Source organism: Turicibacter sp. TJ11, assembly GCF_021497505.1.
Lineage (GTDB): Bacteria > Bacillota_I > Bacilli_A > MOL361 > Turicibacteraceae > Turicibacter.
This window is the reverse complement of record NZ_CP069349.1, coordinates 2,135,001-2,192,671: the sequence shown is the minus strand read 5'-3', so window position 1 is coordinate 2,192,671 and position 57,671 is coordinate 2,135,001. Positions and strand designations below refer to the sequence as shown.

General features: G+C 42.8%; 26 protein-coding genes, 17 tRNA genes and 19 rRNA genes (2 of these 62 cut by a window edge). 5 read left to right on the top strand and 57 right to left on the bottom strand.

Going from position 1 to position 57,671, the window contains the following annotated elements; genetic code table 11:
- On the bottom strand, window positions 1-837 hold the start of the coding sequence (locus tag JRC48_RS10480; protein ID WP_235069470.1) for an EAL domain-containing protein. 1,395 nt of this gene lie to the left of the window's left edge; only the first 837 of its 2,232 coding nucleotides appear in the window; it begins with the start codon at window positions 835-837; its stop codon lies beyond the left edge, outside the window.
- Window positions 838-1,269: 432 nt separating this feature from the next.
- Here JRC48_RS10480 and JRC48_RS10475 point away from each other — a divergent pair.
- Window positions 1,270-2,302, top strand: a protein-coding gene (locus tag JRC48_RS10475; protein WP_235069469.1) for an IS630 family transposase whose coding sequence is annotated in 2 segments (ribosomal slippage) — window positions 1,270-1,767 and window positions 1,769-2,302 — 1,032 coding nt in all. Because the reading frame shifts where the segments join, the coding sequence is not laid out codon by codon here.
- A gap of 269 nt (window positions 2,303-2,571) precedes the next feature.
- Here the strand turns inward: JRC48_RS10475 and JRC48_RS10470 are convergent.
- From JRC48_RS10470 to lysS, 7 genes are all read right to left on the bottom strand, one after another.
- Window positions 2,572-3,096 carry a transposase gene (locus JRC48_RS10470; RefSeq protein WP_235069468.1) on the bottom strand — a complete coding sequence of 175 codons (525 nt, stop codon included), beginning with the start codon at window positions 3,094-3,096 and terminating at the stop codon, window positions 2,572-2,574.
- A gap of 18 nt (window positions 3,097-3,114) precedes the next feature.
- On the bottom strand, window positions 3,115-3,798 hold the full coding sequence (locus JRC48_RS10465) for an IS110 family transposase (RefSeq protein WP_235069189.1): 684 nt from the start codon (window positions 3,796-3,798) through the stop codon (window positions 3,115-3,117).
- Window positions 3,799-4,390: 592 nt separating this feature from the next.
- The gene (locus JRC48_RS10460; RefSeq protein WP_235069467.1) at window positions 4,391-5,104 is read right to left on the bottom strand and encodes a CBS domain-containing protein; all 714 of its coding nucleotides are present in this window, start codon (window positions 5,102-5,104) and stop codon (window positions 4,391-4,393) included.
- A gap of 2 nt (window positions 5,105-5,106) precedes the next feature.
- Entirely contained in the window at window positions 5,107-5,643 is a 537-nt protein-coding gene (thpR, locus tag JRC48_RS10455) for an RNA 2',3'-cyclic phosphodiesterase (protein ID WP_235069466.1), read from the bottom strand.
- A gap of 129 nt (window positions 5,644-5,772) precedes the next feature.
- On the bottom strand, window positions 5,773-7,074 hold the full coding sequence (locus JRC48_RS10450; protein ID WP_235069465.1) for an alpha-amylase family glycosyl hydrolase: 1,302 nt from the start codon (window positions 7,072-7,074) through the stop codon (window positions 5,773-5,775).
- Between the two features lie 213 nt (window positions 7,075-7,287).
- Window positions 7,288-7,659 carry a hypothetical protein gene (locus JRC48_RS10445; RefSeq protein WP_235069464.1) on the bottom strand — a complete coding sequence of 124 codons (372 nt, stop codon included), beginning with the start codon at window positions 7,657-7,659 and terminating at the stop codon, window positions 7,288-7,290.
- Between the two features lie 221 nt (window positions 7,660-7,880).
- On the bottom strand, window positions 7,881-9,368 hold the full coding sequence (gene lysS / locus JRC48_RS10440) for a lysine--tRNA ligase (RefSeq protein WP_235069463.1): 1,488 nt from the start codon (window positions 9,366-9,368) through the stop codon (window positions 7,881-7,883).
- 349 nt (window positions 9,369-9,717) lie between these two features.
- Here lysS and JRC48_RS10435 point away from each other — a divergent pair, with 349 nt between their 5' ends.
- On the top strand, window positions 9,718-9,963 hold the full coding sequence (locus JRC48_RS10435; protein ID WP_235069462.1) for a TIGR03905 family TSCPD domain-containing protein: 246 nt from the start codon (window positions 9,718-9,720) through the stop codon (window positions 9,961-9,963).
- A gap of 66 nt (window positions 9,964-10,029) precedes the next feature.
- Here the strand turns inward: JRC48_RS10435 and folD are convergent, their stop codons facing one another.
- A complete protein-coding gene (folD, locus tag JRC48_RS10430) occupies window positions 10,030-10,896 on the bottom strand; it encodes a bifunctional methylenetetrahydrofolate dehydrogenase/methenyltetrahydrofolate cyclohydrolase FolD (RefSeq protein WP_235069461.1) in 867 nt (288 codons plus the stop codon).
- 100 nt (window positions 10,897-10,996) lie between these two features.
- A complete protein-coding gene (gene glyA, locus JRC48_RS10425) occupies window positions 10,997-12,229 on the bottom strand; it encodes a serine hydroxymethyltransferase (RefSeq protein WP_235069460.1) in 1,233 nt (410 codons plus the stop codon).
- Between the two features lie 517 nt (window positions 12,230-12,746).
- Here glyA and JRC48_RS10420 point away from each other — a divergent pair.
- From JRC48_RS10420 to rbr, 3 genes are all read left to right on the top strand, one after another.
- A complete protein-coding gene (locus JRC48_RS10420; protein ID WP_235069459.1) occupies window positions 12,747-12,914 on the top strand; it encodes a hypothetical protein in 168 nt (55 codons plus the stop codon).
- A gap of 393 nt (window positions 12,915-13,307) precedes the next feature.
- Window positions 13,308-13,685, top strand: a complete 378-nt coding sequence (locus tag JRC48_RS10415) for a hypothetical protein (protein ID WP_235069458.1) — start codon at window positions 13,308-13,310, stop codon at window positions 13,683-13,685.
- A 170-nt stretch (window positions 13,686-13,855) separates the two neighbouring features.
- On the top strand, window positions 13,856-14,398 hold the full coding sequence (rbr, locus tag JRC48_RS10410; protein WP_235069457.1) for a rubrerythrin: 543 nt from the start codon (window positions 13,856-13,858) through the stop codon (window positions 14,396-14,398).
- Window positions 14,399-14,579: 181 nt separating this feature from the next.
- Here rbr and purB read toward each other — a convergent pair whose 3' ends face one another.
- The 47 genes from purB to JRC48_RS10175 all read right to left on the bottom strand — a co-directional run.
- A complete protein-coding gene (gene purB, locus JRC48_RS10405) occupies window positions 14,580-15,875 on the bottom strand; it encodes an adenylosuccinate lyase (RefSeq protein WP_235069456.1) in 1,296 nt (431 codons plus the stop codon).
- 186 nt (window positions 15,876-16,061) lie between these two features.
- Window positions 16,062-17,396, bottom strand: a complete 1,335-nt coding sequence (locus JRC48_RS10400) for a cell wall metabolism sensor histidine kinase WalK (RefSeq protein ID WP_235069455.1) — start codon at window positions 17,394-17,396, stop codon at window positions 16,062-16,064.
- A 13-nt stretch (window positions 17,397-17,409) separates the two neighbouring features.
- Window positions 17,410-18,102 carry a response regulator transcription factor gene (locus JRC48_RS10395; protein ID WP_235069454.1) on the bottom strand — a complete coding sequence of 231 codons (693 nt, stop codon included), beginning with the start codon at window positions 18,100-18,102 and terminating at the stop codon, window positions 17,410-17,412.
- A 60-nt stretch (window positions 18,103-18,162) separates the two neighbouring features.
- Entirely contained in the window at window positions 18,163-18,747 is a 585-nt protein-coding gene (locus JRC48_RS10390) for a hypothetical protein (RefSeq protein ID WP_235069453.1), read from the bottom strand.
- Window positions 18,748-18,791: 44 nt separating this feature from the next.
- Window positions 18,792-19,088 (bottom strand): hypothetical protein, encoded by a 297-nt coding sequence (locus JRC48_RS10385; RefSeq protein ID WP_235069452.1) that lies wholly within the window; start codon window positions 19,086-19,088, stop codon window positions 18,792-18,794.
- Between the two features lie 598 nt (window positions 19,089-19,686).
- Window positions 19,687-20,967 (bottom strand): adenylosuccinate synthase, encoded by a 1,281-nt coding sequence (locus tag JRC48_RS10380; RefSeq protein ID WP_235069451.1) that lies wholly within the window; start codon window positions 20,965-20,967, stop codon window positions 19,687-19,689.
- Between the two features lie 89 nt (window positions 20,968-21,056).
- Window positions 21,057-22,472 carry an NAD(P)/FAD-dependent oxidoreductase gene (locus JRC48_RS10375; RefSeq protein ID WP_235069450.1) on the bottom strand — a complete coding sequence of 472 codons (1,416 nt, stop codon included), beginning with the start codon at window positions 22,470-22,472 and terminating at the stop codon, window positions 21,057-21,059.
- Between the two features lie 197 nt (window positions 22,473-22,669).
- A complete protein-coding gene (locus JRC48_RS10370) occupies window positions 22,670-23,161 on the bottom strand; it encodes a GGDEF domain-containing protein (RefSeq protein ID WP_235069449.1) in 492 nt (163 codons plus the stop codon).
- The gene (locus tag JRC48_RS10365; RefSeq protein ID WP_235069448.1) at window positions 23,154-23,858 is read right to left on the bottom strand and encodes a hypothetical protein; all 705 of its coding nucleotides are present in this window, start codon (window positions 23,856-23,858) and stop codon (window positions 23,154-23,156) included. Before JRC48_RS10365 ends, JRC48_RS10370 begins: the two co-directional genes overlap by 8 nt.
- Before the next feature lie 235 nt (window positions 23,859-24,093).
- Window positions 24,094-24,405: a hypothetical protein gene (locus JRC48_RS10360; protein ID WP_235069447.1), complete on the bottom strand. Its 312-nt coding sequence runs from the start codon at window positions 24,403-24,405 to the stop codon at window positions 24,094-24,096.
- Window positions 24,406-24,719: 314 nt separating this feature from the next.
- A complete protein-coding gene (locus tag JRC48_RS10355; RefSeq protein WP_235069446.1) occupies window positions 24,720-26,324 on the bottom strand; it encodes a CTP synthase in 1,605 nt (534 codons plus the stop codon).
- Window positions 26,325-26,523: 199 nt separating this feature from the next.
- Window positions 26,524-26,597: transfer RNA gene (locus tag JRC48_RS10350), tRNA-Gly, on the bottom strand.
- Between the two features lie 16 nt (window positions 26,598-26,613).
- Window positions 26,614-26,722: ribosomal RNA gene (gene rrf, locus JRC48_RS10345) — 5S ribosomal RNA — on the bottom strand.
- 51 nt (window positions 26,723-26,773) lie between these two features.
- Window positions 26,774-29,664: ribosomal RNA gene (locus JRC48_RS10340) — 23S ribosomal RNA — on the bottom strand.
- A gap of 108 nt (window positions 29,665-29,772) precedes the next feature.
- Window positions 29,773-31,289 (bottom strand): 16S ribosomal RNA (locus JRC48_RS10335).
- 337 nt (window positions 31,290-31,626) lie between these two features.
- A tRNA-Gly gene (locus JRC48_RS10330) sits at window positions 31,627-31,700 on the bottom strand.
- Between the two features lie 16 nt (window positions 31,701-31,716).
- A 5S ribosomal RNA gene (gene rrf, locus JRC48_RS10325) occupies window positions 31,717-31,825 on the bottom strand.
- A gap of 51 nt (window positions 31,826-31,876) precedes the next feature.
- Window positions 31,877-34,767 (bottom strand): 23S ribosomal RNA (locus JRC48_RS10320).
- A gap of 108 nt (window positions 34,768-34,875) precedes the next feature.
- Window positions 34,876-36,392, bottom strand: a 16S ribosomal RNA gene (locus tag JRC48_RS10315).
- Between the two features lie 337 nt (window positions 36,393-36,729).
- A tRNA-Gly gene (locus tag JRC48_RS10310) sits at window positions 36,730-36,803 on the bottom strand.
- A 16-nt stretch (window positions 36,804-36,819) separates the two neighbouring features.
- Window positions 36,820-36,928: ribosomal RNA gene (gene rrf / locus JRC48_RS10305) — 5S ribosomal RNA — on the bottom strand.
- 51 nt (window positions 36,929-36,979) lie between these two features.
- Window positions 36,980-39,870, bottom strand: a 23S ribosomal RNA gene (locus JRC48_RS10300).
- 108 nt (window positions 39,871-39,978) lie between these two features.
- A 16S ribosomal RNA gene (locus JRC48_RS10295) occupies window positions 39,979-41,495 on the bottom strand.
- 337 nt (window positions 41,496-41,832) lie between these two features.
- Window positions 41,833-41,906: transfer RNA gene (locus JRC48_RS10290), tRNA-Gly, on the bottom strand.
- A gap of 16 nt (window positions 41,907-41,922) precedes the next feature.
- A 5S ribosomal RNA gene (rrf, locus tag JRC48_RS10285) occupies window positions 41,923-42,031 on the bottom strand.
- Window positions 42,032-42,082: 51 nt separating this feature from the next.
- Window positions 42,083-44,973 (bottom strand): 23S ribosomal RNA (locus JRC48_RS10280).
- Window positions 44,974-45,081: 108 nt separating this feature from the next.
- Window positions 45,082-46,598 (bottom strand): 16S ribosomal RNA (locus JRC48_RS10275).
- A gap of 337 nt (window positions 46,599-46,935) precedes the next feature.
- Window positions 46,936-47,009 (bottom strand) — tRNA-Gly (locus tag JRC48_RS10270).
- A gap of 16 nt (window positions 47,010-47,025) precedes the next feature.
- A 5S ribosomal RNA gene (gene rrf, locus JRC48_RS10265) occupies window positions 47,026-47,134 on the bottom strand.
- A 51-nt stretch (window positions 47,135-47,185) separates the two neighbouring features.
- Window positions 47,186-50,076, bottom strand: a 23S ribosomal RNA gene (locus tag JRC48_RS10260).
- A gap of 108 nt (window positions 50,077-50,184) precedes the next feature.
- Window positions 50,185-51,701, bottom strand: a 16S ribosomal RNA gene (locus tag JRC48_RS10255).
- Window positions 51,702-52,038: 337 nt separating this feature from the next.
- Window positions 52,039-52,112 (bottom strand) — tRNA-Gly (locus JRC48_RS10250).
- Window positions 52,113-52,128: 16 nt separating this feature from the next.
- A 5S ribosomal RNA gene (rrf, locus tag JRC48_RS10245) occupies window positions 52,129-52,237 on the bottom strand.
- A gap of 51 nt (window positions 52,238-52,288) precedes the next feature.
- Window positions 52,289-55,179: ribosomal RNA gene (locus JRC48_RS10240) — 23S ribosomal RNA — on the bottom strand.
- Window positions 55,180-55,243: 64 nt separating this feature from the next.
- Window positions 55,244-55,319, bottom strand: a tRNA-Ala gene (locus tag JRC48_RS10235).
- A gap of 17 nt (window positions 55,320-55,336) precedes the next feature.
- Window positions 55,337-55,413: transfer RNA gene (locus JRC48_RS10230), tRNA-Pro, on the bottom strand.
- A 5-nt stretch (window positions 55,414-55,418) separates the two neighbouring features.
- Window positions 55,419-55,495, bottom strand: a tRNA-Arg gene (locus JRC48_RS10225).
- 9 nt (window positions 55,496-55,504) lie between these two features.
- Window positions 55,505-55,593 (bottom strand) — tRNA-Leu (locus tag JRC48_RS10220).
- A 41-nt stretch (window positions 55,594-55,634) separates the two neighbouring features.
- A tRNA-Lys gene (locus JRC48_RS10215) sits at window positions 55,635-55,710 on the bottom strand.
- A gap of 5 nt (window positions 55,711-55,715) precedes the next feature.
- Window positions 55,716-55,790 (bottom strand) — tRNA-Gln (locus tag JRC48_RS10210).
- Window positions 55,791-55,799: 9 nt separating this feature from the next.
- Window positions 55,800-55,884: transfer RNA gene (locus JRC48_RS10205), tRNA-Tyr, on the bottom strand.
- 3 nt (window positions 55,885-55,887) lie between these two features.
- Window positions 55,888-55,963: transfer RNA gene (locus JRC48_RS10200), tRNA-Thr, on the bottom strand.
- 13 nt (window positions 55,964-55,976) lie between these two features.
- Window positions 55,977-56,052, bottom strand: a tRNA-Val gene (locus tag JRC48_RS10195).
- Window positions 56,053-56,058: 6 nt separating this feature from the next.
- Window positions 56,059-56,135 (bottom strand) — tRNA-Glu (locus JRC48_RS10190).
- Window positions 56,136-56,150: 15 nt separating this feature from the next.
- Window positions 56,151-56,227, bottom strand: a tRNA-Asn gene (locus tag JRC48_RS10185).
- 9 nt (window positions 56,228-56,236) lie between these two features.
- Window positions 56,237-56,345: ribosomal RNA gene (gene rrf, locus JRC48_RS10180) — 5S ribosomal RNA — on the bottom strand.
- A gap of 51 nt (window positions 56,346-56,396) precedes the next feature.
- A 23S ribosomal RNA gene (locus JRC48_RS10175) occupies window positions 56,397-57,671 on the bottom strand; it runs 1,616 nt beyond the window's last position.
- Together the 16S, 23S and 5S rRNA genes with 17 tRNA genes alongside form the textbook arrangement of a ribosomal RNA operon.

Sequence of the window (57,671 nt, the reverse complement as noted above, 5' to 3'; positions counted from 1 at the left end):
TTTCTCAGCTAACGACTGAAAGAGTTCCTTAAGATAGCTAGATAATTGCTCGTCATTATCTTCAATTAAGTGGTAGGTTAAAAGATTAATTAACGAATAGATGCCGGTTTGATCGTGTAAATTCGACTCGTCTAAATTCAAATTCCATTTAATTTCTTTAGCTTTCCCTAATTGATACATTGAGTGATTATACATGGCTAGTTTATCTTCTTTATTTTTAAAATCAACAGATTCTTCGCATAACTTAATGACAGATTTATAGTCTCCTATAATATAAGCATTCAATAAATCAATTTTACCTTTACACTGATTAAAGGTTGATTCATACCGATAGTCCATAACAAATTGTTTAATTTTCTTAAAACCTTTTCGCTGACATAAAATTAACATCATATGAACTAAATGATCTAAGCTATAGATGGCCAGTAAAGGAATTTGCTTCTCTCGACTAAAAGAAAGTGCTGTTGTATAGTAATGATTGGCTTGTTGCAACTCTCCCATGCATTCATAAACATAACCTAATTCCCCTAAAACATAGCCTTTTAATAAATGATTCTCATCTAAGTACTCTAAGGCACAATGACATTCCACTAAATAAATCGCAGCTAAACTATAAAATTCATGTTCGAAATAATAGCGAGCCGTTAAAATTAATACAGGTACTAAATAGTCAAACTTCTGATTTTCACGATAATCCGTTAAAAGTTCTTCAACATTTGATTCTTCTTTTTCAAGCTCCTCATATAATACTTGTTTAATGCTTTTATAATTTTGTAAAAGATCACATGATTCTATGAAGTAATCAATTAATTGTTCTCTTGATACAATTTCCTCCACTTAGATTTCCCCCTACCTCAGTTAAACGCTTTCACATAAAGCTAATTATACTAATTAGCCCTTTAAAAATACATAGGATATATTGTGAGATTACCACGAATTAATTTCCTATAAAGTGTTTTTACCGAGTTCTTCTACTTAAGCCGATAAAATATCTCATCAATCTCCTCTTTTTGATAAGCAAATAGGATTGTTTCTTTGAGGCTGTTTAAACAGACTAATCTTTTTAATTATTAAGTCATCGTCATTTTTTCTAGACTCATTCCTCTCAAACTTATATCTTCCGATGATTTCTTAAAAATTATCATTATATAGAAACAGAAATGTATTTCATAGTTTTTTAATTCAAATACTTGTGGTCAAAATTCGTTAAAATGTATGTTAAAATAGTAGATATTAAACATACATTTTAGGATAGAAATTGGGGCAACTATGAATCAGACAGAATTAAAATTAATTGAAACAGCGATGCGTGAAACATCATCGAAACAACTTTATACTCGTTATCAAGTCATCTATTTACACTTACAAGGATATAAAAATGTAGAAATCGCTAGGATAGTTCCCTTTACTGCTCAGACCATCGGAACACATGTTAGAAATTATAAAAAATATGGACTTGAGGGATTAAACCCACGCCCAAAATCAGGCTGCCCGAAGAAACTTTCACCTGAGCAAGAAGCTGAGTTAATCCATACTCTCATCCATAAAACGCCCGCTGATGTTGGGATTGAACCGTACATGACTTGGGATTGTAAGCTATTATGCATCTGGGTGAAGCAAACCTTTGGAATTTCATTCTCTAAAGGGGGAATGCGTGACATGTTGTTACGCTTAGGTTTTAGCTACACACGCCCGACTTACTCATTAGCGAGAGCTAGTCAAGAAAAACAAGAGGGATTTAAACAGGAATTTGAACAATTAAAAAATTTTGATTCGTGGAGAGATTGATCATTTATTGTTTCAAGATGAAAGTTCTATCAGAGATTATCAATCATTAGTCAACAATTGGTTTCCTAAAGGAAAACAACGGATTATTCCTACTTACGGAAATAATAAAAGTGTCAAATTAATAGGAATCCTTAACTATGAGACAGGTCATGTTTATGTCCAGGAGGAAGAACGTTATACAGCAGATATCTTTTTAGAATTCCTCAAAAAAGTACTGAAACAATATCCAACGGGAAAGATTGTCATGATTTTAGATAACGCAAGAATTCATCACGCTAAACTCATCCAACCTTTTTTAAACGAACACAAAAATAGATTAAGGTTAATCTTTTTACCACCATATAGTCCAGAATTAAACTTAATTGAAGGATTATGGAAATGGTTAAAACAATCTGTGATTCATAACGTCTTTTATAAAAATATAAATGAGATTAGAAACGCTGTTCAAGGATTTATTCAACATATCAATGAAAGACCTTCGGAAGTGATCCAAAGACTCTGCGAAAAAATGTGAAAAACTTATCTGTTTCTATATATAAGTCATAATATTTATCATCCTTCAAAAAAATGCATAATAAAAAAATAATCTCCAAATTAAAATTTTATCTTCTACTATGAAAATAAATACAAACTCCCTCCACGAAGGCAGCTTTGAAAAGACCTCCCTTGTAGGCCTCGAATCTTATCATAAAATACCGTCAAAAGAAAGGCGACCTTCGACAATATTTGTTTGTCTTTAGCTGTTTTAAATTCCTTATTTTTTACGATAATAAATTATCCGACTCACTTTACCGTTGAATGTTCATCAACTCTATATCCTAAAGCAGCTAACTTTTTCAGGTATGAGTTAATTTTTTTCTCGGTATTAAATTGATGGTAGTAGTCGGATCCTAAATCAATAAATTCCTGGCCATCTTTCAACATATGATAGATGGCTATTAAAATAGAATGAGCGACCGCTAAGGTGGCTCTATTTTTTCCTCTTTTGACAGCGATTCGTTGATATTGGGCATGAAAAAAGCTATTTTTATTTTTAGAGGCTGATTTCGCAACTTGAGCGAGTGTCGATGTCAGTATCTTGTTTCCTTTGCGGGTTTTCCCGCTTTTTCTTTTGCCCGCACTTTCATTATTTCCAGGAGCTACACCTGCCCATGAAGCGAGATGTCCTGCACTGGGAAACTGATTCATATCCAATCCAATTTCAGCTAAAATAATTTCTGCACTCTTCTTTCCGATGCCAGGAATTTGTTCAAGTTTCTTAATGGCTTCCCAATACTCTGCCATATACGTATCAATGATGATGTCCATCTCTTCAATTCTTTCGGATCATTCGCGAAGATGTGTGAGAACTTGTTTCATCATCGTTTTTTGAAAAGGGGTTATTATTCCTTCCATCGCCTCTGTCACCTCTTTAACAGAAGCTGATATCCGACTGATTATTAAGGTTTCAGCTGTTTTTTCATCCATCATTTCATCATTGTTTAAAACATAATCTAATAGATTCATGGTTGTTTTACCTGTTATCGTTGAAAGAATCGAACTGATTTTAATATTGGCACCTTCTAACATTTTTTGAAGCCTGTTAAGGGCGCGGGCTCTTTCTTCAGTTATTGCCTTCCGATAACGTGTCGCTTCTCTTAATTCGCGTTGTTCACGACTTGGGATAAAACTTGATTTAAGTAAACCGTGACGGAGTAAATCAGCTAACCAAGCACTATCCAATACATCTGTCTTTCGGCCAGGAACAGCTTTAAAGTCTTTGGCATTAACAACCATATACTTTAATCCGCGCATTTCAAAAATATTGACAAGAGGTTTCCAATAAACAGAAGTCGACTCCATCGCAACCATTTCACATTTGTTTCCTTCAAGCCAATCAACCATCGCTTTGATATCTTTTGTTTTGGCACTAAACTCCTTGATTTCTTGCTTATGGCCTTTACACAAACAAGCCACCCATTTCATCTTGTGCACATCAATCCCACAACACGTTTGGTAAACAACATCCATCGTTTAAATTCTCCTTTGAATATAATTGACGTACAATATCAACTTCATGATTGTTATTCTACTATGCGTCCTCAGGGACAAAATGTGGTTCAAAGAGAAGTTGTCAGGACAGTCTATATATCGGTCTATTCGATCCAAGAAACATCGTCCTTGATTGTACAACGTATTGTGGACGATTCTAAAAATAACATTCAATGCACCGTTTATTTTCGTTTATTGTGGTGCCCTCCAGGCGTGATGGTCTATATAAAAACAGAAATGTATTTCATCATTGTATGTCAGTCTTAGTTAAACAATTACTTTAATACTGAGGTAGACTATCGTCCAGGGGTCACCTACCATGCGCAGCATGTCTCCTCCTTTGGTAGGGTACAGGCCACCTACCATTTTCTAGGAAAATGTATCTACCGTTAGTAGGGCATAAAAGTTTTCCGATATGAAAAACTTATCTGGACTTATATATATATAAAGAGGAAAAGATTTCATATACAATAAAACAGGCCTAGTTGATTAATTTGATTGGTATAAAGACTAACTATAGTGGCGTTAAAATTTTTTCAATAATGAAAAATTTATCGCCACTTATATATCTTTAATTAAACACATATTGATCATGTGTATAAATGTATTTTAAAACATCATCATACGTAATTACTGCTTCAATCCGATCATCTGGACGACCGCTTTCTGTTAATAATAAAGCATCTAATTTATTTGGTGAGGATTGAAATAAATTCCAAGCTCCATAAACAGTCATAGATTGGGCGATAAACTCATACTGAGATTTTTTTTCATATTCTAATAGATCTTTCACACTTCCTGAAAGCTCGATGGTGTTGTTTTCAATATGTTTTTGTAACCATTTTGCGATTCCTCTTGAAGTAACGAGTCCCACAAATTTATCATTTTCATAAATCGGAAGTTTTAATATTTCTTTTTCTCCTGAAACTTTTAAAACATCCGCAATCGCATCAGCAGCATTAAATTTAATCACTTCCGTTTTAAAAACAATCACTGTTGAAGGATCCACTAGCTGTTGTTCAATAAATTTCATTCGCTCAACGACTTCATCGCTTGGATAAGCAATCAATTGTTCAAAATCATCCGTTTGATGAACAATAATATTACGTAATTTTCGGAATAAATGCAGCTCATCTAAATAAAGATGAATCATTGGATGTTTCTTAGCTTTATAAAGCAAATCGCTAAATGAGACATTATCATCTGAATTGGTATATTTCTTTAGATATTTATGTATATGATTAAATGACTCAATGAATTCTAAATAACCTGCTTGTTCTGTCATCTTTATACCTCCAAAATATATAATGGCTGATACGTTAATTTTCCATTAATACTCAAACTTTCATATAAAATCATATGATTAATCGTTTCTTCCTTTTTGATTTTCAATTTTTGTGATAACTCGTCAGGTGAAGCGAGTAATTTTGCATTTCTACATAAGGTGACATGAGGGCGATAAACAAAATCCTCATCTTTCACTAGATTGGCTTGAACTAAGCCAAGTTGTAGATTTTTCGCTAAATGAGTTAATTTTTCGTTAGACTCCGGACCTACATACACAATATATCGATTCTTCTTTTTGAAATAACCAAGATGATCAAACACCAGATAAATTTTTTCAAACTTAATCGATTTCATCACATCAATTACTTTTACAATATCTGAATCATTCATCATCCCAAGAAATTTAAGTGTTAGATGAAAATTATCGTATGCTGTATATCTAGCAGTTTCACAATATTTTTCAACGATTTGTTGATGTTCTTTAAAATAATCTTTAAGTTCATCTGTAAAACCTATACCAATAAATAAACGTTTCATCATTTCACCTAACTCATCTTTTCTATTAGGATACTCTAAATTAATAAAAACTATTTGTCAGTTTTACAATATTCAAACGAATTTTATAAATCTAACAGAAAAATAAAAAATCTACTCCTAGAGTAGATTTTATTTATTAATATCAAAAATAATCGGTTCGTTTGATAGAGTGACTGTTTTATTTTTAACGATAACATCTTGTTGAGTGAGTAAATTTTTATACGTACCATCAGCTACGTCCATGAAAAGATCTCCTGCTTTTAAACTAAAATTAAAAATCGCAAGTCGTTGTTTTACAGAACTTTCATAACTTAAGTAAACAGTATCACCAACCGTACCTAATTCAATTTCGTAATACCCCTCACTCATGACAGGATCTTTCTTGATGATAGCCAATTGTTTCATTAAATCAGCCATTCCCGCTTCATTATAATGAGACCAATCAACTTTATCCACATCAAATAGACTTGGCTGATGTTGACAACTCGCTTCTTGACCTGCATAAATCATGGTTGCACCTTTTTGTAAATAATTAAAGGCTGTCCACATGTTTAATTGCTCTTTAGATTGAACGAGCGAAGCAATACGTGCTTGATCATGATTTTCTAAACAACGTAATTTTACATAATTACCTGGATAAATGTACTCTTGTAGTTGAACTCGCTTCACATACTCAGCTAAAGATGATTTTCCTAATAGATAATCTTTAAAGTAACAATAAACATCATAGTCATAACAAATATCAAATGCTTGATATAACTCACTGTCGCTACAAACCTCATATCCTAATGAGCGTACGCCTTTAATAAATCCACCATCGACACTCTCTGCTAACCAAATAAAATCAGGATTAATCTTAGCAACCTCACTTCGAGCCTTTATCCAAAACTTGATTGGAATAAAAGAAGCGACATCACAACGGTAACCATCCACTCCAAGCGCTGCCCAATACTTTAAGATATCGATCAGTTCATCCCATAAGGCAACATCTTTCGTATAGTCTAAATCTGTGACATCAGACCAATCACCTATTCGATTCGCAAACTCACCTTCATCATTTTTATAAAACCACTCAGGATGTGTTTTTAATAAAACGGAATCGCGTGAAGTATGGTTATAAACGACATCAATCATTAATTTCATCCCATGTTCATGGGTCGCTTTAATTAAGTCTTTAAAATCTTCAAGCGTTCCATACTCAGGATTTACTTCACGATAATCTTGTATAGAATAAGGGCACCCTAAGCTACCTTTTTTATCTTTCTTTCCAATTGGATGAATCGGCAATAAATAAACAATGTCTACCCCTAGCTCTTTAATTCGCTTTAAATCATAAATTAGTTCTCTAAACGTTCCAGTATGATTATGATTTCGGTTATAAACCTGATAAATCACTGATTGCCGTAATGATAAATTTGTATCTAACGCCACCTTGATCCCCCCATTAATGAACTCTACTTCTAATATATTCTCGTCCTTTTAAAATAAGAATGAAAAATCATTGACTTCAATTGTATCCGATTCCACATTAAACAAAAGAAAAAACTCGAAATATTTCCGAGTTCTATAAAATCTGCTAATCATTAATCTTAATCAAATTATCCACAAGTTTTTATCAGACTAATATTAATCGATATTCATTTCCTAATAAATTAACGTTAAAAGATATTGAATGGAAAAACATGCTGTCATCATCACACTGACTAAAGCTAACATCGTCAGACCACCTGTTATTCCACTAATCAAAGGAAATCTTTCTTTCATCCAAGAATAAATGATTTGTGTCCCTAATCCCATAAAAGAAAAAAACAAATAAATCCCTACATGAAGAAACATCATCTGAACAAAAAATGAAAATGTTAGAAACAACATGGATGCATTTGCTATGATTAAAGCGATCACAGATACAATGACATTAAATAAAACAAATTCTATTTTTGTATAATATGGTCTGATGACCTTAAATAAAAAACCAACGATAAAAAATAAGATTGGAAAAATAACTAAACCTAACATCCTAATCCCCCTTAAGACTTTACTAAGTTTTGCCTCATAATAACACAATCCTTTATAAAATGAAAGGGATTCCTTTACTGTAACCCGTTAACTAAATTTTAGGAGTGATTAATTAATAACATAACGAGATAAATGAATACTTTTATCATCCTTTCTATCCTTAAGATAAACTAAAAGTAAAATAAAAAAAGTTTAGGCTAATAACCTAAACTTTTTTATTATTATTTTTTACGCATTGTTGGGAATAATAATACATCACGGATTGTTGGAGAATTAGTTAATAACATAACTAAACGGTCGATACCAATTCCAAGTCCTCCTGCTGGTGGCATACCATATTCTAATGCTTCAATGTAATCCACATCCATTTCAGATGCTTCATCATTTCCTAATGCTTTTTCAGCTAATTGTGCTTCAAAACGCTCTTTTTGATCAATTGGATCATTTAACTCAGTGAAGGCATTTGCATACTCACGAGCGTCAATAAATAATTCAAAACGATCCGTAAAACGAGGATCTTCTGCATTTTTCTTCGCAAGTGGTGAAACTTCTACTGGATGTCCGTAGATGAATGTTGGTTGGACGATTTTTTCTTCAACAAATGTTTCAAAGAATTCGTTGATGATGTGTCCAACTCCTGTAAAGTGTGCAGGTACTTCTACGTTATGTTCTTTAGCGATGGCTTTAGCTTCTTCGAATGTCATTTCTTTGAAGAAATCAACACCTGTAATTTCTTTAATGGCTTCAACCATGTGCCAACGTTTCCATCCAACAGCTAAGTTGATTTCATGTCCACCGTAAGGCACTGTTGTTGTTCCTAAAACTTCTTGTGCAATATGGGCAATCATGTTTTCTGTTAAATCCATCATTGTCTCCATATCACCGTAAGCTTCATACAGCTCAATTGAAGTGAATTCAGGATTATGACGAACTGAAATTCCTTCATTACGGAAGATACGTCCGATTTCATAAACTTTTTCAAGTCCACCAACTAATAAACGTTTTAAGTGTAACTCAGTCGCAATACGTAAATATAAATCCATATCTAATGTATTATGATGTGTTTCAAATGGACGAGCTGCTGCTCCACCTAATGTTGTATGTAAAATTGGAGTTTCAACTTCTAAATATCCTAAGTTATCTAAATAACGGCGCATCGCAGTAATCACACGTGTACGTGTAATAAACGTTTGTTTACTTTCTTCGTTCATGATTAAATCAACGTAACGACGACGATAACGCTCTTCAACGTCAGTTAATCCATGATATTTTTCAGGTAATGGGCGTAACGCTTTTGTTAATGGTGTATATTCTTTAACTTTAATTGATAACTCACCAACTTTAGTTTTAAATACTACTCCGCGTACTCCAACAATATCACCTAAGTCAGCTTTTGTGAAGAAATTATACGCTTCTTCACCAACTGCATCTTGGCGTACATAAATTTGAACTTGACCTTTTACGTCTTGAATATGAGCAAAACCAGCTTTACCTTTTCCACGCTTCGTGCGGATACGTCCAGCAATCGCTACTTCAATTTCTTTTTCTTCTAATTCTTCTTTAGAAAACATTCCGTACTCTTCAACTAATTCTGAAGATAAATGTGTACGATCAAATCGTTGTCCAAATGGATCAATTCCGTGTTGACGTAAATCTTCCATTTTGTCACGTCTAACTTGTAATTGATCGTTGATTTCAGTTATCGACATCTGAATCACTCCATCTATATAACTTTTTTTCATTTTTTCATTATAACACGCAAAAGCATATTTTGTCTTAATTATTGTCCATTTAGGGAAAAAATATTCAAATCATATAAAAAAGGGAGTGTTAAACCGTAACACTACCCGCTCCTCAAATAAATAACCACTTAACCTCAAAAACTCACACGCTTCATCGCCCAATACTTTGTAGTTATTCACTACTCATTATAAAATGAAGTTAATTAAAAAACAAGACCTAGAAGGAAGCGGTCACAATTCATTCATTTACTTGTTTTCATTTAACCTAGTTGATATAATAACTTCAAATTAATGGAAGCAAAGGAGGGAGAGTTAGATGCAAACCTTTAAAACTACTGGCGTATGCGCTAAAGAAATTCAATTTGATATTGAAGACAACAAAATTAAAAGTGTTAACTTTATTGGAGGATGTCCAGGAAATTTAATTGGTATTACTCATTTAGTTAAAGAGATGGAGATAGAAACTGCCATTGCTAAATTAAAGGGGATCTCATGTAAAACTAAAGAAACTTCATGTCCTGATCAGTTAGCTCAAGCACTTGAAAGCTATCTAAATCAATAATAAAACCAGTCTACTCGACTGGTTTTATTATTTTATTGTTTAAAATTTCATAAAAACTAAAAGATTTTAAATAGATAAGCTCGATGACTGTAAGTCTTTTGCTGCCTTCAACGTATTACGAAGTAACATCGTAATCGTCATCGGCCCTACTCCACCTGGAACTGGTGTCATATAACTCGCTTTTGTTGAGACTTCATCAAATGCAACATCCCCAACTAAACGCCCTGTCTCTAGACGATTAATCCCAACATCTACAACAACTGCTTGATCTTTTACCATATCAGCTTTAATAAAGTTAGGTTTTCCAATCGCTACAATTAAAATATCTGCTGATTTTGTCAATTGAGATAAATCCTTCGTTTGAGAATGACAAATCGTTACCGTCGCATTTTCATCTAAAAGTAATTGAATTAATGGTTTTCCAACAATATGACTACGACCGATGATAACTGCGTGACGACCTTTTAATTCAATATCATAATATTTTAATAACTCGATGACACCTGAAGGAGTACATGGCTTTAAGCAATCCATCCCCGAAACTAAACATCCTACTTGATACGGATGAAATCCATCGACATCTTTTTTGACAGAAATCATTTCGATAATTTTTTCTTCATTGATGTGTTTTGGTAATGGCAGTTGAACTAAAATTCCATGAACAGAGTTATCTTCATTTAATTGTTGAATTAATTCAATTAAATGATTCTCGGTCGTTTCAACCGGCAATTCAATGACCGTTGACTTAAAGCCGACGGCTTCACAGGCTTTTTTCTTATTTTTTACATAGGTCATCGATGCTGGATCGTTTCCAACAATGATAACAAGTAAATGAGGTGTGATCCCCATTTCTTTTATAAATTCTTCCGTTTCCTGGGAAATTTCTGCTCTGATTTGTGATGAAACTAATTTTCCATCCATTAACTTCGTCATGATGATTCCTCCTTTAATGGATCTTATTTTTCCTCATTTGAAAACTTATATTATATCATCATTAGCTGATTAAAAATAAGTTCTCAAATGACTTCTTTAATTATTCATTTTCATATAGGGGGAATCTTGAAGTTAGAGATAAAACAGCTTCTCGGATGTTAGCTAATTTATCTTTATCTTCGTGAGATTTTAATGCTTCTGCAATATAAGTCGCTAATTCAACCATTTCTTTTTCTTTAAATCCTCGGGTTGTCACAGCCGGAGTTCCTAATCGAATTCCACTTGTAATAAACGGTCTTTCTGCATCAAATGGAATCGTATTTTTATTACATGTAATTGCAACTTCATCTAACACAGCTTCTGCTACTTTACCTGTTAATCCAAAGGTTGATTTTACATCTACTAGCATTAAATGATTATCTGTCCCACCTGATACAATTCGCAGTCCTTGTTTTGTTAACTCGTCAGCTAACACTTGTGCATTTTTAATCACTTGCTTTTGATACTCCACAAATTCAGGCGTTAACGCTTCTCCAAAAGCAACTGCTTTGGCTCCAATGACATGCATTAATGGTCCACCTTGAATCCCTGGGAAAATCACTTTATCTAACTTCGTTGCAATCTCTTCATCATTAGTTAAAATCATTCCACCGCGAGGACCACGTAATGTCTTATGTGTCGTTGTTGTCACAATATGAGCATAATCGACTGGATTTTGATGTAACCCTGCTGCAACAAGGCCAGCAATATGGGCCATATCAACCATCAAGTAAGCACCCACTTTATCCGCAATCTCTCTAAATTTTTTAAAATCAATCGCACGTGGATAAGCAGATGCTCCCGCTACAATTAAAGCTGGCTTCACTTCATTTGCGATTTCAAAAATAGCCTCATAATCAATCATCTCAGTTTCTTGACTGACTCCATATTCATAAAATTCATAATCTTTACCCGAAAAGTTTAGAGGATGACCATGTGTTAAATGACCTCCATGACTTAAATTCATCCCTAAGACTTTATCACCTGGATTTAATAAGGCGCGATAAGCTCCCATATTAGCTTGAGATCCAGAATGAGGTTGAACATTCGCAAATTTAGCACCAAATAATTGTTTTGCACGATCTCTTGCAATCTCTTCAATCGTATCAACAAATTCACAACCACCATAATAACGTTTCGCTGGGTATCCTTCTGCATATTTATTCGTTAAAATAGATCCTTGAACCCTCATGACTTCTTCTGACACATAGTTTTCTGATGCAATTAACTCTACATTTTCACGTTGACGTCTTAATTCTAATTGTAACGCCTCAAAAACTGCCTGATCTTTCATAAAAAACACTCCTAACAAAGTTTCATTTCGTTATTTTGACATAAATCCATCGAATACCCATTCAATTTACCTATAGTTAATAATATATATGCAAATTGACAATCATTTGTGTTATTAATGAATAATAACACAATTTTATAATAAATACCTAATCAAAAGGATTGGTATCATTGGATTTTTTAGAGGAAGTGTTTAGTATGACTTTTAATTTCTGATAGAAAATAAAAAATGTCTAGTTACAGAATCATCATTCTATAACTAGACATTTATATAGTAGAGCCTTTCGTATCGAGTTTTAACAACTGGATATCATTGAGATAATGACTATTGAAAATAGTGATTTGATACACTACTCCAAGCTAATATTCTTTTTTAGATGGGAACACTAGCAAAAACCATATTCGACTCTACATTAATACAATACCCATCTTTTTAGGTTTTATCCTGAATTCCGACATTTTTTTAAATTTTTTTCTCATATAATAAATTGAGTTTTCATCAAAATTAGGGGGAAGAAATGAATTTTTTAGATGATTTAATTCAAAACTTATTTAATGTGATTGATCAACTATTTTGGTTCAGTTCTGAAATTGGCCAAAAAAGACTAAAAAAGTGGGCAGTATTAACTGCATTACTTATCATTTTTTTAGTCTATTGTTTACTTATAAAATTATCCATAAATTAAGTGCGACGATTATGTCGCACTTTTTTTAGTTTTAACTTTAAATAAATGTATTAAAAAATGCCTGGCATAGAAACTAATTTCTATCACCAGGCATTCTTTTTTTGAGAGCTTCAAAGTTTGATAACTGTCATTTATAAACTTTTTCAGATACTTACTTTTTATCGTGGGCGATTCACAAACGCCACGCTACGACCGATTCTAATGATTATAGTGGGATTATCGGTAAACACCACTTCAACCCTCACTAATATAATGGCTCATTTACTCAGTCTTATACAAAAATAATAAAAATTTAAAGCTACTGTAAAAGCTATTTAACACTAGAGAACCATCTAGTGCTATATCATTTAAAAAATCTAGCTGTTTTCCGTAACAAATGAAGGAGATCATCGTATGGGATTTTTAACAAATTTATTTAAATCAAATCAAGAGAATTATGATTATGATCATAAATGTCCTTATGAAGGTCCGATCGGTATTTTCTTAAAAGTTAACACTCAAGAAGGGATCTCGACGACACAAATTGAAATGTTACTAGACAAAATGGTATCAACAGAAAAATCTATGTTTGTCACGATTGATACCGTGGACTGTACACTGATTGGATTGGTTCATACGAAATGGTATGAAGAAGAATGCGACTATAGCTATCACTATCTTAAGCTATTTATGGATAACTTTATTAATGAGATGGGGAATCCATCAAGTTTTACTTATGAATATGAAAATGATACATATCAAACAGACTGGAAAGTTATTGGATATTCGTAAAATTTTAAAAGATAGTAAATTAGGTTTTAGTATCTTTTAAATGATAATAAATATCATTGAATGAATGTTTTTAAAGAAAAGTAGTAATTGTTATTGATTTTCAACTATAAATATTATAAGCTATTATCAGAGATTAAATTTAATAGATAGTCATGAAGGAGAGAGTTTAAATGAGTAACTTAAAAGGTACTAAAACTGAAGCAAATTTAATGCATGCTTTTGCTGGGGAGTCAATGGCACGCAACAAATATACTTATTATGCGGCAAAAGCTAAAGAAGAAGGATATGAACAAATTGCTAACATCTTCTTAGAAACAGCACGTAATGAAATGGAACACGCTAAATTATGGTTCAAGTTCTTACATGAAGGTGAAGTTGCTGATACAATGACAAACTTACGTGATGCTGCAGCTGGTGAAAACGGTGAGTGGACAGATATGTATGCAACATTCGCACAACAAGCTCGTGAAGAAGGATTCAATCGTATCGCTGCTTTATTTGAAATGGTTGGAAAAATCGAAAAAGAACATGAAGCACGTTATTTACAATTATTAAAAAATATTGAAGAAGGAAAAGTATTTGAACGTGAAGAAGAAGTAGCATGGGTTTGCCAAGAATGTGGACACATTCACTACGGTAAAAAAGCACCAAAAGTGTGCCCAGTATGTTCTTACGATCAAGCTCACTTTGAAATCCATTCAGAAAACTACTAAAAAAGAGCCTAAGGCTCTTTTTTTATATTCCAACACTATATAAAGGATCACTCAACCTCTTATCAAGACTCGAAAATAAAAATGTGGATAACTATGTCTTATAGTTATCCACAACTTCATCATTTATTATCACCTAGTTAATCGAAACTTTTCTGATTTAGAATGAATGAGTTCACTTTAATTAAACTAAACCTAAACGTTCAAAAATTCCATCCACTGATTTTAAGTGGTATGTGTGATCAAAGCAATCATCTAAATCTTCCATCGTTAAATGATTCATAACTGTTTCATCTGACTCTAATAATGAACGGAAAGATTGACGATTTTCCCATGCTTGCATCGCCTTAGGTTGAACTAAATCGTAAGCTTGTTCACGAACAAAACCTTTTTCAATTAATTTTAACATGACACGTTGAGAGAAAATAACCCCATGTGTTTTATTAATATTTTCTAACATATTTTCTTCGTAAACTGTTAGGTTATCAATTAAATTAGTAAAACGATTTAACATATAATCTAATAAAATGGTTGCATCTGGCATAATGATACGTTCTGCTGATGAGTGTGAAATATCACGTTCATGCCAAAGTGCAATATTTTCATATGCTGTAACCATATATCCTCTTAACACACGAGCACATCCTGCCATATTTTCAGATCCGATTGGATTACGTTTATGTGGCATGGCTGAAGATCCTTTTTGTCCTTTACGGAAGAACTCTTCTGCTTCACGAACCTCAGTACGTTGTAAGTGGCGCACTTCAACTCCCATTTTTTCAATTGATGCTCCAATTAAAGCAATCGCTGACATATATGCAGCATGACGATCACGTTGTAACGTTTGAGTTGAAATTTTAGCAGACTCGATTCCTAATTTCTCACAAGTATAATCTTGAACAAAGAAAGGAATGTTTGCATGCGTTCCAACTGCACCTGAAATTTTTCCACACTCTACGGCACGAGCTGCTTCTTCAAAACGTGCTTGATTACGTTTCATTTCTTCATACCATAAAGCTAGTTTTAATCCAAATGTTGTGATTTCAGCATGAACACCATGTGTACGCCCCATTTGTACTGTATGTTTATACTTTTTAGCCTTCTCACCTAATACATTAATAAAACGTTCAATATCCGCGCGTAAAATATCATTCGCCTGTTTTAATAAATATCCATTTGCTGTATCAACAACGTCTGTCGATGTTAATCCATAATGAACCCACTTCTTCTCGTCACCACAAGTTTCACTGACAGCACGTGTAAAAGCAACCACGTCATGACGTGTTTCTTGCTCAATTTCGTAAATACGATTTAAATCGAATGAAGCATTTTTCCATAACTTTTCAACATCTTCCATTGGAATATGTCCTAAATGAGCCCAAGCTTCACAAGCTAAAATCTCAACTTTTAAATACGCTTCAAACTTGTTTTGTTCTGTCCAAATAGCTGCCATCTCAGGGCGCGAATAACGTTCAATCATGTCTAGTCTCCCACCTTATCCATTTTTACTTACCCTTTTATTTTAACTTAACTTTTCCATTCTAACAAATCTTTATTTAAATTTTTTGGCAGTCTCTGTCTAAATAAAAAGAGATAATTTTAAACTTCAATTTTGTGACTAAATCATTGTTCCTTTCAAACAAAAAAGCTAAATCAGTCAACTGATTTAGCTTTTCTTTTCATTTAATCGCCATTTACTAGAAGATGCCACATACGGTAACTTAATACTCATACATACCCCTTCTTCAACATTTAATGCCTCGACTGTCCCATTGTGTGCGTTAATAATACTTTGAACAATCGATAATCCAAGACCTGATTGACCTTTATCGCCTTTATAAAAACGATCGAATAAATATGGCAAATCAGCTTCAGAAATTTGAGGTCCATCATTAAACAAACGAATCTCTACCATGGATTGATCCACAACCGTTTGAATTGAAATCTTTTCTTTAGCATAACGAATCGCATTCGTAATAATATTTGATAATGCTCGAATCATTTTATCATCATCCATTTGAACTTGGACCGTTTTATCCAGATTCAAGTTGAATTGAAGATTTTTATCCGCGATAATTCCAGCCATTTTATCATAAAATCCTTGTAAAAATTCATTTAAATCAACTAATTGAAGCTGATAACGATCGTGAGTGGCATCTTCTAGTTTAGATAAATATAAAATAGATTCAACTAAGGTACGAAGTGACTCACTTTCTTGAGAAATAACTTCTGCTGCTTCATCAATCGAGAAAATCCCATCCTTTAAACCTTCTGCGTATCCCCGAATGTTCATCAGTGGAGTTTTTAACTCATGCGAAGTATTTTCAAAAAAGGCTTTTCGTTTACGATCGTTATTAACAATGGACTTCGCCATTCGAACAATATCTTCATCAAGCTCTTGAATTTCATCTCCCGTATAAATCGTGACCTCTGGTACTTCTAAACTTTCTTGAAACGCTCGAACTTTATTTCTTAATAAATGAATCGGACGAGAAATATTATTTTGAACGTAAACTCCAAAAAAGGCTGCAATCAACATACTTACTAACGAAGTAATAAATAAAATACTTAGATTTAACTGATTTAGCTCACTAATTGACCCTTTTTCACTAAGTAACATAATATCAAACGTTCGAGAACCAATGATCACTCGAGTAGAGACTCTAATATAATGCTTATCCAAATAAGAAAGATCCATCGCGTGTTCTGTTAACTCTTTACTCGTATTAGATTGAGTAAAGACCGTATCCCCATCTACAATAATAATCAAATTAGATTCTACTAAACTCATGATATTTTGAGTAATAAACGGGGCGATTTGTGAATTATCCGAATAAAAACCAAAGTTTTCTTCAATTAAGCTTAACTCTTTTTTCATCGTATCAACTAAGCGATACGTTAAAAACTGATTTGAGGCTACCGTAAATAAAGTAAACGATGTTGAAATCGCGATTAAAATAATAACAATATAGCTCCAAAATAATTTACGATCTAATCTCATACTCATAACCTAATTATAAATTATCATCAATTCGGTATCCATATCCCCAAACTGTTGTAATTTCGACACTAGCATCTGCACTTTTTAATTTCTTACGTAGACGTTTGACTAAATCATCAATCATTCGTGATTCTCCTACATAATCATAACCCCAAATATTTTGAATTAAATTTTCACGTGTAAATGAAATATTTTTATTTTTCACTAAATATGACAGTAACATATACTCATTATTCGTTAATGGAACCTCAGTCTCTTTTACTGTACAAACACGTTTTGAATCATCAATTTTTAAATCTTTAATTTGATAAACAGATGTTTCTTGTTCTGTGACCATCACAGGTTCAATACGACGGAAAATAATCTTTAAGCGAACTAATAATTCACGTGGACTAAATGGTTTTGATAAGTAATCATCTGCTCCAAGCTCTAATCCAATAATACGATCAACAGCTTCATCTTTTGCTGAAACAAAGATGATCGGAACTTGACTCACAGCACGAATTTTTTTACATAAGTCTAAGCCATCCATACTTCCCGGCATCATAATATCAAGTACCAGTGCATCCGGTTGCATCACATTAAACGCTTCTAAAACAGAATCAGCATTTTCAAAAGCTGTGACTTTATAACCTTCTTTCTCTAAATATCTTAAAATTAATTGTCTAATATTTGCATCATCATCAATTACAAAAATATGTTTCATCTACTACACCTCATTTTAATGTTTTAAAAAATCTTGCTTAAAGAAGCAAGATTTTTTTATCTATTGTCCATAAGTCGCTAATAATGCACGATCTTCATCCATTCCTTCACCATATCCAGCTAACTTACCATCTTTAACTTTAATTAAAGCTGGTGTTCCAGAAATCTCAATTTCTTCTGCTGTTTGCGGTGATTCATTATTAAATGCTTTATCTAAATAAGCTACAATTTCATTATTCTGATTAACTGAAATCTTCCAACCCTCGTTTGTCGGATATTTTGCATTCGACTCTCCTTCATTGAAAACCTGTACGCCATTTTCAACTTTACCAATCACTTTTGTGTATTCCTTATTGTGAGCAGTCCAGTCATACCATGCATCTAAATTTTCTTCAGCTGCAGCATCCACCACATAAATAGGGACATTATTCTGATTATGTGCCTCTACTAGTTCAGGTCCAAACTGTAAACAAATCGGACATGATTCCTGATAGAAATAAACATAATACTCAGACTCTGCCTGATCAAAAGTCTCTGTATAATTAATATGCTTAAAATCAGTTATCGAATTCACTGAAGGGAATAAAAAGTTTGCTCCAACTGCAATCAAAACGACTGCAACTAAGACGATTAATATTTTCTTCATAACTATTACTCCTTTACAAAACTATTATAACTTAAAATAACTACTTATATTAGAAAAAAATGTGAAATATGTGTGAAACTCATCCCCAGGTTTAAAAGATTAGAAATCTCACTCGGTAGCTGGATATAACCTGATGAAACTAAAAAGACTAAAATTCCGCACACAACAGCAATGAAGACGACGGTTTTTGTGACTACCTTAAATACTAATTTACATAAAAACGCGATCGCTAATCCAACTAACAGCCCCTCAAGTAATCCATACACTTCAACATATGATTTAAATGCCTGATTAAAAAAATATAATCCCACTAAAAAAATTGCATAATACCATTTCTTCACCTCAAGCCACCCTCCTTTAATACCACTATTTTACATTATTTAAAGAAAAAAGCAACGCGAATTGCGTTGCTACTTCATATAATTTCATCTTTTAAGGATAAACCTTAACTTTCTAACGAAACGCGCCTCTATTTCTTTAGTAAAAGAGATGAGCTGACACGTGTTTGCTTAGAAAAAGAAGATGATTACATGAATTTTTTCGTTAATAAAAACTAATTGCTATATATTTAATTCCCACCTTGACTTCTTAGCTACCCTAATACAATCTAATTCCTACCATCTATCAATAACTTCCCCATTATTAATAGACGCCTTCCATCTACCGTCCACTTCAATCATCTAACTCTCACTACTAATCTTATTCAGTTTTCTCACTCAAACCACAGTAAAAGTTTCCCCACTTCCACTAAAAGCGTATCTATTCAAGACTTATCTCTTTAATCATCATGAACCTGACTTCCCCATCAAATTCATGACTTTTTCTAACTTAGTGGTTGAAGTAGAGATTTCCCCTTCTCTACTTCAAACCAACTCATTAAATAAAACTTTTGCTTCTAATAAAATCAAATTCAACTAACGACTTCAAAGTCGAGTCAAACTAGAATAATTCTTTTAATAAAATTGTTTGTTCACGATCTGGTCCAACACTGAAAATAGCAACTTTAGCGCCTACTAATTCCTCAATTCGACGTAAATAATTTTGTGCTGCTACTGGTAATTCTTCAAATGAAGTGACACCTGTAATATCTTCTTGCCATCCTGGCATTTCCTCATACACTGGTGTACAACGTTCAAATTCTTTGATTGTTGATGGAACGTATTTAATCACTTGTCCGTCTAACTCATATGCTGTACAAATTTTTAATGTCTCTAATCCTGATAAAACATCTAATAAATTAACAGAAATTCCAGTTAATCCACTCACACGACGAGTATGAGAAACAACAACACTATCAAACCATCCAATACGACGAGGACGACCTGTTACCGTTCCATACTCACGACCGATTTCACGAATACGATTTGCCGTTTCTCCTTCGATTTCAGTTGGGAATGCTCCTTCACCAACACGGGTAGAATAAGCTTTAACAACCCCGATAACTTCTTCAATCTTAGTTGGACCAACACCTAAACCAGTTGTGACTGCACCAGCTGATGGATTTGAAGAAGTAACAAACGGATAAGTTCCGTGGTCAATATCTAACATAACCCCTTGAGCACCTTCAAATAAAACTTTTTTATCTTCATTAAATGCTTCATCTAATTCATAAGAAGTATCTGTGACATAAGGACGAATCACATCTGCATACTCACAATATTTTGTATAGATGTCTTCAAATGAGAAGGTTTGTTTTCCATATTTTTCTAAAATCTCATTTTTTTGTGCTAATTGTTCTTGTAAACGCGTCGCGAATACCTCTTTATCCATTAGCTCACCCATACGAATTCCAACACGAGCATACTTATCTGTATAGCAAGGTCCGATTCCACGTTTCGTTGTTCCAACTTTTTGATCACCTTTTAACTCTTCTTGAAGACCATCTAACTCAATATGATATGGGAAAATAACATGGGCACGATTTGAAATACGAATATGATCCGTTGAAATTCCCGCTTCATTTAAATAAGCAATTTCTTCAAGTAATGATTCCGGATTAATCACCATTCCATTTCCTAAAATAACTTTCTCTGAATTAAAAATTCCAGAAGGGATTAAACGCAACTTAAATTGTTGCCCTTTGAACTCGATTGTATGACCTGCGTTATTCCCCCCTTGATAACGCGCCACAATATCCGCATGTTGGGCTAAGTAATCGGTAATTTTACCTTTCCCTTCGTCTCCCCATTGTGTTCCTACAACTACTACTGTTTTTGCCATATCACTTGCCACCTTTTTCTCAAATTTTAATGAATATAGAACTACCTACCACTAGTAGGGCTTAAACTTATTGATTAACAATTAAATAATTATGCCTCATAACGTTCTAAGATTTGGCGTGCCACCCAAACTCCGCTTGCTCCAGCTTGTGCAAGTCCGCGTGTAACACCCGCTCCATCTCCACCAACGAATAAGCCCTTAACTTTCGTTTCAAACTTATCATCAATCTCAGGACGAGCCGAATAAAACTTAGCTTCTACTCCGTAAAATAACGTATGTTCAGCTGCAATTCCTGGTGTGACATGATCGAGTGCTTCCGTCATTTCAATTAATGATTTCATCGTATTATAAGGAAGTACTAATCCTAAATCTCCTGGTACTGCTTCTTTTAACGTTGGCTCTACAAATCCTTCTTTTAAACGTTTAGCCGTTGTACGACGTCCACGTAAAATATCGCCATATTTTTGAACGATAATTGATCCATTTGATAATTTATTCGCTAAATGAGAAACTTCATGAGCGAACTCATTTGGTTGATCAAATGGTTCTTCAAATGTATGTGATACCAGTAAAGCAAAGTTTGTATTTTTACTTCCTAACTTCGGATCTTTATAGGCATGACCGTTTGCTAACATCGTTCCTGAGTGATTTTCAACGACAACATGTCCTGAAGGATTTGAACAGAATGTTCGAACGACTGTTCCAACACTTGTACGATACATAAACTTTCCTTCATATAAGTGTTCGTTAATTTCTTGCATAACAATATCAGACGTTTCTACACGTACACCGATATCCACTTGTAAATTCTTCATAGCAATTTTTTGATTTTGCATCACTTCTTTTAACCAAACTGATCCATCACGACCTGGAGCTAAAAAGACTTGATTAGCTTCCATAATCTCACCATTAGCAAGTAGTAATCCTTTAACCGCTTCATTTTCAACAATCACATCTTTGACTTCTGTTTTGAAATGATAATCAACGCGCTCTTTCATTTCTTCATAAATACTTTTTAAAATTTCTAAGTTTTGCTCCGTTCCTAAGTGACGAACTTTAGCACGTAATAACTTTAATCCCACCGCATATCCACGCTTCTCAATCTCACGTACTTTATCTGTCGTTGGATCCGTAATATCAGTTGTTGCTCCATGAGCTAAATTAATTCCATCCACATAATCAATTAAATCTTCAACCAGTGGAGTTGGTAAATAATCTGTCATCCATCCTCCGAATTCATGAGTAATGTTGAACTTACCATCTGAGTAAGCACCTGCTCCACCAAAACCATTTGTAATTGAACAAGCTGGCATACAACCAACATGATCTTTAATGACTGGACATTTTTTAATTTTATGCTCAAGAATTGGGCATCTACGTTTATAAATATCTAATCCTTTATCTACTAAGGCGACCTTTAAATCTTTATTTTTCTTTGATAACTCATATGCTGCAAAAATCCCAGCTGGACCTGCCCCAACAATTACAACATCATACTTACTCATTCTTCACTTCTCCTTCATACAAATCTGGTATATACCAACAAAAAAGCACCCTACGTTTAGGTAGGGTGCTAGATGTTTAAAATATATATTAAATTGGTCATTTTCATTTCCAAATTTGTTAGTTTCATTATTTTGTCACCTTTTTATATAACATTTAACGATACTATTATACCAAAGAAACATTAATCTGTAATCACTTAATTTTTAAAAATCGTATATTGATTACGACCATTTTTCTTACTTTCATATAAAGCATGATCCGCTTGCTGATAAATAATTTCTAAATCCGTTAAACTTCCATCATTAAAACAAATCCCTATTGAAGTGGTAACTTTCAACGTTTGAGTATCATCGACTAGAATTCTTTGAATAGATTCAACAACCGAAATCGTGTTATATTCAACATCATCCATTAAACAAACAACAACCTCATCGCCACCTAATCGACAAATCACACTATCCTTAGGACAACATTTTTTCAAAATCGTTGCCATCTGAACGATCACTTGATCTCCAACTAAATGACCATACGTATCATTGATTGATTTAAAATAGTCAATATCCATAATCATGAAATTAAATGCTTTCTTTGAATTCATGACCTCATTCATTTTATTCGTATAACCTAATCGATTTAAAAGCCCTGTTGCATAATCCGTATACTTTAAATACTCTGTTTTCTTATCCAAGTAGCGTAAGCGAGCTAAAATAAAAATAATAAAAGCCGATAAAAGGATTCCCCCAACAAATAAAAATTACTGTTGATGCATGGAATATAAATGATGCTTTAAAGAGGACAAAAACAGTCGAATATTTTGACAAACTCTCTCCGTTTTCCCAATCATACGACTCAAGAGCATCAAATAGCTTAATGAAAAAATCATCTTCTTTAACAACTAAGGAAAACATATACTTTCCGATTTTACCTTTGTAAGATAAATTATAATGTTCAAAGTAATCTAAATAAATAGGATCAAGCACTAGATAGTCTATCTTATCTAAGGTTAACTCTTGATATAAAGCACTAAGTGAATTTTTTAAAGTGAGATTCAATTGATTATTAAAAAATCCCTCTGATGTAATACTTCCAAACACAGTATGCGAATTTTTTTCTAATAAATCATGAACCATGACTTGATTGAATGCTCCATAAGCATTGATTTGACCTTGATAAATTGGATAATATTTACCGTCTAATAATTCTTTATCGTTTGATTCCATATCAAAAACAGGGAAAATATCAATTTCACCCGCTTCATAAGCCACTTTTAACTCCTCATAACTTCCATAGACAAGCTCAAATTCAACGCCGAAATTCGTATGAATTTGCTTTAAAACATGATCTAGCATCCCCGAAAATTTACTGTGATCATTATTATAGTACATAAAGGGTGATGCTTCATAAATTCCAACCTTCATCACAGGTTGTTTATAAAATAACCACTCATATGTTTTCTTATCTAAATTATAAAGCTTACTGATTAAGGCATTTTGATGATTAAAGAATAATCTGCATATCTTTCCATCGTCTGCATCTTAGCCATAATTTCATCCAAAATTGAGATGAAACGACGATCATCTGAAATAAAATACCATTCCGATGAAAAATACTCTGTTGATCTTATCTCTCTTCATTTAATAGTCCATTATAAAGAGAACTATAATTTGGATAAGTTACAATCAGGCTAACGTCAGATAGATAAGACCATATTTTATCATCGTTGTCCACAACTCCAATTTTATAGTTCGTTAAATCAGTCATATTTTTAATCTTACTATATTGATTAACATAAAAACTATACTCAAACTCACAAATAGGAGAGCTATAGTGAAGCCCATCATAGTCAGACATTTTTCCAGCAATAAAAGCATCGATAATATTATAGTCCATTAATTCTTGATTTTCGTTAATGTCAGAAACAAAATAAGACACTATATTTTTATTTTATAAATCTGAAAACTCTTGAAAAACATCTACTATAACCCCTTTTAGAGAACTATAGTAATAGTAATTCAAAGGGGTTATAGAAGAAGGATATCCAATTTTAAATTTACTTTGAGTCGTTTCTACTAACCATTGCTCATTTGAATTAGATAAAAATTCTAGTTCTACTGACCGTGCATTAATCTTAAAATGACAACTAGTAACGCTAAAAATAAAACATATTATACCAATTATAATTTTTTTAATCCCCTAAAAGTATACTCAACACTTTCATACATCATGTGATTGATTTTTAATAATTATTATTCTAGATTAAAATCAATAGCCGCTTTAATAAAATCACGGAATAATGGCTGTGGTTTTTGTGGACGTGACAAGAATTCAGGATGGAATTGTCCAGCAACAAACCAACGATGTTGTGGATTTTCAATTATTTCTACTAATCCTGTTTGTGGGTTAATTCCTGAGAAGACTAACCCAGCATTCTCTAAAATAGTTTTATATTGATTGTTAAATTCATAACGATGACGATGGCGCTCTTTCACATTTACTGATTGATAAGCATCAAACGCTTTTGTTCCTTCTTTTACATAGCAATCATATAATCCTAAACGTAAAGTTCCACCCATTTTAATTCCTTCATATTGATCAGGTAAATAATCAAAAATGGCATGTGGTGTATTTGCATCAAATTCTGTTGAATTAGCTCCTTCTAATTTAGCAACATGACGTGCAAATTCAATAGCAGCAATTTGCATCCCTAAACAAATACCGAAGTAAGGGACATTATTTTCACGTGCAAATTTAGCAGATAAAATCTTTCCTTCTACTCCACGATTTCCAAATCCACCAGGTACTAAAATACCATCCACGTCAGCAAATAACTCTTCTACCGTATCTTCTGTTACCTTTTCAGAGTCGATCCATTTAATTTTTACCTTTTTACCAAAGTGATATCCCGCATGTTTTAATGCCTCTACCACTGATAAATAAGCATCCGGTAATGATACATATTTTCCAACTAATGCAATTGAGACTTCTCCTTCTAAATGACGAACTGTTTCAATTAATTGTTGCCATTCAGTCATATCAGCTTCAGGTGTTTCAAGTCCAAAGTGTTTACATACATACTCATCTAAACCTTGAGCTTTTAAATGCATTGGAATTTCATATAAAACATCAGCATCCATTGCCTGAACAACCGCCTCTTTAGGCACGTTACAGAATGAAGAAATTTTTTCTTTAACATGATCTTCAATATCCACTTCCGTACGTAAAACAATTACATCTGGCTGAATCCCTAACGATAGTAACTCTTTAACACTATGTTGAGTTGGTTTTGTCTTAATTTCACCAGCAGCTTTTAAATATGGTACTAATGTTGTATGAATATATAATGTATTATGATATCCAAAATCCTTACGTGCTTGACGAATTGCTTCTAAAAATGGTAATGATTCAATATCACCTACCGTACCACCAATTTCTGTAATGATGATATCTGCATCACTATCTTCAGCAGCCGCAACTAATTTTGATTTAATCTCATTTGTAATATGAGGGATAACCTGAACCGTAGCACCTAAATATTCTCCACGACGTTCCTTCTCAATAACATTTGAGTAAACACGACCTGTCGTAATATTAGAATTTTGTGATAAGTTTTCATCAATAAAACGTTCATAATGTCCTAAATCTAAATCCGTTTCTGCCCCATCATCCGTTACAAAAACTTCACCATGTTGATATGGACTCATAGTACCAGGGTCAACATTAATATAAGGATCGAACTTTTGCATAAAAACTTTAAGACCTCGATTTTTTAATAGTCGACCAAGAGATGAAGCTGTAATTCCTTTTCCTAACGATGACACAACCCCACCTGTAACAAAAATATATTTTGTCATATATTATTCCTCCTGTAATGTAATAAGTTTCTGCTTTTAGATAAAAAAATAAGCCCTCCATAACGGAGAGCATTTTTTTAGGGCTCTTGAATATATTATCAGATATATTTTGATAATACAACAACAAAAGGCAAATATATACATTTTTCTATTATAATCAAAACAAAAAAAAGCACCCTTGCGGTGCATCATCATCAATTGGAGCGGGTGAAGAGAATCGAACTCTCACAGTCAGCTTGGAAGGCTGAAGTTCTACCATTAAACTACACCCGCAGGTATTTAATGAAAGGCCCAGCGACGTCCTACTCTCGCACTTGCGTACTACCCTCGGCGCTAAGGAGCTTAACTGCTGTGTTCGGTATGGGAACAGGTGTGCCCTCCTTGCCATCATCACTAGACCTCTGAAAGATTCGTTAATCTTCCAAAACTAGATATCTTCTTCAGTTTCGTTGGTTAAGTCCTCGATCGATTAGTATCAGTCCGCTCCATGTGTCACCACACTTCCACTCCTGACCTATCCACCTCGTCGTCTTCAAGGGATCTTACTTCTTTCGAATGGGAAATCTCATCTTGAGGGGGGCTTCACGCTTAGATGCTTTCAGCGTTTATCCCGTCCACACGTAGCTACCCAGCGATGCTCCTGGCAGAACAACTGGTACACCAGCGGTGTGTCCATCCCGGTCCTCTCGTACTAAGGACAGCTCCTCTCAAATTTCCTACGCCCACGACGGATAGGGACCGAACTGTCTCACGACGTTCTGAACCCAGCTCGCGTACCGCTTTAATGGGCGAACAGCCCAACCCTTGGGACCGACTACAGCCCCAGGATGCGATGAGCCGACATCGAGGTGCCAAACCTCCCCGTCGATGTGAACTCTTGGGGGAGATCAGCCTGTTATCCCCGGGGTAGCTTTTATCCGTTGAGCGACGGCCCTTCCATTCGGTACCGCCGGATCACTAAGCCCGACTTTCGTCCCTGCTCGACTTGTAGGTCTCGCAGTCAAGCTCCCTTCTGCCTTTACACTCTTCGAATGATTTCCAACCATTCTGAGGGAACCTTTGGGCGCCTCCGTTACTCTTTGGGAGGCGACCGCCCCAGTCAAACTGCCCACCTGACACTGTTCCCTGACCCGATGAGGGCCACGGGTTAGAACCCCAGTAACACAAGGGTAGTATCCCAACAGCGACTCCACCAAGACTGGCGTCCTGGTTTCTTCGTCTCCTACCTATCCTGTACATGTGCCACCAGTGCTCAATATCAAGCTACAGTAAAGCTCCACGGGGTCTTTCCGTCCTGTCGCGGGTAACCTGCATCTTCACAGGTACTATGATTTCACCGAGTCTCTTGTTGAGACAGCGCCCAGATCGTTACGCCTTTCGTGCGGGTCGGAACTTACCCGACAAGGAATTTCGCTACCTTAGGACCGTTATAGTTACGGCCGCCGTTTACTGGGGCTTCAATTCAAAGCTTCGCTTGCGCTAACCTCTCCTCTTAACCTTCCAGCACCGGGCAGGCGTCAGCCCCTATACATCACCTTGCGGTTTAGCAGAGACCTGTGTTTTTGATAAACAGTCGCCTGGGCCTATTCACTGCGGCTTGCTTTCACAAGCACCCCTTCTCCCGAAGTTACGGGGTCATTTTGCCGAGTTCCTTAACAAGAGTTCTCTCGCTCATCTTAGGATTCTCTCCTCGCCTACCTGTGTCGGTTATCGGTACGGGCACTTACTAAATTAACCCTAGAAGCTTTTCTTGGAAGCGTGACGTCAGTTGACTTCGCCTATTGGCTTCGGCATCACAGCTCAATGTTATGCCATGCGGATTTGCCTACATGACCACCTCACTGCTTACACGTGAATCCATTCACACGCTCAACTTAGCCTTCTCCGTCACTCCATCAGTTTAATAAGTGGTACAGGAATATCAACCTGTTGTCCATCGGCTACGCCTTTCGGCCTCACCTTAGGTCCCGACTTACCCAGGGCGGACGAGCCTTCCCCTGGAAACCTTAGGCTTTCGATGGATAGGATTCTCACCTATCTTTCGCTACTCACACCGGCATTCTCACTTCTAACCGCTCCACAGCTCCTTCCGGTACTGCTTCTCCGCTGTTAGAACGCTCTCCTACCACTGACTCTAAAGTCAATCCGCAGCTTCGGCGGTCCGTTTAGCCCCGGTACATTTTCGGCGCAGAGTCACTCGACTAGTGAGCTATTACGCACTCTTTAAAGGATGGCTGCTTCTAAGCCAACCTCCTAGTTGTCTGTGCATCTCCACATCCTTTTCCACTTAACGGACACTTGGGGGCCTTAGCTGGCGGTCTGGGCTCTTTCCCTTTTGACCATGGACCTTATCACCCACAGTCTGACTCCCGATGATATCTATCTGGCATTCGGAGTTTGATTGAGATCAGTACCCCGAGGTGGGGCCATCACCCATTCAGTGCTCTACCTCCAGTAGACTTAACATCGAGGCTAGCCCTAAAGCTATTTCGGAGAGAACCAGCTATATCCGTGTTCGATTGGAATTTCACCCCTAGCCACAAGTCATCCAAGCACTTTTCAACGTGCCCTGGTTCGGCCCTCCAGTCAGTGTTACCTGACCTTCAGCCTGCTCATGGCTAGCTCACACGGTTTCGGGTCTACAACATCGTACTCATCGCCCTATTCAGACTCGCTTTCGCTACGGCTCCGCATCTTCTGCTTAACCTCGCACGATATCGTAACTCGCCGGTTCATTCTACAAAAGGCACGCCATCACCCATGAACGGGCTCTGACTAGTTGTAGGCACACGGTTTCAGGTTCTCTTTCACTCCCCTTCCGGGGTTCTTTTCACCTTTCCCTCACGGTACTGGTTCACTATCGGTCACTAGGTAGTATTTAGCCTTACGAGATGGTCCTCGTTGATTCCGACGGGATTCCACGTGTCCCGCCGTACTCAGGATTCCTTCCATGCATTTCACAATTTCACCTACGGGACTCTCACCCCCTACGGTTGGCCTTCCCAGACCATTCGGCTATCATGATTTGTCAATTCTGAAGGTCCTACAACCCCGGACAAGTCCGGTTTGGGCTCTTCCCACTTCGCTCGCCGCTACTACGGGAATCGATCTTTCTTTCTTTTCCTCCAGGTACTTAGATGTTTCAGTTCCCTGGGTCTGTCTCCAATCTGGCTATGTATTCACCAGATGGTGCTAGCGTATCACCACTAGCGGGTTTCCCCATTCGGATATCCCCGGATCAATGCTCACTTACAGCTCCCCGAGGCGTTTCGCCGTTTGTCGCGTCCTTCGTCGACTCCTAGTGCCAAGGCATCCTCCGTGCGCCCTTATTCACTTAACCTATTTTAAATCTATTGATTGTTTCTTCTGAATGAAGATATCTAGTTTTCAAAGATCAACCTTGGAAGAAATTCTTCCAAAACTAAACAGAACGTCGCTTTCTCCATAGAAAGGAGGTGATCCATCCCCACCTTCCGGTAGGGATACCTTGTTACGACTTCACCCCAATCATCTACCCCACCTTAGGCAGCTCCCTCCTTGCGGTTAGGCCACTGACTTCGGGTGTTGTAAACTCTCGTGGTGTGACGGGCGGTGTGTACAAGACCCGGGAACGTATTCACCGCGACATTCTGATTCGCGATTACTAGCGATTCCAACTTCATGTAGGCGAGTTGCAGCCTACAATCCGAACTGAGATTGGCTTTATGAGGTTTGCTCCACGTCACCGCTTCGCTTCTCTTTGTACCAACCATTGTAGCACGTGTGTAGCCCAGGTCATAAGGGGCATGATGATTTGACGTCATCCCCACCTTCCTCCAGTTTGTCACTGGCAGTCTCGTTAGAGTCCCCAACTGAATGCTGGCAACTAACGACAGGGGTTGCGCTCGTTGCGGGACTTAACCCAACATCTCACGACACGAGCTGACGACAACCATGCACCACCTGTATCCATTGTCCCCGAAGGGAAAATCCTATCTCTAGGACGGTCAACGGTATGTCAAGACCTGGTAAGGTTCTTCGCGTTGCTTCGAATTAAACCACATGCTCCACCGCTTGTGCGGGTCCCCGTCAATTCCTTTGAGTTTCAGTCTTGCGACCGTACTCCCCAGGCGGAGTGCTTAATGCGTTAACTTCAGCACTGAGGTTCGACCCCCAACACTTAGCACTCATCGTTTACGGCGTGGACTACCAGGGTATCTAATCCTGTTTGCTCCCCACGCTTTCGCGCCTCAGTGTCAGTTACAGACCAGGAAGCCGCCTTCGCCACTGGTGTTCCTCCATATCTCTACGCATTTCACCGCTACACATGGAATTCCACTTCCCTCTTCTGCACTCAAGTTGACCAGTTTCCAATGACCCTCCACGGTTAAGCCGTGGGCTTTCACATCAGACTTAATCAACCACCTGCGCGCTCTTTACGCCCAATAATTCCGGATAACGCTCGCCACCTACGTATTACCGCGGCTGCTGGCACGTAGTTAGCCGTGGCTTTCTCATAAGGTACCGTCACACTCTAGCCATTTCCTACTAAAGTCGTTCTTCCCTTATAACAGAATTTTACAACCCGAAGGCCTTCATCATTCACGCGGCGTTGCTCGGTCAGGCTTTCGCCCATTGCCGAAGATTCCCTACTGCTGCCTCCCGTAGGAGTCTGGGCCGTGTCTCAGTCCCAGTGTGGCCGTTCACCCTCTCAGGTCGGCTACGCATCGTCGCCTTGGTAGGCCGTTACCCTACCAACTAGCTAATGCGCCGCAGGCTCATCCATCAGCGGTGCCAGGAGCACCTTTAAACTTTCGTCCTATCCGGTATTAGCGATCGTTTCCAATCGTTGTCCCCGTCTGATGGGCAGATGACCTACGTGTTACTCACCCGTTCGCCGCTCACCACCGAAGTGGTTCGCTCGACTTGCATGTATTAGGCACGCCGCCAGCGTTCATCCTGAGCCAGGATCAAACTCTCCATATTAAATGTTTGTTTTTATCCTAAGCTTCTGTTCGAAACTTTATCTTAAAAGTAAATGTTTCTTGACGTTCTGTTTAGTTTTCAAAGAACTTCTCATCACCTTGTTTTGGCGACTTTATTAGTTTATCATGTCTCACTTTTTCTGTCAAACACTTTTTTAAACTTTTTTGTTTTTATTTTTGTCTGTCCGTTCCGACGACTTTATTATCTTACCATGATTGTCGAATGCTGTCAAATGATTTTTTTGAAATTTTATCATTTCTGTCGCTAAATGAATCGTTGGTTAGACTCTCAACTCAAACAAACAAAAAAAGCACCCTTGCGGTGCATCATCATCAATTGGAGCGGGTGAAGAGAATCGAACTCTCACAGTCAGCTTGGAAGGCTGAAGTTCTACCATTAAACTACACCCGCAGGTATTTAATGAAAGGCCCAGCGACGTCCTACTCTCGCACTTGCGTACTACCCTCGGCGCTAAGGAGCTTAACTGCTGTGTTCGGTATGGGAACAGGTGTGCCCTCCTTGCCATCATCACTAGACCTCTGAAAGATTCGTTAATCTTCCAAAACTAGATATCTTCTTCAGTTTCGTTGGTTAAGTCCTCGATCGATTAGTATCAGTCCGCTCCATGTGTCACCACACTTCCACTCCTGACCTATCCACCTCGTCGTCTTCAAGGGATCTTACTTCTTTCGAATGGGAAATCTCATCTTGAGGGGGGCTTCACGCTTAGATGCTTTCAGCGTTTATCCCGTCCACACGTAGCTACCCAGCGATGCTCCTGGCAGAACAACTGGTACACCAGCGGTGTGTCCATCCCGGTCCTCTCGTACTAAGGACAGCTCCTCTCAAATTTCCTACGCCCACGACGGATAGGGACCGAACTGTCTCACGACGTTCTGAACCCAGCTCGCGTACCGCTTTAATGGGCGAACAGCCCAACCCTTGGGACCGACTACAGCCCCAGGATGCGATGAGCCGACATCGAGGTGCCAAACCTCCCCGTCGATGTGAACTCTTGGGGGAGATCAGCCTGTTATCCCCGGGGTAGCTTTTATCCGTTGAGCGACGGCCCTTCCATTCGGTACCGCCGGATCACTAAGCCCGACTTTCGTCCCTGCTCGACTTGTAGGTCTCGCAGTCAAGCTCCCTTCTGCCTTTACACTCTTCGAATGATTTCCAACCATTCTGAGGGAACCTTTGGGCGCCTCCGTTACTCTTTGGGAGGCGACCGCCCCAGTCAAACTGCCCACCTGACACTGTTCCCTGACCCGATGAGGGCCACGGGTTAGAACCCCAGTAACACAAGGGTAGTATCCCAACAGCGACTCCACCAAGACTGGCGTCCTGGTTTCTTCGTCTCCTACCTATCCTGTACATGTGCCACCAGTGCTCAATATCAAGCTACAGTAAAGCTCCACGGGGTCTTTCCGTCCTGTCGCGGGTAACCTGCATCTTCACAGGTACTATGATTTCACCGAGTCTCTTGTTGAGACAGCGCCCAGATCGTTACGCCTTTCGTGCGGGTCGGAACTTACCCGACAAGGAATTTCGCTACCTTAGGACCGTTATAGTTACGGCCGCCGTTTACTGGGGCTTCAATTCAAAGCTTCGCTTGCGCTAACCTCTCCTCTTAACCTTCCAGCACCGGGCAGGCGTCAGCCCCTATACATCACCTTGCGGTTTAGCAGAGACCTGTGTTTTTGATAAACAGTCGCCTGGGCCTATTCACTGCGGCTTGCTTTCACAAGCACCCCTTCTCCCGAAGTTACGGGGTCATTTTGCCGAGTTCCTTAACAAGAGTTCTCTCGCTCATCTTAGGATTCTCTCCTCGCCTACCTGTGTCGGTTATCGGTACGGGCACTTACTAAATTAACCCTAGAAGCTTTTCTTGGAAGCGTGACGTCAGTTGACTTCGCCTATTGGCTTCGGCATCACAGCTCAATGTTATGCCATGCGGATTTGCCTACATGACCACCTCACTGCTTACACGTGAATCCATTCACACGCTCAACTTAGCCTTCTCCGTCACTCCATCAGTTTAATAAGTGGTACAGGAATATCAACCTGTTGTCCATCGGCTACGCCTTTCGGCCTCACCTTAGGTCCCGACTTACCCAGGGCGGACGAGCCTTCCCCTGGAAACCTTAGGCTTTCGATGGATAGGATTCTCACCTATCTTTCGCTACTCACACCGGCATTCTCACTTCTAACCGCTCCACAGCTCCTTCCGGTACTGCTTCTCCGCTGTTAGAACGCTCTCCTACCACTGACTCTAAAGTCAATCCGCAGCTTCGGCGGTCCGTTTAGCCCCGGTACATTTTCGGCGCAGAGTCACTCGACTAGTGAGCTATTACGCACTCTTTAAAGGATGGCTGCTTCTAAGCCAACCTCCTAGTTGTCTGTGCATCTCCACATCCTTTTCCACTTAACGGACACTTGGGGGCCTTAGCTGGCGGTCTGGGCTCTTTCCCTTTTGACCATGGACCTTATCACCCACAGTCTGACTCCCGATGATATCTATCTGGCATTCGGAGTTTGATTGAGATCAGTACCCCGAGGTGGGGCCATCACCCATTCAGTGCTCTACCTCCAGTAGACTTAACATCGAGGCTAGCCCTAAAGCTATTTCGGAGAGAACCAGCTATATCCGTGTTCGATTGGAATTTCACCCCTAGCCACAAGTCATCCAAGCACTTTTCAACGTGCCCTGGTTCGGCCCTCCAGTCAGTGTTACCTGACCTTCAGCCTGCTCATGGCTAGCTCACACGGTTTCGGGTCTACAACATCGTACTCATCGCCCTATTCAGACTCGCTTTCGCTACGGCTCCGCATCTTCTGCTTAACCTCGCACGATATCGTAACTCGCCGGTTCATTCTACAAAAGGCACGCCATCACCCATGAACGGGCTCTGACTAGTTGTAGGCACACGGTTTCAGGTTCTCTTTCACTCCCCTTCCGGGGTTCTTTTCACCTTTCCCTCACGGTACTGGTTCACTATCGGTCACTAGGTAGTATTTAGCCTTACGAGATGGTCCTCGTTGATTCCGACGGGATTCCACGTGTCCCGCCGTACTCAGGATTCCTTCCATGCATTTCACAATTTCACCTACGGGACTCTCACCCCCTACGGTTGGCCTTCCCAGACCATTCGGCTATCATGATTTGTCAATTCTGAAGGTCCTACAACCCCGGACAAGTCCGGTTTGGGCTCTTCCCACTTCGCTCGCCGCTACTACGGGAATCGATCTTTCTTTCTTTTCCTCCAGGTACTTAGATGTTTCAGTTCCCTGGGTCTGTCTCCAATCTGGCTATGTATTCACCAGATGGTGCTAGCGTATCACCACTAGCGGGTTTCCCCATTCGGATATCCCCGGATCAATGCTCACTTACAGCTCCCCGAGGCGTTTCGCCGTTTGTCGCGTCCTTCGTCGACTCCTAGTGCCAAGGCATCCTCCGTGCGCCCTTATTCACTTAACCTATTTTAAATCTATTGATTGTTTCTTCTGAATGAAGATATCTAGTTTTCAAAGATCAACCTTGGAAGAAATTCTTCCAAAACTAAACAGAACGTCGCTTTCTCCATAGAAAGGAGGTGATCCATCCCCACCTTCCGGTAGGGATACCTTGTTACGACTTCACCCCAATCATCTACCCCACCTTAGGCAGCTCCCTCCTTGCGGTTAGGCCACTGACTTCGGGTGTTGTAAACTCTCGTGGTGTGACGGGCGGTGTGTACAAGACCCGGGAACGTATTCACCGCGACATTCTGATTCGCGATTACTAGCGATTCCAACTTCATGTAGGCGAGTTGCAGCCTACAATCCGAACTGAGATTGGCTTTATGAGGTTTGCTCCACGTCACCGCTTCGCTTCTCTTTGTACCAACCATTGTAGCACGTGTGTAGCCCAGGTCATAAGGGGCATGATGATTTGACGTCATCCCCACCTTCCTCCAGTTTGTCACTGGCAGTCTCGTTAGAGTCCCCAACTGAATGCTGGCAACTAACGACAGGGGTTGCGCTCGTTGCGGGACTTAACCCAACATCTCACGACACGAGCTGACGACAACCATGCACCACCTGTATCCATTGTCCCCGAAGGGAAAATCCTATCTCTAGGACGGTCAACGGTATGTCAAGACCTGGTAAGGTTCTTCGCGTTGCTTCGAATTAAACCACATGCTCCACCGCTTGTGCGGGTCCCCGTCAATTCCTTTGAGTTTCAGTCTTGCGACCGTACTCCCCAGGCGGAGTGCTTAATGCGTTAACTTCAGCACTGAGGTTCGACCCCCAACACTTAGCACTCATCGTTTACGGCGTGGACTACCAGGGTATCTAATCCTGTTTGCTCCCCACGCTTTCGCGCCTCAGTGTCAGTTACAGACCAGGAAGCCGCCTTCGCCACTGGTGTTCCTCCATATCTCTACGCATTTCACCGCTACACATGGAATTCCACTTCCCTCTTCTGCACTCAAGTTGACCAGTTTCCAATGACCCTCCACGGTTAAGCCGTGGGCTTTCACATCAGACTTAATCAACCACCTGCGCGCTCTTTACGCCCAATAATTCCGGATAACGCTCGCCACCTACGTATTACCGCGGCTGCTGGCACGTAGTTAGCCGTGGCTTTCTCATAAGGTACCGTCACACTCTAGCCATTTCCTACTAAAGTCGTTCTTCCCTTATAACAGAATTTTACAACCCGAAGGCCTTCATCATTCACGCGGCGTTGCTCGGTCAGGCTTTCGCCCATTGCCGAAGATTCCCTACTGCTGCCTCCCGTAGGAGTCTGGGCCGTGTCTCAGTCCCAGTGTGGCCGTTCACCCTCTCAGGTCGGCTACGCATCGTCGCCTTGGTAGGCCGTTACCCTACCAACTAGCTAATGCGCCGCAGGCTCATCCATCAGCGGTGCCAGGAGCACCTTTAAACTTTCGTCCTATCCGGTATTAGCGATCGTTTCCAATCGTTGTCCCCGTCTGATGGGCAGATGACCTACGTGTTACTCACCCGTTCGCCGCTCACCACCGAAGTGGTTCGCTCGACTTGCATGTATTAGGCACGCCGCCAGCGTTCATCCTGAGCCAGGATCAAACTCTCCATATTAAATGTTTGTTTTTATCCTAAGCTTCTGTTCGAAACTTTATCTTAAAAGTAAATGTTTCTTGACGTTCTGTTTAGTTTTCAAAGAACTTCTCATCACCTTGTTTTGGCGACTTTATTAGTTTATCATGTCTCACTTTTTCTGTCAAACACTTTTTTAAACTTTTTTGTTTTTATTTTTGTCTGTCCGTTCCGACGACTTTATTATCTTACCATGATTGTCGAATGCTGTCAAATGATTTTTTTGAAATTTTATCATTTCTGTCGCTAAATGAATCGTTGGTTAGACTCTCAACTCAAACAAACAAAAAAAGCACCCTTGCGGTGCATCATCATCAATTGGAGCGGGTGAAGAGAATCGAACTCTCACAGTCAGCTTGGAAGGCTGAAGTTCTACCATTAAACTACACCCGCAGGTATTTAATGAAAGGCCCAGCGACGTCCTACTCTCGCACTTGCGTACTACCCTCGGCGCTAAGGAGCTTAACTGCTGTGTTCGGTATGGGAACAGGTGTGCCCTCCTTGCCATCATCACTAGACCTCTGAAAGATTCGTTAATCTTCCAAAACTAGATATCTTCTTCAGTTTCGTTGGTTAAGTCCTCGATCGATTAGTATCAGTCCGCTCCATGTGTCACCACACTTCCACTCCTGACCTATCCACCTCGTCGTCTTCAAGGGATCTTACTTCTTTCGAATGGGAAATCTCATCTTGAGGGGGGCTTCACGCTTAGATGCTTTCAGCGTTTATCCCGTCCACACGTAGCTACCCAGCGATGCTCCTGGCAGAACAACTGGTACACCAGCGGTGTGTCCATCCCGGTCCTCTCGTACTAAGGACAGCTCCTCTCAAATTTCCTACGCCCACGACGGATAGGGACCGAACTGTCTCACGACGTTCTGAACCCAGCTCGCGTACCGCTTTAATGGGCGAACAGCCCAACCCTTGGGACCGACTACAGCCCCAGGATGCGATGAGCCGACATCGAGGTGCCAAACCTCCCCGTCGATGTGAACTCTTGGGGGAGATCAGCCTGTTATCCCCGGGGTAGCTTTTATCCGTTGAGCGACGGCCCTTCCATTCGGTACCGCCGGATCACTAAGCCCGACTTTCGTCCCTGCTCGACTTGTAGGTCTCGCAGTCAAGCTCCCTTCTGCCTTTACACTCTTCGAATGATTTCCAACCATTCTGAGGGAACCTTTGGGCGCCTCCGTTACTCTTTGGGAGGCGACCGCCCCAGTCAAACTGCCCACCTGACACTGTTCCCTGACCCGATGAGGGCCACGGGTTAGAACCCCAGTAACACAAGGGTAGTATCCCAACAGCGACTCCACCAAGACTGGCGTCCTGGTTTCTTCGTCTCCTACCTATCCTGTACATGTGCCACCAGTGCTCAATATCAAGCTACAGTAAAGCTCCACGGGGTCTTTCCGTCCTGTCGCGGGTAACCTGCATCTTCACAGGTACTATGATTTCACCGAGTCTCTTGTTGAGACAGCGCCCAGATCGTTACGCCTTTCGTGCGGGTCGGAACTTACCCGACAAGGAATTTCGCTACCTTAGGACCGTTATAGTTACGGCCGCCGTTTACTGGGGCTTCAATTCAAAGCTTCGCTTGCGCTAACCTCTCCTCTTAACCTTCCAGCACCGGGCAGGCGTCAGCCCCTATACATCACCTTGCGGTTTAGCAGAGACCTGTGTTTTTGATAAACAGTCGCCTGGGCCTATTCACTGCGGCTTGCTTTCACAAGCACCCCTTCTCCCGAAGTTACGGGGTCATTTTGCCGAGTTCCTTAACAAGAGTTCTCTCGCTCATCTTAGGATTCTCTCCTCGCCTACCTGTGTCGGTTATCGGTACGGGCACTTACTAAATTAACCCTAGAAGCTTTTCTTGGAAGCGTGACGTCAGTTGACTTCGCCTATTGGCTTCGGCATCACAGCTCAATGTTATGCCATGCGGATTTGCCTACATGACCACCTCACTGCTTACACGTGAATCCATTCACACGCTCAACTTAGCCTTCTCCGTCACTCCATCAGTTTAATAAGTGGTACAGGAATATCAACCTGTTGTCCATCGGCTACGCCTTTCGGCCTCACCTTAGGTCCCGACTTACCCAGGGCGGACGAGCCTTCCCCTGGAAACCTTAGGCTTTCGATGGATAGGATTCTCACCTATCTTTCGCTACTCACACCGGCATTCTCACTTCTAACCGCTCCACAGCTCCTTCCGGTACTGCTTCTCCGCTGTTAGAACGCTCTCCTACCACTGACTCTAAAGTCAATCCGCAGCTTCGGCGGTCCGTTTAGCCCCGGTACATTTTCGGCGCAGAGTCACTCGACTAGTGAGCTATTACGCACTCTTTAAAGGATGGCTGCTTCTAAGCCAACCTCCTAGTTGTCTGTGCATCTCCACATCCTTTTCCACTTAACGGACACTTGGGGGCCTTAGCTGGCGGTCTGGGCTCTTTCCCTTTTGACCATGGACCTTATCACCCACAGTCTGACTCCCGATGATATCTATCTGGCATTCGGAGTTTGATTGAGATCAGTACCCCGAGGTGGGGCCATCACCCATTCAGTGCTCTACCTCCAGTAGACTTAACATCGAGGCTAGCCCTAAAGCTATTTCGGAGAGAACCAGCTATATCCGTGTTCGATTGGAATTTCACCCCTAGCCACAAGTCATCCAAGCACTTTTCAACGTGCCCTGGTTCGGCCCTCCAGTCAGTGTTACCTGACCTTCAGCCTGCTCATGGCTAGCTCACACGGTTTCGGGTCTACAACATCGTACTCATCGCCCTATTCAGACTCGCTTTCGCTACGGCTCCGCATCTTCTGCTTAACCTCGCACGATATCGTAACTCGCCGGTTCATTCTACAAAAGGCACGCCATCACCCATGAACGGGCTCTGACTAGTTGTAGGCACACGGTTTCAGGTTCTCTTTCACTCCCCTTCCGGGGTTCTTTTCACCTTTCCCTCACGGTACTGGTTCACTATCGGTCACTAGGTAGTATTTAGCCTTACGAGATGGTCCTCGTTGATTCCGACGGGATTCCACGTGTCCCGCCGTACTCAGGATTCCTTCCATGCATTTCACAATTTCACCTACGGGACTCTCACCCCCTACGGTTGGCCTTCCCAGACCATTCGGCTATCATGATTTGTCAATTCTGAAGGTCCTACAACCCCGGACAAGTCCGGTTTGGGCTCTTCCCACTTCGCTCGCCGCTACTACGGGAATCGATCTTTCTTTCTTTTCCTCCAGGTACTTAGATGTTTCAGTTCCCTGGGTCTGTCTCCAATCTGGCTATGTATTCACCAGATGGTGCTAGCGTATCACCACTAGCGGGTTTCCCCATTCGGATATCCCCGGATCAATGCTCACTTACAGCTCCCCGAGGCGTTTCGCCGTTTGTCGCGTCCTTCGTCGACTCCTAGTGCCAAGGCATCCTCCGTGCGCCCTTATTCACTTAACCTATTTTAAATCTATTGATTGTTTCTTCTGAATGAAGATATCTAGTTTTCAAAGATCAACCTTGGAAGAAATTCTTCCAAAACTAAACAGAACGTCGCTTTCTCCATAGAAAGGAGGTGATCCATCCCCACCTTCCGGTAGGGATACCTTGTTACGACTTCACCCCAATCATCTACCCCACCTTAGGCAGCTCCCTCCTTGCGGTTAGGCCACTGACTTCGGGTGTTGTAAACTCTCGTGGTGTGACGGGCGGTGTGTACAAGACCCGGGAACGTATTCACCGCGACATTCTGATTCGCGATTACTAGCGATTCCAACTTCATGTAGGCGAGTTGCAGCCTACAATCCGAACTGAGATTGGCTTTATGAGGTTTGCTCCACGTCACCGCTTCGCTTCTCTTTGTACCAACCATTGTAGCACGTGTGTAGCCCAGGTCATAAGGGGCATGATGATTTGACGTCATCCCCACCTTCCTCCAGTTTGTCACTGGCAGTCTCGTTAGAGTCCCCAACTGAATGCTGGCAACTAACGACAGGGGTTGCGCTCGTTGCGGGACTTAACCCAACATCTCACGACACGAGCTGACGACAACCATGCACCACCTGTATCCATTGTCCCCGAAGGGAAAATCCTATCTCTAGGACGGTCAACGGTATGTCAAGACCTGGTAAGGTTCTTCGCGTTGCTTCGAATTAAACCACATGCTCCACCGCTTGTGCGGGTCCCCGTCAATTCCTTTGAGTTTCAGTCTTGCGACCGTACTCCCCAGGCGGAGTGCTTAATGCGTTAACTTCAGCACTGAGGTTCGACCCCCAACACTTAGCACTCATCGTTTACGGCGTGGACTACCAGGGTATCTAATCCTGTTTGCTCCCCACGCTTTCGCGCCTCAGTGTCAGTTACAGACCAGGAAGCCGCCTTCGCCACTGGTGTTCCTCCATATCTCTACGCATTTCACCGCTACACATGGAATTCCACTTCCCTCTTCTGCACTCAAGTTGACCAGTTTCCAATGACCCTCCACGGTTAAGCCGTGGGCTTTCACATCAGACTTAATCAACCACCTGCGCGCTCTTTACGCCCAATAATTCCGGATAACGCTCGCCACCTACGTATTACCGCGGCTGCTGGCACGTAGTTAGCCGTGGCTTTCTCATAAGGTACCGTCACACTCTAGCCATTTCCTACTAAAGTCGTTCTTCCCTTATAACAGAATTTTACAACCCGAAGGCCTTCATCATTCACGCGGCGTTGCTCGGTCAGGCTTTCGCCCATTGCCGAAGATTCCCTACTGCTGCCTCCCGTAGGAGTCTGGGCCGTGTCTCAGTCCCAGTGTGGCCGTTCACCCTCTCAGGTCGGCTACGCATCGTCGCCTTGGTAGGCCGTTACCCTACCAACTAGCTAATGCGCCGCAGGCTCATCCATCAGCGGTGCCAGGAGCACCTTTAAACTTTCGTCCTATCCGGTATTAGCGATCGTTTCCAATCGTTGTCCCCGTCTGATGGGCAGATGACCTACGTGTTACTCACCCGTTCGCCGCTCACCACCGAAGTGGTTCGCTCGACTTGCATGTATTAGGCACGCCGCCAGCGTTCATCCTGAGCCAGGATCAAACTCTCCATATTAAATGTTTGTTTTTATCCTAAGCTTCTGTTCGAAACTTTATCTTAAAAGTAAATGTTTCTTGACGTTCTGTTTAGTTTTCAAAGAACTTCTCATCACCTTGTTTTGGCGACTTTATTAGTTTATCATGTCTCACTTTTTCTGTCAAACACTTTTTTAAACTTTTTTGTTTTTATTTTTGTCTGTCCGTTCCGACGACTTTATTATCTTACCATGATTGTCGAATGCTGTCAAATGATTTTTTTGAAATTTTATCATTTCTGTCGCTAAATGAATCGTTGGTTAGACTCTCAACTCAAACAAACAAAAAAAGCACCCTTGCGGTGCATCATCATCAATTGGAGCGGGTGAAGAGAATCGAACTCTCACAGTCAGCTTGGAAGGCTGAAGTTCTACCATTAAACTACACCCGCAGGTATTTAATGAAAGGCCCAGCGACGTCCTACTCTCGCACTTGCGTACTACCCTCGGCGCTAAGGAGCTTAACTGCTGTGTTCGGTATGGGAACAGGTGTGCCCTCCTTGCCATCATCACTAGACCTCTGAAAGATTCGTTAATCTTCCAAAACTAGATATCTTCTTCAGTTTCGTTGGTTAAGTCCTCGATCGATTAGTATCAGTCCGCTCCATGTGTCACCACACTTCCACTCCTGACCTATCCACCTCGTCGTCTTCAAGGGATCTTACTTCTTTCGAATGGGAAATCTCATCTTGAGGGGGGCTTCACGCTTAGATGCTTTCAGCGTTTATCCCGTCCACACGTAGCTACCCAGCGATGCTCCTGGCAGAACAACTGGTACACCAGCGGTGTGTCCATCCCGGTCCTCTCGTACTAAGGACAGCTCCTCTCAAATTTCCTACGCCCACGACGGATAGGGACCGAACTGTCTCACGACGTTCTGAACCCAGCTCGCGTACCGCTTTAATGGGCGAACAGCCCAACCCTTGGGACCGACTACAGCCCCAGGATGCGATGAGCCGACATCGAGGTGCCAAACCTCCCCGTCGATGTGAACTCTTGGGGGAGATCAGCCTGTTATCCCCGGGGTAGCTTTTATCCGTTGAGCGACGGCCCTTCCATTCGGTACCGCCGGATCACTAAGCCCGACTTTCGTCCCTGCTCGACTTGTAGGTCTCGCAGTCAAGCTCCCTTCTGCCTTTACACTCTTCGAATGATTTCCAACCATTCTGAGGGAACCTTTGGGCGCCTCCGTTACTCTTTGGGAGGCGACCGCCCCAGTCAAACTGCCCACCTGACACTGTTCCCTGACCCGATGAGGGCCACGGGTTAGAACCCCAGTAACACAAGGGTAGTATCCCAACAGCGACTCCACCAAGACTGGCGTCCTGGTTTCTTCGTCTCCTACCTATCCTGTACATGTGCCACCAGTGCTCAATATCAAGCTACAGTAAAGCTCCACGGGGTCTTTCCGTCCTGTCGCGGGTAACCTGCATCTTCACAGGTACTATGATTTCACCGAGTCTCTTGTTGAGACAGCGCCCAGATCGTTACGCCTTTCGTGCGGGTCGGAACTTACCCGACAAGGAATTTCGCTACCTTAGGACCGTTATAGTTACGGCCGCCGTTTACTGGGGCTTCAATTCAAAGCTTCGCTTGCGCTAACCTCTCCTCTTAACCTTCCAGCACCGGGCAGGCGTCAGCCCCTATACATCACCTTGCGGTTTAGCAGAGACCTGTGTTTTTGATAAACAGTCGCCTGGGCCTATTCACTGCGGCTTGCTTTCACAAGCACCCCTTCTCCCGAAGTTACGGGGTCATTTTGCCGAGTTCCTTAACAAGAGTTCTCTCGCTCATCTTAGGATTCTCTCCTCGCCTACCTGTGTCGGTTATCGGTACGGGCACTTACTAAATTAACCCTAGAAGCTTTTCTTGGAAGCGTGACGTCAGTTGACTTCGCCTATTGGCTTCGGCATCACAGCTCAATGTTATGCCATGCGGATTTGCCTACATGACCACCTCACTGCTTACACGTGAATCCATTCACACGCTCAACTTAGCCTTCTCCGTCACTCCATCAGTTTAATAAGTGGTACAGGAATATCAACCTGTTGTCCATCGGCTACGCCTTTCGGCCTCACCTTAGGTCCCGACTTACCCAGGGCGGACGAGCCTTCCCCTGGAAACCTTAGGCTTTCGATGGATAGGATTCTCACCTATCTTTCGCTACTCACACCGGCATTCTCACTTCTAACCGCTCCACAGCTCCTTCCGGTACTGCTTCTCCGCTGTTAGAACGCTCTCCTACCACTGACTCTAAAGTCAATCCGCAGCTTCGGCGGTCCGTTTAGCCCCGGTACATTTTCGGCGCAGAGTCACTCGACTAGTGAGCTATTACGCACTCTTTAAAGGATGGCTGCTTCTAAGCCAACCTCCTAGTTGTCTGTGCATCTCCACATCCTTTTCCACTTAACGGACACTTGGGGGCCTTAGCTGGCGGTCTGGGCTCTTTCCCTTTTGACCATGGACCTTATCACCCACAGTCTGACTCCCGATGATATCTATCTGGCATTCGGAGTTTGATTGAGATCAGTACCCCGAGGTGGGGCCATCACCCATTCAGTGCTCTACCTCCAGTAGACTTAACATCGAGGCTAGCCCTAAAGCTATTTCGGAGAGAACCAGCTATATCCGTGTTCGATTGGAATTTCACCCCTAGCCACAAGTCATCCAAGCACTTTTCAACGTGCCCTGGTTCGGCCCTCCAGTCAGTGTTACCTGACCTTCAGCCTGCTCATGGCTAGCTCACACGGTTTCGGGTCTACAACATCGTACTCATCGCCCTATTCAGACTCGCTTTCGCTACGGCTCCGCATCTTCTGCTTAACCTCGCACGATATCGTAACTCGCCGGTTCATTCTACAAAAGGCACGCCATCACCCATGAACGGGCTCTGACTAGTTGTAGGCACACGGTTTCAGGTTCTCTTTCACTCCCCTTCCGGGGTTCTTTTCACCTTTCCCTCACGGTACTGGTTCACTATCGGTCACTAGGTAGTATTTAGCCTTACGAGATGGTCCTCGTTGATTCCGACGGGATTCCACGTGTCCCGCCGTACTCAGGATTCCTTCCATGCATTTCACAATTTCACCTACGGGACTCTCACCCCCTACGGTTGGCCTTCCCAGACCATTCGGCTATCATGATTTGTCAATTCTGAAGGTCCTACAACCCCGGACAAGTCCGGTTTGGGCTCTTCCCACTTCGCTCGCCGCTACTACGGGAATCGATCTTTCTTTCTTTTCCTCCAGGTACTTAGATGTTTCAGTTCCCTGGGTCTGTCTCCAATCTGGCTATGTATTCACCAGATGGTGCTAGCGTATCACCACTAGCGGGTTTCCCCATTCGGATATCCCCGGATCAATGCTCACTTACAGCTCCCCGAGGCGTTTCGCCGTTTGTCGCGTCCTTCGTCGACTCCTAGTGCCAAGGCATCCTCCGTGCGCCCTTATTCACTTAACCTATTTTAAATCTATTGATTGTTTCTTCTGAATGAAGATATCTAGTTTTCAAAGATCAACCTTGGAAGAAATTCTTCCAAAACTAAACAGAACGTCGCTTTCTCCATAGAAAGGAGGTGATCCATCCCCACCTTCCGGTAGGGATACCTTGTTACGACTTCACCCCAATCATCTACCCCACCTTAGGCAGCTCCCTCCTTGCGGTTAGGCCACTGACTTCGGGTGTTGTAAACTCTCGTGGTGTGACGGGCGGTGTGTACAAGACCCGGGAACGTATTCACCGCGACATTCTGATTCGCGATTACTAGCGATTCCAACTTCATGTAGGCGAGTTGCAGCCTACAATCCGAACTGAGATTGGCTTTATGAGGTTTGCTCCACGTCACCGCTTCGCTTCTCTTTGTACCAACCATTGTAGCACGTGTGTAGCCCAGGTCATAAGGGGCATGATGATTTGACGTCATCCCCACCTTCCTCCAGTTTGTCACTGGCAGTCTCGTTAGAGTCCCCAACTGAATGCTGGCAACTAACGACAGGGGTTGCGCTCGTTGCGGGACTTAACCCAACATCTCACGACACGAGCTGACGACAACCATGCACCACCTGTATCCATTGTCCCCGAAGGGAAAATCCTATCTCTAGGACGGTCAACGGTATGTCAAGACCTGGTAAGGTTCTTCGCGTTGCTTCGAATTAAACCACATGCTCCACCGCTTGTGCGGGTCCCCGTCAATTCCTTTGAGTTTCAGTCTTGCGACCGTACTCCCCAGGCGGAGTGCTTAATGCGTTAACTTCAGCACTGAGGTTCGACCCCCAACACTTAGCACTCATCGTTTACGGCGTGGACTACCAGGGTATCTAATCCTGTTTGCTCCCCACGCTTTCGCGCCTCAGTGTCAGTTACAGACCAGGAAGCCGCCTTCGCCACTGGTGTTCCTCCATATCTCTACGCATTTCACCGCTACACATGGAATTCCACTTCCCTCTTCTGCACTCAAGTTGACCAGTTTCCAATGACCCTCCACGGTTAAGCCGTGGGCTTTCACATCAGACTTAATCAACCACCTGCGCGCTCTTTACGCCCAATAATTCCGGATAACGCTCGCCACCTACGTATTACCGCGGCTGCTGGCACGTAGTTAGCCGTGGCTTTCTCATAAGGTACCGTCACACTCTAGCCATTTCCTACTAAAGTCGTTCTTCCCTTATAACAGAATTTTACAACCCGAAGGCCTTCATCATTCACGCGGCGTTGCTCGGTCAGGCTTTCGCCCATTGCCGAAGATTCCCTACTGCTGCCTCCCGTAGGAGTCTGGGCCGTGTCTCAGTCCCAGTGTGGCCGTTCACCCTCTCAGGTCGGCTACGCATCGTCGCCTTGGTAGGCCGTTACCCTACCAACTAGCTAATGCGCCGCAGGCTCATCCATCAGCGGTGCCAGGAGCACCTTTAAACTTTCGTCCTATCCGGTATTAGCGATCGTTTCCAATCGTTGTCCCCGTCTGATGGGCAGATGACCTACGTGTTACTCACCCGTTCGCCGCTCACCACCGAAGTGGTTCGCTCGACTTGCATGTATTAGGCACGCCGCCAGCGTTCATCCTGAGCCAGGATCAAACTCTCCATATTAAATGTTTGTTTTTATCCTAAGCTTCTGTTCGAAACTTTATCTTAAAAGTAAATGTTTCTTGACGTTCTGTTTAGTTTTCAAAGAACTTCTCATCACCTTGTTTTGGCGACTTTATTAGTTTATCATGTCTCACTTTTTCTGTCAAACACTTTTTTAAACTTTTTTGTTTTTATTTTTGTCTGTCCGTTCCGACGACTTTATTATCTTACCATGATTGTCGAATGCTGTCAAATGATTTTTTTGAAATTTTATCATTTCTGTCGCTAAATGAATCGTTGGTTAGACTCTCAACTCAAACAAACAAAAAAAGCACCCTTGCGGTGCATCATCATCAATTGGAGCGGGTGAAGAGAATCGAACTCTCACAGTCAGCTTGGAAGGCTGAAGTTCTACCATTAAACTACACCCGCAGGTATTTAATGAAAGGCCCAGCGACGTCCTACTCTCGCACTTGCGTACTACCCTCGGCGCTAAGGAGCTTAACTGCTGTGTTCGGTATGGGAACAGGTGTGCCCTCCTTGCCATCATCACTAGACCTCTGAAAGATTCGTTAATCTTCCAAAACTAGATATCTTCTTCAGTTTCGTTGGTTAAGTCCTCGATCGATTAGTATCAGTCCGCTCCATGTGTCACCACACTTCCACTCCTGACCTATCCACCTCGTCGTCTTCAAGGGATCTTACTTCTTTCGAATGGGAAATCTCATCTTGAGGGGGGCTTCACGCTTAGATGCTTTCAGCGTTTATCCCGTCCACACGTAGCTACCCAGCGATGCTCCTGGCAGAACAACTGGTACACCAGCGGTGTGTCCATCCCGGTCCTCTCGTACTAAGGACAGCTCCTCTCAAATTTCCTACGCCCACGACGGATAGGGACCGAACTGTCTCACGACGTTCTGAACCCAGCTCGCGTACCGCTTTAATGGGCGAACAGCCCAACCCTTGGGACCGACTACAGCCCCAGGATGCGATGAGCCGACATCGAGGTGCCAAACCTCCCCGTCGATGTGAACTCTTGGGGGAGATCAGCCTGTTATCCCCGGGGTAGCTTTTATCCGTTGAGCGACGGCCCTTCCATTCGGTACCGCCGGATCACTAAGCCCGACTTTCGTCCCTGCTCGACTTGTAGGTCTCGCAGTCAAGCTCCCTTCTGCCTTTACACTCTTCGAATGATTTCCAACCATTCTGAGGGAACCTTTGGGCGCCTCCGTTACTCTTTGGGAGGCGACCGCCCCAGTCAAACTGCCCACCTGACACTGTTCCCTGACCCGATGAGGGCCACGGGTTAGAACCCCAGTAACACAAGGGTAGTATCCCAACAGCGACTCCACCAAGACTGGCGTCCTGGTTTCTTCGTCTCCTACCTATCCTGTACATGTGCCACCAGTGCTCAATATCAAGCTACAGTAAAGCTCCACGGGGTCTTTCCGTCCTGTCGCGGGTAACCTGCATCTTCACAGGTACTATGATTTCACCGAGTCTCTTGTTGAGACAGCGCCCAGATCGTTACGCCTTTCGTGCGGGTCGGAACTTACCCGACAAGGAATTTCGCTACCTTAGGACCGTTATAGTTACGGCCGCCGTTTACTGGGGCTTCAATTCAAAGCTTCGCTTGCGCTAACCTCTCCTCTTAACCTTCCAGCACCGGGCAGGCGTCAGCCCCTATACATCACCTTGCGGTTTAGCAGAGACCTGTGTTTTTGATAAACAGTCGCCTGGGCCTATTCACTGCGGCTTGCTTTCACAAGCACCCCTTCTCCCGAAGTTACGGGGTCATTTTGCCGAGTTCCTTAACAAGAGTTCTCTCGCTCATCTTAGGATTCTCTCCTCGCCTACCTGTGTCGGTTATCGGTACGGGCACTTACTAAATTAACCCTAGAAGCTTTTCTTGGAAGCGTGACGTCAGTTGACTTCGCCTATTGGCTTCGGCATCACAGCTCAATGTTATGCCATGCGGATTTGCCTACATGACCACCTCACTGCTTACACGTGAATCCATTCACACGCTCAACTTAGCCTTCTCCGTCACTCCATCAGTTTAATAAGTGGTACAGGAATATCAACCTGTTGTCCATCGGCTACGCCTTTCGGCCTCACCTTAGGTCCCGACTTACCCAGGGCGGACGAGCCTTCCCCTGGAAACCTTAGGCTTTCGATGGATAGGATTCTCACCTATCTTTCGCTACTCACACCGGCATTCTCACTTCTAACCGCTCCACAGCTCCTTCCGGTACTGCTTCTCCGCTGTTAGAACGCTCTCCTACCACTGACTCTAAAGTCAATCCGCAGCTTCGGCGGTCCGTTTAGCCCCGGTACATTTTCGGCGCAGAGTCACTCGACTAGTGAGCTATTACGCACTCTTTAAAGGATGGCTGCTTCTAAGCCAACCTCCTAGTTGTCTGTGCATCTCCACATCCTTTTCCACTTAACGGACACTTGGGGGCCTTAGCTGGCGGTCTGGGCTCTTTCCCTTTTGACCATGGACCTTATCACCCACAGTCTGACTCCCGATGATATCTATCTGGCATTCGGAGTTTGATTGAGATCAGTACCCCGAGGTGGGGCCATCACCCATTCAGTGCTCTACCTCCAGTAGACTTAACATCGAGGCTAGCCCTAAAGCTATTTCGGAGAGAACCAGCTATATCCGTGTTCGATTGGAATTTCACCCCTAGCCACAAGTCATCCAAGCACTTTTCAACGTGCCCTGGTTCGGCCCTCCAGTCAGTGTTACCTGACCTTCAGCCTGCTCATGGCTAGCTCACACGGTTTCGGGTCTACAACATCGTACTCATCGCCCTATTCAGACTCGCTTTCGCTACGGCTCCGCATCTTCTGCTTAACCTCGCACGATATCGTAACTCGCCGGTTCATTCTACAAAAGGCACGCCATCACCCATGAACGGGCTCTGACTAGTTGTAGGCACACGGTTTCAGGTTCTCTTTCACTCCCCTTCCGGGGTTCTTTTCACCTTTCCCTCACGGTACTGGTTCACTATCGGTCACTAGGTAGTATTTAGCCTTACGAGATGGTCCTCGTTGATTCCGACGGGATTCCACGTGTCCCGCCGTACTCAGGATTCCTTCCATGCATTTCACAATTTCACCTACGGGACTCTCACCCCCTACGGTTGGCCTTCCCAGACCATTCGGCTATCATGATTTGTCAATTCTGAAGGTCCTACAACCCCGGACAAGTCCGGTTTGGGCTCTTCCCACTTCGCTCGCCGCTACTACGGGAATCGATCTTTCTTTCTTTTCCTCCAGGTACTTAGATGTTTCAGTTCCCTGGGTCTGTCTCCAATCTGGCTATGTATTCACCAGATGGTGCTAGCGTATCACCACTAGCGGGTTTCCCCATTCGGATATCCCCGGATCAATGCTCACTTACAGCTCCCCGAGGCGTTTCGCCGTTTGTCGCGTCCTTCGTCGACTCCTAGTGCCAAGGCATCCTCCGTGCGCCCTTATTCACTTAACCTATTTTAAATCTATTGATTGTTTCTTCTGAATGAAGATATCTAGTTTTCAAAGATCAACCTTGGAAGAAATTCTTCCAAAACTAAACAGAACGTCGCTTTCTCCATAGAAAGGAGGTGATCCATCCCCACCTTCCGGTAGGGATACCTTGTTACGACTTCACCCCAATCATCTACCCCACCTTAGGCAGCTCCCTCCTTGCGGTTAGGCCACTGACTTCGGGTGTTGTAAACTCTCGTGGTGTGACGGGCGGTGTGTACAAGACCCGGGAACGTATTCACCGCGACATTCTGATTCGCGATTACTAGCGATTCCAACTTCATGTAGGCGAGTTGCAGCCTACAATCCGAACTGAGATTGGCTTTATGAGGTTTGCTCCACGTCACCGCTTCGCTTCTCTTTGTACCAACCATTGTAGCACGTGTGTAGCCCAGGTCATAAGGGGCATGATGATTTGACGTCATCCCCACCTTCCTCCAGTTTGTCACTGGCAGTCTCGTTAGAGTCCCCAACTGAATGCTGGCAACTAACGACAGGGGTTGCGCTCGTTGCGGGACTTAACCCAACATCTCACGACACGAGCTGACGACAACCATGCACCACCTGTATCCATTGTCCCCGAAGGGAAAATCCTATCTCTAGGACGGTCAACGGTATGTCAAGACCTGGTAAGGTTCTTCGCGTTGCTTCGAATTAAACCACATGCTCCACCGCTTGTGCGGGTCCCCGTCAATTCCTTTGAGTTTCAGTCTTGCGACCGTACTCCCCAGGCGGAGTGCTTAATGCGTTAACTTCAGCACTGAGGTTCGACCCCCAACACTTAGCACTCATCGTTTACGGCGTGGACTACCAGGGTATCTAATCCTGTTTGCTCCCCACGCTTTCGCGCCTCAGTGTCAGTTACAGACCAGGAAGCCGCCTTCGCCACTGGTGTTCCTCCATATCTCTACGCATTTCACCGCTACACATGGAATTCCACTTCCCTCTTCTGCACTCAAGTTGACCAGTTTCCAATGACCCTCCACGGTTAAGCCGTGGGCTTTCACATCAGACTTAATCAACCACCTGCGCGCTCTTTACGCCCAATAATTCCGGATAACGCTCGCCACCTACGTATTACCGCGGCTGCTGGCACGTAGTTAGCCGTGGCTTTCTCATAAGGTACCGTCACACTCTAGCCATTTCCTACTAAAGTCGTTCTTCCCTTATAACAGAATTTTACAACCCGAAGGCCTTCATCATTCACGCGGCGTTGCTCGGTCAGGCTTTCGCCCATTGCCGAAGATTCCCTACTGCTGCCTCCCGTAGGAGTCTGGGCCGTGTCTCAGTCCCAGTGTGGCCGTTCACCCTCTCAGGTCGGCTACGCATCGTCGCCTTGGTAGGCCGTTACCCTACCAACTAGCTAATGCGCCGCAGGCTCATCCATCAGCGGTGCCAGGAGCACCTTTAAACTTTCGTCCTATCCGGTATTAGCGATCGTTTCCAATCGTTGTCCCCGTCTGATGGGCAGATGACCTACGTGTTACTCACCCGTTCGCCGCTCACCACCGAAGTGGTTCGCTCGACTTGCATGTATTAGGCACGCCGCCAGCGTTCATCCTGAGCCAGGATCAAACTCTCCATATTAAATGTTTGTTTTTATCCTAAGCTTCTGTTCGAAACTTTATCTTAAAAGTAAATGTTTCTTGACGTTCTGTTTAGTTTTCAAAGAACTTCTCATCACCTTGTTTTGGCGACTTTATTAGTTTATCATGTCTCACTTTTTCTGTCAAACACTTTTTTAAACTTTTTTGTTTTTATTTTTGTCTGTCCGTTCCGACGACTTTATTATCTTACCATGATTGTCGAATGCTGTCAAATGATTTTTTTGAAATTTTATCATTTCTGTCGCTAAATGAATCGTTGGTTAGACTCTCAACTCAAACAAACAAAAAAAGCACCCTTGCGGTGCATCATCATCAATTGGAGCGGGTGAAGAGAATCGAACTCTCACAGTCAGCTTGGAAGGCTGAAGTTCTACCATTAAACTACACCCGCAGGTATTTAATGAAAGGCCCAGCGACGTCCTACTCTCGCACTTGCGTACTACCCTCGGCGCTAAGGAGCTTAACTGCTGTGTTCGGTATGGGAACAGGTGTGCCCTCCTTGCCATCATCACTAGACCTCTGAAAGATTCGTTAATCTTCCAAAACTAGATATCTTCTTCAGTTTCGTTGGTTAAGTCCTCGATCGATTAGTATCAGTCCGCTCCATGTGTCACCACACTTCCACTCCTGACCTATCCACCTCGTCGTCTTCAAGGGATCTTACTTCTTTCGAATGGGAAATCTCATCTTGAGGGGGGCTTCACGCTTAGATGCTTTCAGCGTTTATCCCGTCCACACGTAGCTACCCAGCGATGCTCCTGGCAGAACAACTGGTACACCAGCGGTGTGTCCATCCCGGTCCTCTCGTACTAAGGACAGCTCCTCTCAAATTTCCTACGCCCACGACGGATAGGGACCGAACTGTCTCACGACGTTCTGAACCCAGCTCGCGTACCGCTTTAATGGGCGAACAGCCCAACCCTTGGGACCGACTACAGCCCCAGGATGCGATGAGCCGACATCGAGGTGCCAAACCTCCCCGTCGATGTGAACTCTTGGGGGAGATCAGCCTGTTATCCCCGGGGTAGCTTTTATCCGTTGAGCGACGGCCCTTCCATTCGGTACCGCCGGATCACTAAGCCCGACTTTCGTCCCTGCTCGACTTGTAGGTCTCGCAGTCAAGCTCCCTTCTGCCTTTACACTCTTCGAATGATTTCCAACCATTCTGAGGGAACCTTTGGGCGCCTCCGTTACTCTTTGGGAGGCGACCGCCCCAGTCAAACTGCCCACCTGACACTGTTCCCTGACCCGATGAGGGCCACGGGTTAGAACCCCAGTAACACAAGGGTAGTATCCCAACAGCGACTCCACCAAGACTGGCGTCCTGGTTTCTTCGTCTCCTACCTATCCTGTACATGTGCCACCAGTGCTCAATATCAAGCTACAGTAAAGCTCCACGGGGTCTTTCCGTCCTGTCGCGGGTAACCTGCATCTTCACAGGTACTATGATTTCACCGAGTCTCTTGTTGAGACAGCGCCCAGATCGTTACGCCTTTCGTGCGGGTCGGAACTTACCCGACAAGGAATTTCGCTACCTTAGGACCGTTATAGTTACGGCCGCCGTTTACTGGGGCTTCAATTCAAAGCTTCGCTTGCGCTAACCTCTCCTCTTAACCTTCCAGCACCGGGCAGGCGTCAGCCCCTATACATCACCTTGCGGTTTAGCAGAGACCTGTGTTTTTGATAAACAGTCGCCTGGGCCTATTCACTGCGGCTTGCTTTCACAAGCACCCCTTCTCCCGAAGTTACGGGGTCATTTTGCCGAGTTCCTTAACAAGAGTTCTCTCGCTCATCTTAGGATTCTCTCCTCGCCTACCTGTGTCGGTTATCGGTACGGGCACTTACTAAATTAACCCTAGAAGCTTTTCTTGGAAGCGTGACGTCAGTTGACTTCGCCTATTGGCTTCGGCATCACAGCTCAATGTTATGCCATGCGGATTTGCCTACATGACCACCTCACTGCTTACACGTGAATCCATTCACACGCTCAACTTAGCCTTCTCCGTCACTCCATCAGTTTAATAAGTGGTACAGGAATATCAACCTGTTGTCCATCGGCTACGCCTTTCGGCCTCACCTTAGGTCCCGACTTACCCAGGGCGGACGAGCCTTCCCCTGGAAACCTTAGGCTTTCGATGGATAGGATTCTCACCTATCTTTCGCTACTCACACCGGCATTCTCACTTCTAACCGCTCCACAGCTCCTTCCGGTACTGCTTCTCCGCTGTTAGAACGCTCTCCTACCACTGACTCTAAAGTCAATCCGCAGCTTCGGCGGTCCGTTTAGCCCCGGTACATTTTCGGCGCAGAGTCACTCGACTAGTGAGCTATTACGCACTCTTTAAAGGATGGCTGCTTCTAAGCCAACCTCCTAGTTGTCTGTGCATCTCCACATCCTTTTCCACTTAACGGACACTTGGGGGCCTTAGCTGGCGGTCTGGGCTCTTTCCCTTTTGACCATGGACCTTATCACCCACAGTCTGACTCCCGATGATATCTATCTGGCATTCGGAGTTTGATTGAGATCAGTACCCCGAGGTGGGGCCATCACCCATTCAGTGCTCTACCTCCAGTAGACTTAACATCGAGGCTAGCCCTAAAGCTATTTCGGAGAGAACCAGCTATATCCGTGTTCGATTGGAATTTCACCCCTAGCCACAAGTCATCCAAGCACTTTTCAACGTGCCCTGGTTCGGCCCTCCAGTCAGTGTTACCTGACCTTCAGCCTGCTCATGGCTAGCTCACACGGTTTCGGGTCTACAACATCGTACTCATCGCCCTATTCAGACTCGCTTTCGCTACGGCTCCGCATCTTCTGCTTAACCTCGCACGATATCGTAACTCGCCGGTTCATTCTACAAAAGGCACGCCATCACCCATGAACGGGCTCTGACTAGTTGTAGGCACACGGTTTCAGGTTCTCTTTCACTCCCCTTCCGGGGTTCTTTTCACCTTTCCCTCACGGTACTGGTTCACTATCGGTCACTAGGTAGTATTTAGCCTTACGAGATGGTCCTCGTTGATTCCGACGGGATTCCACGTGTCCCGCCGTACTCAGGATTCCTTCCATGCATTTCACAATTTCACCTACGGGACTCTCACCCCCTACGGTTGGCCTTCCCAGACCATTCGGCTATCATGATTTGTCAATTCTGAAGGTCCTACAACCCCGGACAAGTCCGGTTTGGGCTCTTCCCACTTCGCTCGCCGCTACTACGGGAATCGATCTTTCTTTCTTTTCCTCCAGGTACTTAGATGTTTCAGTTCCCTGGGTCTGTCTCCAATCTGGCTATGTATTCACCAGATGGTGCTAGCGTATCACCACTAGCGGGTTTCCCCATTCGGATATCCCCGGATCAATGCTCACTTACAGCTCCCCGAGGCGTTTCGCCGTTTGTCGCGTCCTTCGTCGACTCCTAGTGCCAAGGCATCCTCCGTGCGCCCTTATTCACTTAACCTATTTTAAATCTATTGATTGTTTCTTCTGAATGAAGATATCTAGTTTTCAAAGATCAAGGTTTTTGGTGGAGACTAGGGGGATCGAACCCCTGACCTCCTGCGTGCAAGGCAGGCGCTCTCCCAGCTGAGCTAAGTCCCCTTGGGTATTTTTTTTAATGGTCGGGAAGACAGGATTCGAACCTGCGACCCCCTGGTCCCAAACCAGGTGCTCTACCAAGCTGAGCCACTTCCCGTTTTATGGCGCGCCCAAGAGGAGTCGAACCCCTAACCTTTTGATCCGTAGTCAAACGCTCTATCCAATTGAGCTATGGGCGCTTTTTAAGTTGGTGCCTAGGGCCGGAATCGAACCGGCACGGGTGTCACCACCCGCAGGATTTTAAGTCCTGTGCGTCTACCAGTTCCGCCACCCAGGCATTTTTTATTTCAAGGCACGCACCTTATCTTTTCATAAAAATGGTGTCCTGCAGAGGACTCGAACCTCTGACCCTCTGATTAAAAGTCAGATGCTCTACCAACTGAGCTAGCAGGACATCATTGGCTGGGCTAGCTGGATTCGAACCAGCGCATGACGGAGTCAAAGTCCGTTGCCTTACCGCTTGGCTATAGCCCATCATTTAAGTGGTGGTGGGGGACGGATTCGAACCGCCGAACTCGGAGAGAGCGGATTTACAGTCCGCCGCGTTTAGCCACTTCGCTACCCCACCAACTGGTGCCGGAAGCAGGACTTGAACCCGCAACCTACTGATTACAAGTCAGTTGCTCTACCAATTGAGCTATTCCGGCTGTTATTTAATTATGGTGGAGGATGACGGGCTCGAACCGCCGACCCTCTGCTTGTAAGGCAGATGCTCTCCCAGCTGAGCTAATCCTCCACTTAATGGTGACCCGTACGGGATTCGAACCCGTGTATGCATGCGTGAAAGGCATGTGTGTTAAACCGCTTCACCAACGGGCCATTAAGTTTATTTAATGGCGCCCCAACTAGGACTCGAACCTAGGACCCCTTGATTAACAGTCAAGTGCTCTAACCAACTGAGCTATTGAGGCATTTATTCGGCCCAGCGACGTCCTACTCTCGCACTTGCGTACTACCCTCGGCGCTAAGGAGCTTAACTGCTGTGTTCGGTATGGGAACAGGTGTGCCCTCCTTGCCATCATCACTAGACCTCTGAAAGATTCGTTAATCTTCCAAAACTAGATATCTTCTTCAGTTTCGTTGGTTAAGTCCTCGATCGATTAGTATCAGTCCGCTCCATGTGTCACCACACTTCCACTCCTGACCTATCCACCTCGTCGTCTTCAAGGGATCTTACTTCTTTCGAATGGGAAATCTCATCTTGAGGGGGGCTTCACGCTTAGATGCTTTCAGCGTTTATCCCGTCCACACGTAGCTACCCAGCGATGCTCCTGGCAGAACAACTGGTACACCAGCGGTGTGTCCATCCCGGTCCTCTCGTACTAAGGACAGCTCCTCTCAAATTTCCTACGCCCACGACGGATAGGGACCGAACTGTCTCACGACGTTCTGAACCCAGCTCGCGTACCGCTTTAATGGGCGAACAGCCCAACCCTTGGGACCGACTACAGCCCCAGGATGCGATGAGCCGACATCGAGGTGCCAAACCTCCCCGTCGATGTGAACTCTTGGGGGAGATCAGCCTGTTATCCCCGGGGTAGCTTTTATCCGTTGAGCGACGGCCCTTCCATTCGGTACCGCCGGATCACTAAGCCCGACTTTCGTCCCTGCTCGACTTGTAGGTCTCGCAGTCAAGCTCCCTTCTGCCTTTACACTCTTCGAATGATTTCCAACCATTCTGAGGGAACCTTTGGGCGCCTCCGTTACTCTTTGGGAGGCGACCGCCCCAGTCAAACTGCCCACCTGACACTGTTCCCTGACCCGATGAGGGCCACGGGTTAGAACCCCAGTAACACAAGGGTAGTATCCCAACAGCGACTCCACCAAGACTGGCGTCCTGGTTTCTTCGTCTCCTACCTATCCTGTACATGTGCCACCAGTGCTCAATATCAAGCTACAGTAAAGCTCCACGGGGTCTTTCCGTCCTGTCGCGGGTAACCTGCATCTTCACAGGTACTATGATTTCACCGAGTCTCTTGTTGAGACAGCGCCCAGATCGTTACGCCTTTCGTGCGGGTCGGAACTTACCCGACAAGGAATTTCGCTACCTTAGGACCGTTATAGTTACGGCCGCCGTTTACTGGGGCTTCAATTCAAAGCTTCGCTTGCGCTAACCTCTCCTCTTAACCTTCCAGCACCGGGCAGGCGTCAGCCCCTATACATCACCTTGCGGTTTAGCAGAGACCTGTGTTTTTGATAAACAGTCGCCTGGGCCTATTCACTGCGGCTTGCTTTCACAAGCACCCCTTCTCCCGAAGTTACGGGGTCATTTTGCCGAGTTCCTTAACAAGAGTTCTCTCGCTCATCTTAGGATTCTCTCCTCGCCTACCTGTGTCGGTTATCGGTACGGGCACT

Bases quoted from the DNA above. Each gene is read 5' to 3' on its own strand.
- JRC48_RS10470 (WP_235069468.1), bottom strand. From the start codon at position 3,096: ATGGACATCATCATTGATACGTATATGGCAGAGTATTGGGAAGCCATT.
- JRC48_RS10465 (WP_235069189.1), bottom strand. From the start codon at position 3,798: ATGGATGTTGTTTACCAAACGTGTTGTGGGATTGATGTGCACAAGATG.
- JRC48_RS10460 (WP_235069467.1), bottom strand. From the start codon at position 5,104: ATGACAGAACAAGCAGGTTATTTAGAATTCATTGAGTCATTTAATCAT.
- thpR (WP_235069466.1), bottom strand. From the start codon at position 5,643: ATGAAACGTTTATTTATTGGTATAGGTTTTACAGATGAACTTAAAGAT.
- JRC48_RS10445 (WP_235069464.1), bottom strand. From the start codon at position 7,659: ATGTTAGGTTTAGTTATTTTTCCAATCTTATTTTTTATCGTTGGTTTT.
- lysS (WP_235069463.1), bottom strand. From the start codon at position 9,368: ATGTCGATAACTGAAATCAACGATCAATTACAAGTTAGACGTGACAAA.
- JRC48_RS10435 (WP_235069462.1), top strand. From the start codon at position 9,718: ATGCAAACCTTTAAAACTACTGGCGTATGCGCTAAAGAAATTCAATTT.
- folD (WP_235069461.1), bottom strand. From the start codon at position 10,896: ATGACGAAGTTAATGGATGGAAAATTAGTTTCATCACAAATCAGAGCA.
- glyA (WP_235069460.1), bottom strand. From the start codon at position 12,229: ATGAAAGATCAGGCAGTTTTTGAGGCGTTACAATTAGAATTAAGACGT.
- JRC48_RS10420 (WP_235069459.1), top strand. From the start codon at position 12,747: ATGAATTTTTTAGATGATTTAATTCAAAACTTATTTAATGTGATTGAT.
- JRC48_RS10415 (WP_235069458.1), top strand. From the start codon at position 13,308: ATGGGATTTTTAACAAATTTATTTAAATCAAATCAAGAGAATTATGAT.
- rbr (WP_235069457.1), top strand. From the start codon at position 13,856: ATGAGTAACTTAAAAGGTACTAAAACTGAAGCAAATTTAATGCATGCT.
- purB (WP_235069456.1), bottom strand. From the start codon at position 15,875: ATGATTGAACGTTATTCGCGCCCTGAGATGGCAGCTATTTGGACAGAA.
- JRC48_RS10400 (WP_235069455.1), bottom strand. From the start codon at position 17,396: ATGAGATTAGATCGTAAATTATTTTGGAGCTATATTGTTATTATTTTA.
- JRC48_RS10395 (WP_235069454.1), bottom strand. From the start codon at position 18,102: ATGAAACATATTTTTGTAATTGATGATGATGCAAATATTAGACAATTA.
- JRC48_RS10390 (WP_235069453.1), bottom strand. From the start codon at position 18,747: ATGAAGAAAATATTAATCGTCTTAGTTGCAGTCGTTTTGATTGCAGTT.
- JRC48_RS10380 (WP_235069451.1), bottom strand. From the start codon at position 20,967: ATGGCAAAAACAGTAGTAGTTGTAGGAACACAATGGGGAGACGAAGGG.
- JRC48_RS10375 (WP_235069450.1), bottom strand. From the start codon at position 22,472: ATGAGTAAGTATGATGTTGTAATTGTTGGGGCAGGTCCAGCTGGGATT.
- JRC48_RS10365 (WP_235069448.1), bottom strand. From the start codon at position 23,858: ATGTACTATAATAATGATCACAGTAAATTTTCGGGGATGCTAGATCAT.
- JRC48_RS10355 (WP_235069446.1), bottom strand. From the start codon at position 26,324: ATGACAAAATATATTTTTGTTACAGGTGGGGTTGTGTCATCGTTAGGA.